This window comes from Pseudomonas sp. NPDC087817, assembly GCF_044742875.1.
GTDB lineage: Bacteria > Pseudomonadota > Gammaproteobacteria > Pseudomonadales > Pseudomonadaceae > Aquipseudomonas.
Genome location: NZ_JBIUVJ010000044.1, coordinates 1 through 45,331, shown reverse-complemented (window position 1 = coordinate 45,331; position 45,331 = coordinate 1). Strand labels below are relative to the sequence as shown.

The 45,331-nt window shown below is 60.0% G+C and carries 44 protein-coding genes, 2 pseudogenes and 1 riboswitch; of the genes and pseudogenes, 15 read left to right on the top strand and 31 right to left on the bottom strand.

Translation table 11 applies throughout. From position 1 onward, the window contains the following. The 3 genes from rdgC to sugE form a co-directional block, all read left to right on the top strand. On the top strand, positions 1–859 hold an 859-nt coding region (gene rdgC / locus ACIONG_RS22260; protein ID WP_401302710.1), incomplete at its 5' end, for a recombination-associated protein RdgC. A 165-nt stretch (positions 860–1,024) separates the two neighbouring features. Further along, positions 1,025–1,990, top strand: coding sequence for a bile acid:sodium symporter family protein (locus ACIONG_RS22255; protein WP_401302708.1), 966 nt, complete (start codon positions 1,025–1,027; stop codon positions 1,988–1,990). Between the two features lie 118 nt (positions 1,991–2,108). Continuing rightward, positions 2,109–2,423 (top strand): quaternary ammonium compound efflux SMR transporter SugE, encoded by a 315-nt coding sequence (sugE, locus tag ACIONG_RS22250; protein ID WP_127652648.1) that lies wholly within the window; start codon positions 2,109–2,111, stop codon positions 2,421–2,423. A 123-nt stretch (positions 2,424–2,546) separates the two neighbouring features. Here the strand turns inward: sugE and ACIONG_RS22245 are convergent, their stop codons facing one another. From ACIONG_RS22245 to ACIONG_RS22230, 4 genes are all read right to left on the bottom strand, one after another. Then, a complete protein-coding gene (locus tag ACIONG_RS22245) occupies positions 2,547–4,421 on the bottom strand; it encodes an MFS transporter (RefSeq protein WP_103306948.1) in 1,875 nt (624 codons plus the stop codon). A gap of 96 nt (positions 4,422–4,517) precedes the next feature. Next, complete coding sequence (locus tag ACIONG_RS22240) at positions 4,518–5,669, bottom strand: TDT family transporter (RefSeq protein ID WP_401302712.1); 1,152 nt, start codon at positions 5,667–5,669, stop codon at positions 4,518–4,520. A gap of 105 nt (positions 5,670–5,774) precedes the next feature. Continuing rightward, complete coding sequence (locus tag ACIONG_RS22235; RefSeq protein WP_315448544.1) at positions 5,775–6,086, bottom strand: cupin domain-containing protein; 312 nt, start codon at positions 6,084–6,086, stop codon at positions 5,775–5,777. A gap of 52 nt (positions 6,087–6,138) precedes the next feature. After that, positions 6,139–7,326 (bottom strand): MFS transporter, encoded by a 1,188-nt coding sequence (locus ACIONG_RS22230; protein ID WP_103306945.1) that lies wholly within the window; start codon positions 7,324–7,326, stop codon positions 6,139–6,141. Positions 7,327–7,417: 91 nt separating this feature from the next. On the opposite strand from ACIONG_RS22230, the gene ACIONG_RS22225 reads away from it, so the two are divergent. Together ACIONG_RS22225 and ACIONG_RS22220 are read left to right on the top strand one after the other, a co-directional pair. Continuing rightward, entirely contained in the window at positions 7,418–7,960 is a 543-nt protein-coding gene (locus tag ACIONG_RS22225; RefSeq protein WP_401302706.1) for a TetR/AcrR family transcriptional regulator, read from the top strand. 245 nt (positions 7,961–8,205) lie between these two features. Further along, positions 8,206–11,676 (top strand): NahK/ErcS family hybrid sensor histidine kinase/response regulator, encoded by a 3,471-nt coding sequence (locus tag ACIONG_RS22220; protein WP_401302705.1) that lies wholly within the window; start codon positions 8,206–8,208, stop codon positions 11,674–11,676. A 163-nt stretch (positions 11,677–11,839) separates the two neighbouring features. Here ACIONG_RS22220 and rmuC read toward each other — a convergent pair whose 3' ends face one another. Both rmuC and ACIONG_RS22210 read right to left on the bottom strand, forming a co-directional pair. After that, positions 11,840–13,204 carry a DNA recombination protein RmuC gene (gene rmuC, locus ACIONG_RS22215; protein ID WP_213028759.1) on the bottom strand — a complete coding sequence of 455 codons (1,365 nt, stop codon included), beginning with the start codon at positions 13,202–13,204 and terminating at the stop codon, positions 11,840–11,842. 175 nt (positions 13,205–13,379) lie between these two features. Continuing rightward, a complete protein-coding gene (locus ACIONG_RS22210) occupies positions 13,380–13,703 on the bottom strand; it encodes a hypothetical protein (RefSeq protein ID WP_103306941.1) in 324 nt (107 codons plus the stop codon). A 963-nt stretch (positions 13,704–14,666) separates the two neighbouring features. Between ACIONG_RS22210 and ACIONG_RS22205 the strand changes: the two genes are divergently transcribed. The 3 genes and pseudogenes from ACIONG_RS22205 to ACIONG_RS22195 all read left to right on the top strand — a co-directional run bounded on the left by ACIONG_RS22205 (position 14,667) and on the right by ACIONG_RS22195 (position 17,067). After that, complete coding sequence (locus ACIONG_RS22205; RefSeq protein WP_064586664.1) at positions 14,667–14,891, top strand: hypothetical protein; 225 nt, start codon at positions 14,667–14,669, stop codon at positions 14,889–14,891. A gap of 275 nt (positions 14,892–15,166) precedes the next feature. Continuing rightward, complete coding sequence (locus ACIONG_RS22200; RefSeq protein ID WP_103306940.1) at positions 15,167–15,649, top strand: hypothetical protein; 483 nt, start codon at positions 15,167–15,169, stop codon at positions 15,647–15,649. A 146-nt stretch (positions 15,650–15,795) separates the two neighbouring features. Further along, a pseudogene (locus tag ACIONG_RS22195) lies at positions 15,796–17,067 on the top strand (OmpP1/FadL family transporter). 123 nt (positions 17,068–17,190) lie between these two features. Here the strand turns inward: ACIONG_RS22195 and ACIONG_RS22190 are convergent. From ACIONG_RS22190 to cobO, 16 genes are all read right to left on the bottom strand, one after another. After that, positions 17,191–17,751 (bottom strand): glutathione peroxidase, encoded by a 561-nt coding sequence (locus ACIONG_RS22190; protein ID WP_103306938.1) that lies wholly within the window; start codon positions 17,749–17,751, stop codon positions 17,191–17,193. Positions 17,752–17,805: 54 nt separating this feature from the next. Further along, a complete protein-coding gene (locus ACIONG_RS22185; RefSeq protein ID WP_256583597.1) occupies positions 17,806–17,928 on the bottom strand; it encodes a hypothetical protein in 123 nt (40 codons plus the stop codon). Next, complete coding sequence (locus tag ACIONG_RS22180; protein WP_401302702.1) at positions 17,925–19,133, bottom strand: MFS transporter; 1,209 nt, start codon at positions 19,131–19,133, stop codon at positions 17,925–17,927. The genes ACIONG_RS22185 and ACIONG_RS22180 overlap by 4 nt, the downstream gene beginning before the upstream one ends. Before the next feature lie 52 nt (positions 19,134–19,185). Then, positions 19,186–19,590 (bottom strand): MarR family winged helix-turn-helix transcriptional regulator, encoded by a 405-nt coding sequence (locus ACIONG_RS22175; protein WP_103306936.1) that lies wholly within the window; start codon positions 19,588–19,590, stop codon positions 19,186–19,188. A 26-nt stretch (positions 19,591–19,616) separates the two neighbouring features. Next, positions 19,617–19,772: a hypothetical protein gene (locus ACIONG_RS22170; RefSeq protein WP_401302700.1), complete on the bottom strand. Its 156-nt coding sequence runs from the start codon at positions 19,770–19,772 to the stop codon at positions 19,617–19,619. Next, positions 19,766–19,957: a hypothetical protein gene (locus ACIONG_RS22165; protein ID WP_401302698.1), complete on the bottom strand. Its 192-nt coding sequence runs from the start codon at positions 19,955–19,957 to the stop codon at positions 19,766–19,768. Before ACIONG_RS22165 ends, ACIONG_RS22170 begins: the two co-directional genes overlap by 7 nt. 7 nt (positions 19,958–19,964) lie before the next feature. Then, entirely contained in the window at positions 19,965–20,696 is a 732-nt protein-coding gene (locus tag ACIONG_RS22160) for an adenosylcobinamide-GDP ribazoletransferase (RefSeq protein ID WP_103306935.1), read from the bottom strand. 1 nt (position 20,697) lies between these two features. Further along, a complete protein-coding gene (gene cobC, locus ACIONG_RS22155) occupies positions 20,698–21,273 on the bottom strand; it encodes an alpha-ribazole phosphatase family protein (protein WP_401302696.1) in 576 nt (191 codons plus the stop codon). Beyond that, on the bottom strand, positions 21,270–22,325 hold the full coding sequence (gene cobT / locus ACIONG_RS22150) for a nicotinate-nucleotide--dimethylbenzimidazole phosphoribosyltransferase (protein ID WP_401302694.1): 1,056 nt from the start codon (positions 22,323–22,325) through the stop codon (positions 21,270–21,272). The genes cobC and cobT overlap by 4 nt, the downstream gene beginning before the upstream one ends. Then, positions 22,322–22,843: a bifunctional adenosylcobinamide kinase/adenosylcobinamide-phosphate guanylyltransferase gene (gene cobU, locus ACIONG_RS22145; RefSeq protein ID WP_401302692.1), complete on the bottom strand. Its 522-nt coding sequence runs from the start codon at positions 22,841–22,843 to the stop codon at positions 22,322–22,324. The genes cobT and cobU overlap by 4 nt, the downstream gene beginning before the upstream one ends. Before the next feature lie 148 nt (positions 22,844–22,991). Further along, the gene (locus ACIONG_RS22140; RefSeq protein WP_401302690.1) at positions 22,992–24,443 is read right to left on the bottom strand and encodes a cobyric acid synthase; all 1,452 of its coding nucleotides are present in this window, start codon (positions 24,441–24,443) and stop codon (positions 22,992–22,994) included. Next, positions 24,440–25,432, bottom strand: coding sequence for a threonine-phosphate decarboxylase CobD (cobD, locus tag ACIONG_RS22135; RefSeq protein WP_103306930.1), 993 nt, complete (start codon positions 25,430–25,432; stop codon positions 24,440–24,442). The genes ACIONG_RS22140 and cobD overlap by 4 nt, the downstream gene beginning before the upstream one ends. After that, positions 25,425–26,333 carry an adenosylcobinamide-phosphate synthase CbiB gene (gene cbiB, locus ACIONG_RS22130; RefSeq protein ID WP_401302688.1) on the bottom strand — a complete coding sequence of 303 codons (909 nt, stop codon included), beginning with the start codon at positions 26,331–26,333 and terminating at the stop codon, positions 25,425–25,427. The genes cobD and cbiB overlap by 8 nt, the downstream gene beginning before the upstream one ends. Next, positions 26,330–26,980, bottom strand: a complete 651-nt coding sequence (bluB, locus tag ACIONG_RS22125) for a 5,6-dimethylbenzimidazole synthase (RefSeq protein ID WP_213027994.1) — start codon at positions 26,978–26,980, stop codon at positions 26,330–26,332. The genes cbiB and bluB overlap by 4 nt, the downstream gene beginning before the upstream one ends. Further along, positions 26,977–28,440 carry a cobyrinate a,c-diamide synthase gene (locus ACIONG_RS22120; RefSeq protein ID WP_401302685.1) on the bottom strand — a complete coding sequence of 488 codons (1,464 nt, stop codon included), beginning with the start codon at positions 28,438–28,440 and terminating at the stop codon, positions 26,977–26,979. The genes bluB and ACIONG_RS22120 overlap by 4 nt, the downstream gene beginning before the upstream one ends. Continuing rightward, positions 28,437–29,048, bottom strand: coding sequence for a cob(I)yrinic acid a,c-diamide adenosyltransferase (gene cobO, locus ACIONG_RS22115; protein WP_213027992.1), 612 nt, complete (start codon positions 29,046–29,048; stop codon positions 28,437–28,439). The genes ACIONG_RS22120 and cobO overlap by 4 nt, the downstream gene beginning before the upstream one ends. A gap of 79 nt (positions 29,049–29,127) precedes the next feature. Continuing rightward, positions 29,128–29,353: riboswitch (cobalamin riboswitch) on the bottom strand. 162 nt (positions 29,354–29,515) lie between these two features. Here cobO and ACIONG_RS22110 point away from each other — a divergent pair. Together ACIONG_RS22110 and ACIONG_RS22105 are read left to right on the top strand one after the other, a co-directional pair. After that, positions 29,516–30,100 carry a hypothetical protein gene (locus tag ACIONG_RS22110; RefSeq protein ID WP_315448515.1) on the top strand — a complete coding sequence of 195 codons (585 nt, stop codon included), beginning with the start codon at positions 29,516–29,518 and terminating at the stop codon, positions 30,098–30,100. Between the two features lie 66 nt (positions 30,101–30,166). Next, positions 30,167–31,480 carry a PQQ-dependent sugar dehydrogenase gene (locus ACIONG_RS22105; RefSeq protein WP_401302683.1) on the top strand — a complete coding sequence of 438 codons (1,314 nt, stop codon included), beginning with the start codon at positions 30,167–30,169 and terminating at the stop codon, positions 31,478–31,480. A 210-nt stretch (positions 31,481–31,690) separates the two neighbouring features. Here the strand turns inward: ACIONG_RS22105 and ACIONG_RS22100 are convergent, their stop codons facing one another. The 5 genes from ACIONG_RS22100 to ACIONG_RS22080 form a co-directional block, all read right to left on the bottom strand. Beyond that, positions 31,691–32,227 carry a C40 family peptidase gene (locus tag ACIONG_RS22100; protein WP_103306924.1) on the bottom strand — a complete coding sequence of 179 codons (537 nt, stop codon included), beginning with the start codon at positions 32,225–32,227 and terminating at the stop codon, positions 31,691–31,693. Positions 32,228–32,448: 221 nt separating this feature from the next. Further along, positions 32,449–33,066 (bottom strand): C40 family peptidase, encoded by a 618-nt coding sequence (locus tag ACIONG_RS22095; protein WP_213027988.1) that lies wholly within the window; start codon positions 33,064–33,066, stop codon positions 32,449–32,451. A gap of 226 nt (positions 33,067–33,292) precedes the next feature. Beyond that, positions 33,293–33,997: a DnaA regulatory inactivator Hda gene (gene hda, locus ACIONG_RS22090; protein WP_003223042.1), complete on the bottom strand. Its 705-nt coding sequence runs from the start codon at positions 33,995–33,997 to the stop codon at positions 33,293–33,295. Between the two features lie 207 nt (positions 33,998–34,204). Beyond that, positions 34,205–35,278, bottom strand: coding sequence for an AI-2E family transporter (locus tag ACIONG_RS22085; RefSeq protein WP_315448508.1), 1,074 nt, complete (start codon positions 35,276–35,278; stop codon positions 34,205–34,207). Between the two features lie 34 nt (positions 35,279–35,312). Further along, entirely contained in the window at positions 35,313–36,368 is a 1,056-nt protein-coding gene (locus ACIONG_RS22080; protein ID WP_401302680.1) for a DUF2066 domain-containing protein, read from the bottom strand. Between the two features lie 373 nt (positions 36,369–36,741). Here ACIONG_RS22080 and purM point away from each other — a divergent pair, with 373 nt between their 5' ends. The 3 genes from purM to ACIONG_RS22065 are packed head-to-tail and all read left to right on the top strand — an operon-like array spanning position 36,742 to position 39,172. Continuing rightward, positions 36,742–37,800, top strand: a complete 1,059-nt coding sequence (gene purM, locus ACIONG_RS22075; RefSeq protein WP_401302678.1) for a phosphoribosylformylglycinamidine cyclo-ligase — start codon at positions 36,742–36,744, stop codon at positions 37,798–37,800. Continuing rightward, positions 37,800–38,450, top strand: a complete 651-nt coding sequence (gene purN / locus ACIONG_RS22070) for a phosphoribosylglycinamide formyltransferase (RefSeq protein WP_201239325.1) — start codon at positions 37,800–37,802, stop codon at positions 38,448–38,450. The genes purM and purN overlap by 1 nt, the downstream gene beginning before the upstream one ends. 8 nt (positions 38,451–38,458) lie before the next feature. Next, positions 38,459–39,172, top strand: coding sequence for a DUF3108 domain-containing protein (locus tag ACIONG_RS22065; protein WP_103306609.1), 714 nt, complete (start codon positions 38,459–38,461; stop codon positions 39,170–39,172). Between the two features lie 286 nt (positions 39,173–39,458). Here the strand turns inward: ACIONG_RS22065 and ACIONG_RS22060 are convergent, their stop codons facing one another. Then, positions 39,459–41,084 (bottom strand): methyl-accepting chemotaxis protein, encoded by a 1,626-nt coding sequence (locus tag ACIONG_RS22060; RefSeq protein ID WP_315448505.1) that lies wholly within the window; start codon positions 41,082–41,084, stop codon positions 39,459–39,461. Positions 41,085–41,214: 130 nt separating this feature from the next. Then, the gene (locus ACIONG_RS22055; RefSeq protein WP_401302675.1) at positions 41,215–42,270 is read right to left on the bottom strand and encodes an amidohydrolase family protein; all 1,056 of its coding nucleotides are present in this window, start codon (positions 42,268–42,270) and stop codon (positions 41,215–41,217) included. Positions 42,271–42,398: 128 nt separating this feature from the next. Here ACIONG_RS22055 and ACIONG_RS22050 point away from each other — a divergent pair, with 128 nt between their 5' ends. Both ACIONG_RS22050 and ACIONG_RS22045 read left to right on the top strand, forming a co-directional pair. Next, entirely contained in the window at positions 42,399–42,815 is a 417-nt protein-coding gene (locus ACIONG_RS22050) for an OsmC family protein (protein WP_213027981.1), read from the top strand. Positions 42,816–42,876: 61 nt separating this feature from the next. Continuing rightward, positions 42,877–43,740, top strand: a complete 864-nt coding sequence (locus ACIONG_RS22045) for a pirin family protein (protein ID WP_213027980.1) — start codon at positions 42,877–42,879, stop codon at positions 43,738–43,740. 157 nt (positions 43,741–43,897) lie between these two features. Here ACIONG_RS22045 and ACIONG_RS22040 read toward each other — a convergent pair whose 3' ends face one another. Continuing rightward, positions 43,898–44,626: a dienelactone hydrolase family protein gene (locus tag ACIONG_RS22040; RefSeq protein ID WP_401302672.1), complete on the bottom strand. Its 729-nt coding sequence runs from the start codon at positions 44,624–44,626 to the stop codon at positions 43,898–43,900. Positions 44,627–44,695: 69 nt separating this feature from the next. Further along, a pseudogene (locus tag ACIONG_RS22035) lies at positions 44,696–45,331 on the bottom strand (molecular chaperone HtpG); the annotation flags it as partial.

Genomic DNA, 45,331 nt, shown 5'->3' with positions numbered 1-45,331 from the left:
GCTGGAAACTGCACTGGCCACCAAACTGGCGCGTCCATGTGCAAGCCAGGAGTTGACCACCTACGGTTTCGTCGCGCCGTTCGGCAAAGGCGAAGATGCTCCACTGGTGCACGTCAGCGGTGATTTCCTGCTGATCGCTGCACGTAAAGAAGAACGCATTCTGCCGGGCAGCGTCGTACGCGATGCGGTCAAGGAAAAGGTCGAAGAGATCGAAGCCGAGCAGATGCGCAAGGTCTATAAGAAGGAACGCGACCAGATCAAGGATGAAATCATCCAGGCGTTCCTGCCGCGCGCCTTTATCCGTCGCTCGTCGACCTTCGCCGCCATCGCGCCGAAACAAGGCCTGATCCTGGTCAACTCGGCCAGCCCGAAACGTGCCGAAGACCTGCTTTCGACCATTCGTGAAGTGATCGGCACCCTGCCCGTCCGTCCGCTGACCGTGAAAATGGCGCCGACCGCAGTCATGACCGATTGGGTGACCACGCAGAAAGCCGCCGACGACTTCTATGTGCTGGACGAGTGCGAACTGCGCGACACCCACGAAGACGGCGGCATCGTGCGCTGCAAGCGTCAGGACCTGACCAGCGAAGAAATCCAGCTGCACCTGAGCACCGGCAAAGTCGTTACTCAATTGTCGTTGGCCTGGCAGGACAAGCTGTCGTTCATGCTCGATGACAAGATGACCGTCAAACGCCTGAAGTTCGAAGATCTGTTGCAGGATCAGGCGGAACAGGACGGCGGCGACGAGGCCCTGGGTCAACTGGACGCCAGCTTCACCCTGATGATGCTGACGTTCGGTGATTTCCTGCCGGCGCTGGTGGAAGCGTTGGGTGGCGAAGAGACTCCGCAGGGGATCTGAACATAACCGGTTTCAACTGAAGAAACCGGGGTCTACTGTGGGAGCTGGCTTGCCAGCGATAGCGGTGTTTACAGATAGCTCATATGCCGTCTGACACACCGCCATCGCTGGCAAGCCAGCTCCCACAATGTTTTGTGGTGCTCACTCAATAATAAGGAACAAGCCATGCGCGCACTGGCTGCACTCAGCCGCTTTGTCGGCAATACCTTCGCTTACTGGGTTCTGATTTTCGCGGTCGTCGCGTTCCTGCAACCGGCATGGTTCCTCGGCCTCAAAAGCGCGATCGTGCCGCTGCTGGGCCTGGTGATGTTCGGCATGGGCCTGACCCTCAAACTTGATGATTTCGCCGCTGTCGCCCGCCACCCGTGGCGTGTCGCGCTGGGCGTAGTCGCGCATTTCGTGATCATGCCCGGTGTGGCGTGGTTGCTCTGCCAGGTATTTCACCTGCCGCCGGAAATCGCCGTCGGAGTGATCCTGGTTGGCTGTTGCCCAAGCGGCACCTCGTCCAACGTGATGACCTGGCTGGCCCGTGGCGATCTGGCGCTGTCGGTGGCCATTGCCGCCGTGACCACCCTCCTCGCCCCGCTGCTGACCCCGGCGTTGATCTGGCTGTTGGCTTCGGCGTGGTTACCGGTGTCGTTCATGGAGTTGTTCTGGTCGATCCTGCAAGTGGTGCTGCTGCCGATCATCCTCGGTGTGGTTGCGCAACGCCTGCTCGGTGACAAGGTCCGCCATGCGGTGGAGGTGTTGCCGCTGGTGTCGGTGGTCAGCATCGTGATCATCGTCACCGCTGTAGTGGCGGCCAGTCAGGCGAAAATCGCCGAATCGGGTCTGCTGATCATGGCGGTGGTGATGCTGCACAACAGTTTCGGCTACTTGCTGGGTTACTTCACCGGTCGCCTGTTCAAATTGCCGCTGGCGCAGCGCAAGTCGCTGGCGCTGGAGGTCGGCATGCAGAACTCGGGATTGGGCGCCGCTTTGGCCAGTGCACACTTCTCGCCACTGGCGGCGGTACCAAGTGCATTGTTCAGTGTCTGGCACAACATTTCCGGGGCACTCCTTTCAACCTATTTCCGGCGCATGAGTGAGAAGGAAGATCGCGAAGCGTTGGCGCAACAGGCCGTCGACTGAGCTGAAACTTGATCCCCGGATCAAGGCTCGGCAATATGTCGCGCAACGCGGGGACGACCCTGCGGCTCGATCGAGTTTTTAATCTGGGGACGACCCCGTCAATCGATGGAGGTCTCTCATGTCCTGGATCATTCTGTTTTTCGCCGGCCTGTTTGAAGTCGGCTGGGCCGTCGGCCTGAAATACACCGATGGCTTCACCCGCCCGCTCCCCACCGTATTGACCGTTGCGGCCATGGCCATCAGCCTTGGCCTCCTGGGTCTGGCGATGAAGGAATTGCCGCTGGGCACGGCTTATGCGATCTGGACCGGGGTCGGTGCCGTGGGCACGGTGATTGCCGGAATCATTCTGTTTGGCGAGTCGATGGCGTTGATTCGGCTGGCCAGTGTGGCGTTGATCATCACTGGTTTGATCGGCCTTAAAATTAGCGCTTAGGCCTCTGGCCCCATCGCTGGCAAGCCAGCTCCCACAAGGATTTCCGGTGAACACAAATGCTGTGTACACCCAGGAAACCTGTGGGAGCTGGCTTGCCAACGATAGGGCCAGTCCCTTCACCGACTATCTAACGGCGCCCCGCAAATCGCCCACCAACGTCTGCAACTTCTCTGGCTGCGCTGCCTCGACGTCCACAGGCGCACCCGCCACCAATGTCACCCGCGACCACAACCGGCGGAACACACCCTTGTTCGGGTCGCGACTGAAGAAACTCCCCCACAAGCCCTGCAACGCCAGCGGAATTACCGGCACCGGCGTTTCCTCGATAATCCGCGTCAGCCCACCCTTGAACTCATTGATCTCGCCATCGGCGGTCAACTTGCCCTCAGGGAAGATGCACACCAGCTCACCGTCCTTCAAATATTGGGCAATGCGGCTGAAGGCTTTTTCGTAGATCTGAATGTCTTCATTGCGTCCGGCAATCGGAATCGTCCCCGCCGTACGAAAGATAAAGTTCAGCACCGGCAAGTTGTAGATCTTGTAGTACATGACAAAGCGAATCGGCCGACGCACCGCGCCGCCGATCAGCAAGGCGTCGACAAACGACACGTGGTTGCACACCAGCAACGCCGCGCCTTCATCCGGAATAGCTTCAAGGTTGCGATGCTCGACGCGGTACATGGAATGGCTGAGCAGCCAGATCATGAAACGCATGCTGAACTCGGGAACGATCTTGAAGATGTAAGCGTTGACGCCGATGTTCAGCAGCGACACCACGAGGAACAGTTGCGGGATCGACAGTTTGACCACGCTCAACAACACGATCGAGACAATCGCCGACACCACCATGAATAGCGCGTTGAGAATGTTGTTGGCGGCAATCACTCGCGCCCGCTCGTTCTCGGCCGTGCGCGACTGGATCAATGCGTACAGCGGCACGATGTAGAAGCCGCCGAAAATGCCGAGGCCGAGAATGTCCACCAGCACTGCCCAGGTGTGAGCAAAGCCCAGGACTTCGGTCCAGCTGTGGCCGGTGACACTGTCGGGAATCCCACCGGAATGCCACCACAGCAACAAGCCGAACACCGTCAGACCGAATGAGCCAAACGGCACCAGACCGATCTCGACTTTGCGCCCGGAGAGCTTTTCGCAGAGCATCGAACCCAGCGCGATACCCACCGAGAACACGGTGAGAATCAGCGTGACCACGGTTTCATCGCCGTGCATCCATTCCTTGGCGTAGGCCGGGATCTGCGTCAGGTAAATCGCCCCGACAAACCAGAACCACGAGTTGCCGACAATCGAGCGCGATACTGCGGGCGTCTGGCCCAGGCCCAGTTTCAGGGTCGCCCAGGATTGGCTGAAGATGTTCCAGTTCAGACGCATTTCCGGTGACGAGGCCGCCGCGCGGGGAATGCTGCGGCTGGCCAGATAACCCAGCACGGCGATGCCGACAATGGCGGTCGACACCAGCGGCGCGTAGTGGGTCGAGGACATGATGACCCCGGCACCGATGGTCCCCGCAAGAATCGCGAGGAACGTGCCCATCTCCACCAGACCGTTGCCGCCGACCAATTCCTCTTCACGCAAGGCCTGCGGCAGGATCGAATACTTCACCGGCCCGAACAGTGCCGAATGGGTGCCCATCGCGAACAGCGCCACCAGCATCAGCGACAAGTGATCGAAAAGGAAACCGACCGAGCCCACCGCCATGATGGCGATTTCCGCGAGTTTGATCAGACGGATCAGCGCGTCCTTGGCGAACTTCTCGCCGAACTGCCCGGCCAGCGCCGAAAACAGGAAGAACGGCAGAATAAACAGCAGCGCACACAGGTTGACCCAGATCGAGCGATCACCCTCGATGGTCAGCCGGTAGAGAATGGCGAGGATCAGCGACTGTTTAAACACGTTGTCGTTGAACGCACCGAGCGACTGCGTGATGAAAAACGGCAGGAAGCGCCGGGTGCGCAGCAGGTTGAACTGTGAGGGGTGACTCATCTTCCGTGTTTTCCTGATGTTGGGTAGAGAGGCCTGGGTTCTTGTATTGGAATCTCGAACCGCGATCCAGGCCACACATTACCTAAACTTTTCAGGTTATTTCTTCAAACCTGCAATGCACGGCGACACAAACAGCTCACCACGCCATGCCCCTTGCACGGTGCGCTTGCCGACAATCAGCCACATCAAGGCCAACAGGGCCACCAGCACGCAACCAACCACACTGAAAAACCCGAGGTTCAGCGTACTGGCAAGCTTCAGCGTTGCCAGCGAATACACGCCCAATGGAAAGGTGAACCCCCACCAACCGAGGTTGAACGGAATACCGTCGCGCAGATAACGCACGGTGATCAGCAGTGCCATCAGCATCCACCACAGACCAAAGCCCCACAGTGTGATCCCCGCCACCAGGCCAATGCCGGAAGCGATTTCGCCAATGCCCGGCAGGCCGTTGGCGGCGAAGATGGCCGGCGCATCGGCCCCCAGCAGCAACATGCCCAGCGCACCAGTGCCAATCGGGCCGAGGGCCAGCCAGCTCGATGCAGCCATATTCTCGTGAGGAAGTTTGTGCAGGGCCATGCGCAGCAACAAGATTGTGAGAATGCTGAACGCTACCGGTAGGGAAAACGCCCAGAGCACGTAGCTTGTGGTCAACACCACCAGTTGCGAGTGGGCATCGGTCAGATGCGGAGCGAGCAAACCGCCACTGGCCGCCGCCACTTCCGCAGCCACCACCGGCAACAGCCAAACCGCCGTCATCTGGTCGATGCTGTGTTCCTGACGGGTAAACATCATGTAGGGAATCAGTACGCCACACGCCAGAGACATCGCCACATCAATCCACCACAGCACTTCGGCCAACTGGATGACACCCTCGCCCCAACGCGGCAGACCAAACAACAGAAAGCCGTTGATGATCGTTGCCAGGCCCATGGGAATGGTGCCGAAGAACATCGACACGGTGGAATGGCCGAAAATCCGCCGCGCCTCGTCGAAAAACAGAATCCAGCGCGCGGCGTAGGCAGCGGTAAACAATGTGAACAACAGGATGTTGAAAAGCCACAGCCCTTCGGCCACGGCATGCATCCCGGGAATCGCCACCGGCAAATTCGCCAGTGCCAGCGCCAGCACACCAGTACCCATGGTTGCGGCGAACCAGTTCGGAGTGAATTGACGGATCACTTCACGCGGATGCTGAAGTTGGCTGAGCGGCTTGATGCCGGGTTTGGCGCTGTTAGGGCAAATCATCATGAACTCCTGTCCTCAGGTGAGGTTGAGTCCATGGTAGATCCGAATCGAATATCTATATAACGGGTAATTTCTCTAAATGTTATCTGTTCTATAGATAAGCAGTCAAACACTACCTTCGCTTTCGATGACCAGAATCCGCGCCGCGCCCTGCGGATGCGCGACATGTTCGGTACCGACCGAGGCGTAGAAGATATCGCCAACCTCCAACTGCACCTGTTTTTCTTCACCTTCCTCGCGGTAATGCATCGAGACTTTGCCGTCGAGCACCACAAACACTTCCTCCCCGTCATTGACGTGCCACTTGTACGGCTGATCGGTCCAGTGCAGGCGCGTGGTGATGCCGTTCATGTTGGCGATATCGAGCGCGCCCCAAGCGCGGTCGGCGGTGAAGGTCTTGCTGCGAATAATCTTCATGAATCGATCCTTGAGAAGAGTGGCCGGGCAAGGCTAACCGAAACCGCTGTGCTTATGGAGCGCTGCACACTTTGGCAGATCGAGGACGCAGACTGAGCAACAGCGCTGCCACGGCCAACACGATCAGCACCCCGCCATACACATCAGTCGTGGCCAGCAATCCGAGTTGGTGGGTGAAGTGCCCGGCTAATAAAGCAGGCAAGCAAAACGCCAGATAGCTCAGCACGTAAAACGCCGACATCAACCCGGCCCGCTCATGCGGTAACGCCAGCGGCACCAGGCTGCGCACCGCGCCGAGAAAGCCTGAACCGAAACCACACCCGGCGACCAGCGTGCCGAGGAAAAACAGCGACAGACTGGCGCTGTGCACACCGAGCAGAATCAGCACCAGACCACTTGGCAGCAGGCTTGCGCCGAGTTGCAAAGCGCGCGTGGCGGGACGATTGCGCAGGGTGAAGATCATCAGGGCGCCGGTGACGGTCAGTGCCGCGACGGTTGCGCCGCCGATCAGATTGGAAGTGGAACCGGTGGCCGTGCGCACCAGCGACGGCGCCAGTGATGCGTAGAAACCGCCGAGCGCCCAGGTCGCGGTGTTCAGCGGCAGCACTCGCCACAACGTTGAACGCGCCTGAGCCGGGACATGCAGCGTCGGCCGCAACGACGCCCAGGCCCCAGCCTGCGGGCTGACACTTTCCGGCAGGCGCCAGACATACAGTGCTTGCAGCACAAACAGCGCGAGCAGCAGCCAGTACGTCAGTTGCAACGGCGCCGGAGCGAACTCGGCCAGCAGGCCACAGCCCATGGCTCCCAACGCCATACCCAGCAACGGCGCAACACTGTTGATCAGCGGTCCTTGCTGGCGGTCGGTGTCGAGCAATGTTGCACTTAATACGGCAGTGGCCATGCCGGTCGCGAAGCCTTGCAGCACCCGCGCACTGATCAGCCAGGTGACGCTGTCGGCGCTGATGAACAACAGCATCGCCAGCGCATTGAGCAGAACGGCAGCGAAGATCACCGGTTTACGCCCGAGATGATCGGACAGCGATCCGACGGTTAACAGCGCCGCCAGCAAACTCAGAGCGTAGACGCCGAAAATCAACGTCAGCATGGCTGCCGAGAAATGCAGCTGATCCTGATACAGGTGATACAACGGCGTCGGCGCCGTGGAAGCGGCGAGAAAACTCAGTAAGGTGATCGCCAGAAACCACAGGCTGGGACGATTGGATGCAAGGCTATTCATGTGCACACTCCGCAAAAGCTAATTTTTTGCTTTTGCGGAGTGTGCTCTCGGCCTGTGCTTAAAGCAAATTCTTTGTGTTAAGGTCTGCCGCATGGCTATTAAAGAAGGTTTACGCCCCGGTGGTCGCAGTGCCCGGGTGCAAGAGTCGATTCATTCGGCAGTCCGCGCGCTCCTGCAAGAACAGGAGCGTTCGACCGTGACCGTCCCGCAAATCGCCGCACGCGCAGGCGTTACGCCGTCGACGATTTATCGACGCTGGGGTGATCTGGCGGCCTTACTGGCCGACGTCGCCCTCGCCCGCATGCGTCCTGACAGCGAACCGGCAGAAACCGGCAGTTTGCGCAGCGATATCCGCGCGTGGGCCGAGCAATATCTCGACGAGATGAGTTCCGAGCCTGGACGCAACATGATGCGCGACGTGCAGGCGAGTACCACGCCGGGGTATTGCGTGAAGATTATCGGCGCGCAGTTGCAGACGATCATTGAGCGGCATCCGGATGAGCCGGCACCGAGCGTTGATCATTTGATCAATCTGGTGGTGGCGCCGGTGGTGTTTCGCATTCTGTTTTCCGCGGCGGCGCTGGAGGTGGAGGAATTGCACCGGTTGATTGATATCGCGCTGAAACAGGACTGACGCCATCGCTGGCAAGCCAGCTCCCACAGGGATCTCCAGCGAATGCAAATTTTGTATACGCCCTGAAAACTGTGGGAGCTGGCTTGCCAGCGATGAGGCCGCCCAGTCACTCTCAAACCACCCGGTTCCACACCTGCGACACCCCGCCACGCCACGACCTTGGTCGACACTGACTAACCGCCACACTCATGCGAGACTGTCCGCCCGGGCAGGAGTGCCGGGGAGTCTTCTGTCGGGAGTGTTGCATGTCGTTGTCCACCGGGCTGATCGCCGCCGTCGCCCTGGCCTATATGGCCATCATGTTCGCCATCGCCTTCTACGGCGACCGTCGCAGCACGCCGCTGCCGCCACGGATGCGTGCCTGGGTGTACAGCTTGTCGCTGGCGGTTTATTGCACCAGCTGGACGTTTTTCGGCGCGGTCGGTCAAGCCGCTGAACAGTTGTGGTCATTCCTGCCGATTTACCTCGGGCCGATCCTGCTGCTGGTCTGTGCACCGTGGGTCCTGCAAAAAATGGTGATGATCAGCAAACAGGAGAACATCACCTCCATCGCTGACTTCATTGCCGCGCGCTACGGCAAATCGCAATCGCTGGCGGTGGTCGTCGCGCTGATCTGTCTGGTCGGCGTTCTACCCTACATCGCTCTGCAACTCAAAGGCATCGTCCTCGGCGTGAACCTGCTGATCGGCGCCGGGGCCGATGCAATGGGCACCCGCGCCCAGGACACCGCGTTGATCGTGTCGCTGGTGCTGGCGCTGTTCACCATTGTTTTCGGCACGCGCAACCTCGACGCCACCGAACACCACCGGGGCATGGTGCTGGCGATTGCATTCGAATCGCTGGTCAAGCTGTTCGCCTTTCTCGCCGTCGGCGCCTTCGTCACTTATGGCCTGTATGACGGTTTCGACGACCTGTTCAATCAGGCGATGCTCGCCCCGCGCCTGGAGGAATACTGGAAAGAAACCATCAACTGGCCGTCGATGGTGGTGCAGACCGGCGTGGCCATGATGGCGATCATCTGCCTGCCGCGGCAGTTTCACGTCACCGTGGTGGAGAACATCGATCCGCAGGACCTGCGCCTGGCCAAATGGGTGTTCCCGGCGTACCTCGCGCTGGCCGCGCTGTTTGTAGTGCCAATCGCCCTCGCCGGTCAGATGCTGCTCCCGAGCAACGTGCTGCCTGATTCATTCGTGATCAGCCTGCCACTGGCCCAGGCGCACCCGGCGCTGGCCATGCTGGCGTTTATCGGCGGCGCTTCAGCCGCCACCGGCATGGTCATCGTCGCCAGCGTGGCGCTGTCGACCATGGTTTCCAACGACATGCTGTTGCCGTGGTTGCTGCGGCGCAACAATGCCGAGCGTCCGTTCGAGGTATTTCGTCAGTGGATGTTGTCGGTACGCCGAGTGAGCATCGTGCTGATTCTGCTGCTGGCTTATGTCAGCTATCGCTTGCTCGGTTCTACAGCGAGTCTGGCGACCATCGGCCAGATCGCCTTCGCGGCCGTGACGCAACTGGCGCCGGCGATGCTCGGCGCGCTGTACTGGAAACAGGCCAACCGGCGTGGCGTGTTTGCCGGCCTCGCCGCAGGCACATTCCTCTGGTTTTACACGCTGATCCTGCCGATTGCCGCGCGCAGTCTCGGCTGGTCGCTGGACACCTTCCCCGGTCTGGCGTGGCTGCACAGCAACCCGCTGAACTTGCCGATCACGCCATTGACCCAAGGCGTGGTGCTGTCGCTGGCGGGCAACTTCACCTTGTTCGCCTGGGTCTCGGTGTTGTCCCGCACGCGGGTGTCGGAGCACTGGCAGGCCGGGCGCTTCATCGGTCAGGAAATCAGCGCCCGCCCGAGTGCGCGCTCGATGCTGGCGGTACAGATCGATGATCTGTTGCAACTGGCCGCGCGCTTTGTCGGTGAAGAACGTGCCCGCCAGAGCTTCATTCGATTTGCCTACCGCCAAGGCAAAGCCTTCAACCCCAATCAGAACGCCGACGGTGAATGGATTGCCCATACCGAACGTTTGCTGGCCGGCGTGCTGGGCGCCTCTTCGACGCGAGCGGTAGTAAAAGCCGCCATCGAAGGTCGGGAAATGCAGCTGGAGGACGTCGTGCGAATCGCCGACGAAGCTTCCGAGGTGTTGCAGTTCAACCGCGCCCTGCTGCAAGGCGCCATCGAGAACATCACCCAAGGCATCAGCGTGGTCGACCAGTCGTTGAAACTGGTGGCGTGGAACCGGCGTTACCTGGAACTGTTCAACTACCCGGACGGACTGATCAGCGTCGGCCGGCCGATTGCCGACATCATTCGCTACAACGCCGAGCGTGGCTTGTGCGGTCCCGGCGAGGCGGAAGTCCACGTCGCCCGGCGTTTGCACTGGATGCGGCAGGGTCGCGCGCACACCTCTGAACGGCTGTTCCCCAACGGCCGGGTGATCGAGCTGATCGGCAACCCGATGCCGGGCGGCGGTTTTGTCATGAGTTTTACCGACATTACCGCGTTCCGCGAGGCCGAGCAGGCCTTGACCGAAGCCAACGAAGGCCTGGAGCAACGGGTCAGCGAACGGACTCAGGAGCTGTCGCAACTCAACGTCGCGCTGACCGAAGCCAAGGGCACCGCCGAGGCCGCCAACCAGTCGAAAACCCGCTTCCTCGCCGCCGTCAGCCATGACTTGATGCAGCCCTTGAACGCCGCTCGCCTGTTCTCCGCCGCCCTCTCCCACCAGGATGACGGTTTGAGCAGCGAGGCGCAAAAACTGGTGCAGCACCTCGACAGTTCGTTGCGTTCGGCCGAAGACCTGATCAGCGATCTGCTGGACATTTCCCGCCTGGAAAACGGCAAGATCAACCCGGATCGCAAGCCTTTTGCGGTCAATGAGCTGTTCGACACGCTCGGCGCCGAGTTCAAGGCGCAGGCTCAGGAACAAGGTTTGACCTTCCGCGTACGCGGCAGCCATTTGCGCATCGACAGCGACATCAAGTTGCTGCGGCGGATCCTGCAGAACTTCCTCACCAACGCGTTCCGCTACGCCAAAGGCCCGGTGCTGCTGGGAGTGCGGCGCCGCGCCGGCGAGTTGTGCCTTGAAGTGTGGGATCGCGGGCCGGGCATTCCGGAAGACAAGCAGCAGGTGATTTTCGAGGAATTCAAACGCCTCGACAGTCATCAGACCCGCGCCGAAAAAGGTCTCGGCCTCGGGCTGGCGATCGCCGACGGCTTGTGTCGCGTACTCGGTCATACATTGCGTGTGCGCTCGTGGCCGGGGCGCGGCAGTGTGTTTAGCGTCAGTGTGCCGCTGGCTCGCACGCAGACCGTGCCGGCCAGCGCTGCTGTCGAGATAAACGGCAAGATGCTGAGCGGCGCGCAGGTGCTGTGCGTCGATAACGAAGACAGCATTCTGATTGGCATGAACAGCCTGTTGAGCCGTTGGGGTTGTCAGGTCTGGACGGCGCGTAATCGTGAGGAATGTGCAGCGTTGCTCAGCGACGGGGTGCGGCCGCAAGTGGCGCTGGTCGACTACCACCTCGATCACGGCGATACCGGGACCGAGTTGATGGCATGGTTACGCACGAGTCTGGGTGAGCCGGTGCCAGGCGTGGTCATCAGTGCCGACGGGCGGCCGGAGATGGTTGCGCAGGTGCATGCGGCAGGGCTGGATTATCTGGCCAAACCGGTGAAACCGGCGGCCCTGCGGGCGTTGTTGAGTCGCTATTTACCGCTGTAATGCCAAGACAGCGCAAGACCTGTGGCGAGGGAGCTTGCTCCCGCTCGGCTGCGCAGCAGGCGCCAATCCATTCAACGCGGTGTTTCAGATAAATCGGAATCGGGGTTTTCGGGGGTGCTTCGCCCCCCAGCGGGAGCAAGCTCCCTCGCCACAAAAATCGGGTTTACTCAGGCAACTCGACCAAGCCGTCGACATCCGTCATCGCTCGTTCCAGCAGATCCGCCGGCAAGCTTTTGCTCGCCCGCGCACCGAGCAGTTTGAGCTGCTCACTGCGGCTGACCAGGTTGCCGCGTCCTTCTGTCAGCTTGTTGCGCGCCGAGCTGTAGGCTTTGTCCAGTTGCTGCAGGCGATTGCCGACCTCGTCCAGATCCTGAATGAACAACACGAACTTGTCGTACAGCCAGCCGGCCCGCTCGGCGATTTCCCGGGCGTTCTGGCTCTGGCGTTCCTGTTTCCACAGGCTGTCGATGACCCGCAACGTCGCTAGCAACGTGGTCGGACTGACGATCACGATGTTACGGTCGAACGCGTCCTGAAACAGCGTCGGCTCAGCCTGTAATGCCGCCGAAAAAGCCGCTTCGATGGGCACGAACAGCAGAACGAAATCGAGGCTGTGCAGGCCCTCCAGACGTTTGTAGTCCTTGCCCGACAAGCCCTTGACGTGATTGCGCAGGGACAGCACGTGCTGTTTGATCGCGATCTGCCCGAGCGTGTCATCTTCGGCGGCAACGTACTGTTGATAGGCGGTCAGGCTGACCTTGGAGTCGACCACGACCTGCTTGTCGCCTGGCAGGTAAATGATCACGTCGGGCTGGAAGCGCTCGCCGTCCGGGCCCTTGAGGTTGACCTGCGTCTGGTATTCGCGGCCCTTCTCCAGGCCGGCATGTTCCAGCACGCGTTCGAGGATCAACTCACCCCAGTTACCTTGGGTTTTCTGGCCTTTCAAGGCGCGGGTCAAGTTGGTGGCTTCATCGCTCAAGCGCAGATTGAGCGCTTGCAAACGCTCCAGTTCCTTGGCCAGCGAGAAGCGCTCGCGGGCCTCGGCCTGATAGCTTTCTTCCACGCGTTTTTCGAAAGACTGGATGCGCTCTTTCAACGGATCGAGCAACTGGCCGAGTCGCTGTTGACTGGTCTCGGCGAATCGTTGTTCGCGCTCGTCGAAGATCTTGCCTGCCAGCTCGGCGAATTGCGCACGCAATTCATCACGCGAGCCTTGCAGGTCATTGAGGCGTTGTTGATGGCTTTCCTGCTGCTCGCGCAATTCGGCGTTCAGCGATGCCGCCTGAGCGTCGAGGCGACGCAGTTCGGCTTCTTTGTTGGCGCGCTCGATGTTCCAGGCGTGGGAAGCGTCACGGGCGTCATCGCGCTCGATCTGCAACAACTCGACTTCGCGACGCAGGGCTGCCAATTCAGCTTGTTTGGCCGCGTTGGCCTGGCCGAGGTCAGCGACTTCGTCGCGACTGGCCTCCAGTTGAGCGTTGAGCCCGTCCTGTGCCAGTTGCGCCATGGCCAGTCGCTCTTCGAGCAAGGCCACTTCGGCTTGCCCGCTGCTCGCCCGGCGCTGCAGCTGCCAGGCCAGTGCCAGCAACGGCAGCCCTGCCGCTGCGAGCCCCAGCAATACGCTGGTCAAGTCCATAGCCATAGCGATTCCTGCCGATCCGATAAAGCCTGAAGGTTAACCAAGGTGTCAGAACTTGGACAGCTCAGTCTTCGATGAGACCGAGTTCCTGTTGCGCACGAAGGTCGCCGGCGCGCGCGGCCTGACGCAACAGATCGTGACCGATGCGGCGATCGCGGGCGTTCCCGCATTCACGGCACATCAACTGTCCGAGACGGCTTTGCGCGGCGACCACGCCTTCGCGCGCCGGTTGCTTGAGCAAGCGACCGGCAAGGTGCTTGGCATTGTGACTGTCGCTCAGGCGCGGGCTGTCGAGCAGCCATTCGGCCACACGCACGGAAAATCGCTTTGGCGACGTAACACGAGGAGGTTCTGAGGTAACAGAGTCTGATACTGAGCGAAACTTCATAAAACACTGTGGGACAGATCGGAAGGCGCGCCACTCTACTCTCTTTTTCTTACAGGTAAAGTCGAAAAACAACCCGGCACGCCCGTCCTAGAGCAAGCGCTCGGGACAATCCACAGAAGCTGTGGATAACTCAGTGGACAACCGCCCTTCAACCCTCGCAAAGCCTTGTGGAATGGGGCTCGCAGTCAAACTGACGATTTTTTCACCAACAAAAAAAAGCAATGTTTTTCATTGACTTAAACTTTCGTTACAGGCAGCCATCGGGGTCAGGATTGATGTGACAGCGTCGTTACAGCTCGCGCAACTAATGTGCACAAGTACCTGTTACCCGGTTATATCGATGCGCTTTTTCGGGTCGTTTTAGCTGTCTGCCTGGGGATAAGCGGCTCTAAAACGCGGCTTGATGAAAAAACATTCACTGACCGGTGGTCGATATGTGAGCCGATTCGGGGCGATTCAATGGAATGCAAAGCAGACTTGGCCAGAGATTTCAATAATTTTTCAACAAAGGTTTGCTTTAACAAAAATGATCCATTACTATCCGCGGCGTTAGTACCAAGCTGAAAGTCAATTCCGGTCGAACATATCCCCACGGTCAGCCTTCTTCCAAGAAGCCCTTATCGAAAAAAGCGGGAACGACCCCTCGATGGTTTCCAGGTAAATCTTTCCGCGACACGGCCTTTGAATAATGCAAAGGGTGTTGCGAAGACCACTTACTCTGACCGAACCAGCCTGCAAATTGATCAGGATCTTCACCCCGGGCCCAGAACCTTTGCCCTTGATGTGATGCCTGTCCTCCTAAGTACCTACCTGCCAGCCCAAGCGCGCTCACTTATCAGCGCTTCAAACTGGCTGCTTTGTTCCAGTCGGGTTCTTTGTTCGACCAATGGTGGTCGACATTACTGGAACGTTTTAACGTTGCACGGTTCTTATCCGTGTCATTTGTAGGAACACCTAATAACTATGTCTACTCAAATCCATACTCAGGATGCCATTCGCACCCTAACCAACGCTTTTGCACCAATGAACTGCCTGATCATGGCCGCTCGCAAAGGATGCTTCAGCTTCACCGTAGTCAATGAACACGGGATCGCCCGCCACAGCGAGCGTCTGTACCCCGATCAATACTCCAGCGCCGAACCGCTGCAGGCCGTGATCGATCGTACCCGTCAGGCACTGGTTGCCTGAAAGCCGAAAAGGCTGCAAAAAGCAAAAGCCCCGCTTAAAACGCGGGGCTTTTTATTGCCTGATGTTTCACTTTGCGCGGTCAGCGCTTAAGCACCTTCCGATATAACGGTTATAACGGGTCGGCGGAAATATTTTAAAAACAGGCCTTTACGTCGCGAATATGACACTACACTTCAACTCAAGCGGCGTGATCCGCTTCCGGCGAGCCTGAGTCGATCCACCGCTGCCAAGGCCCCTTCAGGTATCGCCGCCCAATAACAAGATCCGAGGGATTTATGGGTATCGCTGCCAGCGAACTGTGTCGCTATGTGATCCGTCCTACGCTGATTTATCTGGGACGTCACTGCGCGACCGCCGAATCCCTGCTGCTGGGCATCGCCGCCAGCCAGTCTGCCCTCGGGTCCGCCCTGCATGACCGCCGTGGCCACGGCCTCTACCGCATCGCCGAGCATCGCCATCAGGCGCTTTGGGATCACTACCTGGCGCTCGATCCGGAGCGTGCAAGCCTGGTGCGCGGTCTCGCCAGCCAGCATGCCTTTCTCAGCGGCCCGCACCTGGAATTGACCGTCAACCTGCGTTACGCCACAGCGATAGCCTGGCTGCTGGTGGAAGAACAAAACCCTACCCTCCCCGACCCGAATGACTTGCTCGGCATGGCGCGTATCTGGCGTCAGACCTTTCAACCTCAGGGTCGTCTGCGTGACTTCACCTGCGCCTGGCAAACCTGTGTTTCACCGCTGAATCAGGTCGCTTGCTGACCAAGCAGTTTCACAAGATCGCCCAACAGGCAGTGATTTTGGTCGGATTGTCCTACAAAACCGCTCTAACTCAAGGCATACGGACTATAGCGCCGAGACGAAAATGTTGGTAATTTTCGCCCCGGTGATCACCAGGAGTTCTAATAATGAAAAAAGTAATGCTCAAAACCACCCTTAAAAATACATTAACATAAGAAACAACACATAACAACGCAGCTGGATATGACATAAACGAACACAGCATCAGCGGGATGGGGACTGGGTACGCCGGGCGATCTTCTTCTGCCGACGACGCAAGCACTGTTTATGGCAACCCTGCCGGCATGTCGCGCATCAAGCGCGAACAAGTCACGGGCGGTGTTGCATTCCTCGACGCAAAAACCGATATCAGCGACGCCAGCTCCAGCCCTAACCGCGGTAGCAACAAAGGCGACATGGTGCCCTTCACCTCCGTACCTATGGGCTTCTACGTCAAACCGATTGACGACCATTGGGCATTCGGTCTCGGTGTATACGTGCCGTTCGGCCTGATTACTGACTACGAGAAAAACTTTGCCGGCCGCTACTTCGGCAGCAAGTCGGAAGTACAAGTCATCACCTTCCAGCCGACTGTCAGCTACGCCTTCAACGACAAGGTATCGATCGGTTTCGGTCCGACCATCAACCGCATCGACGGCACGCTGGAATCGAACCTGTCGATCACCCAGGCCCTGCCGGACGGCAAGGTCAAGATCAAGGGTGACGACACTGCGCTGGGCTACAACATCGGCGTGCTGGTACAAGCGACCGACACCACCCGCCTGGGTCTGACTTATCACTCGAAAGTCGACTACAAGCTCGAAGGCGACACCAAGGTCAATTACAGCGCACTGGCCCTGGTCGGTCTGGGCGCCAACCAGAAGTACGATGCTTCGTTGAAGATCACCACGCCTGAATCGATCGACTTCTCGGTCACTCAAGCGATCAACGACCGCTGGAACGTCTACGCCGGTTCGACCTGGACCCGCTGGAGCCAGCTGGAAAAGATCACCGTCAAGAACTCCGGTGTGCAGCCGCTGCTGGCCGATCAGTTCGGCGAGATCACCGAAGACCAGAACTGGCACGATTCCTGGGCTTACGCCGTGGGTACTTCGTATCAGCTGAACAAGGAATGGGTACTGCGCACCGGTCTGACCTTCGACCAGTCGCCGACCAACAACGTCGACCGCTCGCCACGCATTCCTACCGGCGACCGGACCATCTTCAGCATCGGTGCCGGCTGGAGCCCGACCGAAGACCTGACCATCGACGTTGCTTACTCGTACCTGAAGGAAGAGTCGGTCAAGATCCGCAACGAAAACGATCGTGGCCAGAGCTACAACGCCAAGTATGAAAACTCGGCAAACGGCTTCGGTGTCGGCGCGACTTACCGCTTCTGATGCTGCACGGCGAGGCTAACCCCTCGCCCACAAGAAAGCCCCGCTCTCTTTGCAGAAAGCGGGGCTTTTTTTGTGCCTGGCGTCCGCCCTCAGAAACGACCAGGTTCCACTGTGGGAGCGAGCTCAGTTCTTCAGGGGTTTCGAGGCGATGGCTTTCTCGATTGCGGCGATAAATTCCGGATCATCGGGCTTGGTCAGGCTGGAGAAATTCGCGATGACCTTGCCCTGACGATCGATCACGTATTTGTAGAAATTCCATTTCGGCGCACTGCTTTGCGCAGCGAGCACCTGGAACAGATGGGTGGCATCGTCACCACGGACTTTCTGCGGTTCGGTCATGGCGAACGTCACGCCATAGTTGGCGTAGCAGACCTTGGCGGTCTCGGCGCTGTCCTTGGACTCTTGCTTGAAGTCATTGGAAGGCACGCCGAGCATTTGCAACCCTTGCCCTTCGTAGCGTTTATGCAGCGCTTCAAGGCCTTCGAACTGCGGCGCAAAACCACAGAAACTGGCGGTATTGACAACCACCAGCGGCTTATCGGCGTACTGCTTGCACAGATCGATGGATTCCTTGGCTCGCAGCTTGGGCAGCGAACCTTGCAACACTTCCGGGCAATCCGCCGCCTGGGCCAGGCCAGTCAACGCCACCAGCAACGCGGGAACAGCACACCAGCGCATCAGCATGTCGTACATCCTTGAGCAGTCGTCAGACTTCGACGTTACTCGCCGGACAGCCTTCTAGCAAATACTCATGCCCAATTGCATCAATGCCAGCCCGCCTTGATGCCAGCCCCACCACACCAGCGCCAGCAAAGCGGCGCCGAGTGCGGTGATGGCGATTCGTGGCCAGAATCGGCTCATGCGGCGCTCGCAGCGGCTTGCAGGCGCGCCACCGGACGCTCGCGCACCGGCCAGTTCAATGCAGCCGCCAACAGGCTGAGAAGAATCGCCACTTGCCAGATCAAGTCGTAACTCCCGGTACGGTCATACACCACCCCGCCCAACCAGCCGCCGAGGAACGATCCGAGCTGATGGAACAGGAACACAATGCCACCGAGCATGGACAGATTGCGCACACCAAACAAGGTCGCCACCGTACCGTTGGTCAACGGTACCGTCGACAACCACAGGAAACCCATGGCCATGCCGAACAGGTAGGCCGACGTGGTCGTCACCGGCAGCCACAGGAACAGCACGATCACCACCGCGCGCAGCAGATACAGCGCGGTGAGCAGACGCGGTTTCGACATGCGCCCGCCGAGCCACCCGGCGGTGTAGGTACCGAAGATGTTGAACAGCCCGATCAGCGCCAGCACCGTGGTGCCGACCGTGGCCGGCAAGTGCTGATCGACCAGGTACGCCGGCAGATGCACGCCGATGAAAACCACTTGAAAACCGCAGACGAAAAAGCCGAACGCCAACAGCCAGAACCCCGAGTGTGAACAGGCTTCGCGTAGCGCCTCGGACAGCGTCTGCTCGTGACCGAGCACCGGCAGCGGTTTGTCCTTGAGCATGCTCACCAGCGGCACGATCATCGCCACCAGCAGGCCCAGCACCAGCAGTGCGGCCGACCAGCCGAGCCAGCCGATCAGCCCCAATGTCCCCGGCAACATGGCGAACTGGCCGAAAGAGCCGGCGGCACTGGCGATGCCCATGCCCATACTGCGTTTCTCTGGTGGCACGGCACGCCCCACGACGCCGAGGATGACCGAGAACGAGGTGCCGGAAAGACCGATACCGATCAGCAGGCCGGCGCTCAGTGACAACGTCACCGCCGAATCAGACAGCCCCATGCACACCAGACCCGCCGCGTAGAGCACTCCACCGACGAGGACCACTTTCGCCGCGCCGAAACGGTCAGCCAGCGCGCCGGTAAACGGCTGCGCCAGACCCCAGATCAGGTTCTGCAAGGCGATCGCGAAGGCAAACACCTCGCGGCCCCAGCCGAACTGCGCACTCATCGGCGACAGGAACAGGCCGAAGCCGTGACGCACGCCCAATGACAACGCGAGAATCAGCGCACTACCTACCAACACCCAACCGCACGTACGCCACATCGATGTCATTGTTATTCTCCAGTCGCGGGTATATACCCGCTTGAATCCGAAAAAACTGGCATCAAGCCAGTTCATCCAGCAATTTGAGCAAGGTTTCACGCTTCTCGGCACCCAGACGATCAATCAATCGCTGCTGCGCCGCTTCCCACGCCGGCAGCGCTGCTGCCAAACGCTGTGCGCCGGTTTCGGTGAGCCGGACAATCCGGTTACGCATGTCCGCGCCCTCGGCCAGCGTCACCAGCCCTTCGCCTTCCAGCACGCGCAGATTGCGCCCCAGGGTGCTGCGATCCAGGCCCATGGCTTCGGCAAGTTCGGAGATGCTCGGTTGATCCAGACGCTGCAGATTGCACAGCAAAGAATACTGGGCAACGTTGATCCCGAAGCCGTCGAGAGCGCCGTCGTAATGCCTGCTGACGCCACGAGCGGCGCGACGCAGGTTAGTGCACAAACACTGAGAAGGAAGCATGATGCGTGTATATACCCGCGACTGTGTTAAATCAAGTTACAGATGAGTTCATCCATAACATTTTTGGTGCCTGAAAGATTGCTATCGCTGGCAAGCCAGCTCCCACAGGGAATGATATTGCCCACAAAATCTGCAAATTCCCCCAATACCTGCGGGAGCTGGCTTGCCAGCAGATTCAACATAAAATTTCTACAGGAAATGACATTGCCCAAAAATCGGCAAACCACCCCAATACCTGTGGGAGCTGGCTTGCCAGCAGATTCAAAATAAAATTTCTACAGGAAATGATATTGCCCACAAAATCTGCAAATTCCCCCAATACCTGTGGGAGCTGGCTTGCCAGCGATGAGGCCAGCAGATTCAACATACATCTGTCAGACCAAAACCAGCCCAACCAGCACCGCCATCTCCAGCAACTCCAGCAACGCCCCCGCCGTGTCTCCGGTCGTACCGCCCAACCGCCGCACCATCACTCGCCGCAGCCAGACGAACACGACAACCGCCACCAGCAGCGCAACAACAGCCTTGAACCCGGCAATCAGCACACACGCCAACGCGCTCACCGCAACAACCCACCAACCCGCTCTGCGCGGCAGATGATCGGCCAACGCTTGCCCCAAGCCACCGGCCCGCACATACGGCGTGGTCAGAAACAACCCGAGCAGCGCCGCCCGCCCCAGCACCGGCACGATGATCAGCGCGAGCGTCTGCTGCTGTTCGATCAACGCCAGCAACGCCGCAAACTTGAGCAACAACACCAACACCAGCGTCACCACCGCAATCGGCCCGCTACGTGGATCCTTCATGATCGTCAGCGTGCGCTCGCGATCACCAAAACCGCCGAGCCAGGCATCGGCGCTGTCGGCGAGTCCATCAAGATGCAATGCCCCGCTGAGCAACACCCAAACCGTCAACAACAACGCCCCGTGCAGCAACAGCGGCGTGCCAGCCAACGCCAGATTCAGCGCCCAGAGCATCACGCCGAACAGCAGCCCGACCAGCGGATAAAACAGCAGCGAACGCCCAAGCTGTTCAGGCTCCGGCATCCCCGGCAAACGAATCGGCAGACTGCTGAGAAATTGCAGGGCGATCCACAGCGGCAACATGTCAGCGACTTTCCTTGAGCGAACCATCAGCGTCGACGGTCAGGGAGAACAATGCCCCATGAGTGACTTCGACATTAAGCAGTTGCTCACGAGGCAACCCTCGCGCCCGCGCCAGCAACAGGCGCATCACTCCGCCATGACTGATCAGCAGCACCCGCTCACCCGCGTAAGCCCTGTGCAACCGCGCAACCGCCGCCAACACCCGTGCAGAAAAATCGCCGACTGGCTCCCCTTGCGGCGGCGTAAATGAATAGGGATCCGCCCAAAACAGCCCCAACGCCTCGGCATCGGTTTCCATCAACGCCGCCGCGCTCTGCCCTTCCCACGCACCGAAATGCAGTTCCTGCAGATCCTTGTCCAGTTGCACCGGCAGATTCAATTGCTCGCCCAACTCAGCGGCAAAGCGCGCACAACGCTGCAACGGCGAACTGACCAGACGATCCCACGGCCCGCCCGCGATGACCGCCGCACGCATCTGCGCCCAGCCCTTCTCAGTGAGCGCATCGTCGAGGCTGCCGCGCAAGCCACCACCCAGTTCCGTCTCACCGTGGCGCAGCAGATCCAGACGCAAGGTCATGCCGGACGATCCGCCACCGCTGCTTCGGCGAACGTCGCCATCTGCCCGTGCAGATCACAGGCCAGACGCAACAGCGGCACCGCCAACGCCGCTCCGCTGCCTTCGCCCAGGCGCAGACCGAGTTCCAGCAATGGTTCGGCGTTCAACGTTTCCAGCACATGCCGGTGACCCGGTTCCGCGCCACGGTGACCAAACAGCAGCCACTCGCGGCAGGCCGGATTCAGGCGTACAGCTACCAGCGCAGCGACGGTGCAGATAAAGCCATCGACCAGCACCGCAACACCCTCCTGCGCTGCTGCCAGATACGCGCCGACCAGTGCCGCAATCTCGAAACCACCCAGATTGAACAGCGTCTGCAACGCATCACCCCGTTGCGCCGTGTGCAAGGCCAAGGCACGCTCGATCACTTGCGCTTTATGGCTGACGCCTTCGGCATTCAAACCAGTCCCGGGACCGGTCAGATGCGCCACCGGGCAGTCGAGCAGTGCACACGCCAGCGCGCTCGCAGCGGTGGTGTTGCCAATGCCCATTTCGCCGCCGATGAACAACTGCGCGCCTGCCGCTTTCGCCCGCAGTACGCTGTCGCGACCGGCCTGCAACGCGAGTTCGCCTTGCACTTGGGTCATCGCGGCGCCCTGAACGAAATTCGCCGTACCCGCGCCGATGTTCAAATGACGTACGCCCGGCAGATTCAGCGACGGCGTCACCGTGCCCAGATCCACCACTTCCAGTTGCGCATTAAGCTGGCGCGCCAAAACGCTGATCGCTGCCCCGCCACTGACGAAGTTGAGCAGCATCTGCCCGGTGACTTCCTGTGGAAATGCAGAAACACCTTCAGCGACCACGCCATGATCACCAGCAAAAATCGCAATCCAGATCTGCTCAAGCGTCGGTTTGACCTGCCCTTGCAGACCGGCCAGTTGCACCGCCACGGACTCGAGACGGCCCAGGGAACCGGCCGGTTTGGTCAATTGCTGTTGCCGTGCCGCCGCTTGCTCAACGATATCGGCATGCACCGGTTTGCACGTATTCAGCCACCAGGTTTGGGTCATAACGCAGATCCTTTCAGGGTCAGGGGCAGGCCGGCGACGGTCAGGACAACACGCTGACAACGCTCGGCCAGAGCTTGATGCAGCCAACCGGCTTCATCGACGTAGCGGCGAGTCAATTCGCCCAGCGGCACGACACCCATTCCGGTCTCGTTGCTGACAAAAATGATTTCCCCCGGCAGTGACGCCAGGCATTCGAGCAGGGCTTCGCGTTCGGCAGCGAGGCGTTCGGCATCGTCGAGCATCAGCAGATTGGTCAGCCACAGGGTCAGGCAATCGATCAGCAGGCAGCGCTCGGCGCTGGCGTTTTCGCGCAATACGCGAGCAAGCGTCAGCGGCTCTTCGATGAGCGCCCATTCAGCGGGGCGGCGGGCACGGTGATGGGCGACGCGGTCGCTCATTTCACCGTCCAGCGGCTGGCTGGTGGCGATGTAGGTCACGGCCAGAGTGCTTTCGCTGGCGAGTTTTTCCGCCAGGCGACTTTTGCCGGAGCGGGCGCCGCCGAGGATCAGTTGGAGCATGGGTCATCCAGAAAAATGTGTAGTGAGCCAACCGGCCTCTTCGCTGGCAAGCCAGCTCCCACAGGGTTCAAAGGTGTTCACAAAATTTGCAGCCGACATCAATACTTGTGGGAGCTGGCTTGCCAGCGATGAGGCCAGCACAGGCAACTCAAATCCCACAAAGCTGACGCAACAAATCGGTATCCAGATGCTTCTCCACCAGATCCGCCAAGCGCTCGATATCGCGCTCGCGCAAGCCGTGGTAATCCACCTCCTGCACGTCGCTCAGCCCCGCCCAGCGCAACAGCGCCGCACTGGCTGCCGGCGATTCGAACAAGCCATGCAAATAGGTGCCAAACACCTGCCCGTCAAGACTTTGCGCACCGTCGCAACGACCATCATCCAGATGCACCGCCGCATGCTCCAGCGCCAGCCCGCTGGTCACGCCAGCATGAATCTCATAGCCGCTGACCTCAGCCTCTTCCAGCGCCAGACGCCCGCGCACATTGCGCAGTTGCTTCTCGGCCTCCAGCGTCGTTGCAAACGCCAGCAAACCCAGACCGGCGCTGGAACCCGGCGCGCCTTCCAGGCCCAGCGGGTCATGCACCTGCTCACCGAGCATCTGCAGACCGCCGCAAATCCCCAGGACTTTGCCGCCGTAACGCAGGTGACGGCTGATCGCCGCTTCCCACCCGTTGGCGCGCAGATACGCGAGATCACTGCGCACGCTTTTCGAACCCGGCAGGATGATCAGATCCGCCGGCGGAATCGCCTGGCCCGGACCGACGAATTGCAGATCGACTTGCGGATGCAAACGCAGCGGATCGAAATCGGTGTGGTTGCTGATCCGTGGCAACACCGGCACCACCACTTTCAATACCTGTTCGGCCTTGTCGGTCTGGCGCTGATCGATACCGTCCTCGGCTTCAAGATGCAGGTCCATCACGTACGGCAGCACGCCCACCACCGGTTTGCCGGTGCGCTGCTCAAGCCAGTCGAGGCCCGGTTGCAGCAAGGCGATGTCGCCACGAAAACGGTTGATGATGAAGCCTTTGACCCGCGCCTGTTCGCTCGGCGAGAGCAGTTCCAGCGTGCCGACCAAGTGGGCGAAAACCCCGCCGCGATTGATGTCGGCGATCAGCAACACCGGGCAATCCACCGCTTCGGCAAAGCCCATGTTGGCGATGTCGCCGGCACGCAGATTGATCTCCGCCGGCGAGCCCGCGCCCTCGACCATGACCAGCGGATACGCCGCGCTGAGCCGTTGGTGCGAGGCCAGCACGGCTTGCATCGCGATGGCCTTGTAATCGTGATACGCCACGGCGTTCATGCTGGTGACGGCACGGCCATGGATGATCACTTGTGCGCCGGTGTCACTGTTGGGTTTGAGCAAGACCGGATTCATGTCGGTGTGTGGTTCAAGATTCGCCGCTTGTGCCTGCACCGCTTGCGCGCGTCCGATCTCGCCACCGTCGGCGGTCACCGCGCTGTTGAGCGCCATGTTCTGTGGTTTGAACGGCACCACGGCGATGCCTTGGCGGGTTGCCCAGCGGCATAGCGCCGTCACCAGTGTGCTTTTGCCGGCGTCGGAGGTGGTGCCTTGCACCATCAGGGTTGTCATCGGGTTTCCTTGGCGAAAGCTTGCAGCGCCTGTTCGAGGCGCGCCTCTTCAGCTGCATCGGCAGGCAGGCCGAAACGCAGACTGCTGTTGTGAGTGAAGATGCGCAGGAGGATGCCGCGTCGGGCCATGAATTCGTGCAGCGCTTGCGCCTGCTCGGTGATCAGCCACTGAAACAGCGCGCAACCACCGTGCGGTTTGAAGCCATAGCGTTCCAGCAACAGCGCCAGCCGCTCGCTCGCTTCATCGCTGCGAATGCGCTGACGGGTGTGACCTTCGGTGTCTTGCAGACAGGCCTGACCAAGCACCCGCGTCGGTCCGCTCACGACCCACGGCCCGACCTGTTCGGCGAGTAGCTTGAGCAACTTGCGCTCGGCCAGCACAAAGCCCAACCGCACTCCGGCCAGGCCAAAAAACTTGCCGAACGAGCGCAACACAATCAGACCGACCAAGTGAGTATGCGCGGCCAGGCTCAGTTGCGGCGTGTTGTCCATAAATGCTTCATCGACCACCAGCCAGCCACCGCGCTGAGCGAGCCGCGCATGCCAGTCGAGCAGGCGCGCCGGGGTCAGGCTCAGGCCGGTCGGGTTGTTCGGGTTGACCACCACCAGCACATCGAGGCTGTCGAGAAAGAATTCGACTTCCTGCTCCAGCACCTCGCGCACGATGTAGCCGCTGCGCCGCCAGGCCTCGGCATGCTCGGCGTAACACGGCGACAGCACGCCGACCTTGCCGGCACGACGCAAACGCGGCAGCAACTGGATGGCCATCTGCGAACCGGCCACCGGCAACACCTGCGCCGCGCCGTAGTAATCGCATGCCGCCTGCTCGAGACCATCATCGGTTTCCGGCAATCGCGCCCAGGCGCGCAACGGGATCTCCGGGACTGGAAACGGCCACGGCGCCAGTCCACTGGACAGGTCGAGCCAGTCAGCCTCGGCGATACCGTAATCGTGTGCAGCCTTGCGCAGCCGGCCACCGTGCTCAAGCATAGAATTCAGCCCCCACGCAGAGAATCAGCAGCCATAACCATACGCCGCGCTGGACCAATTGCCAGCCACGGTCGATGGAATCGGCATCGGCCGCAGGGCCCTTGCCGAGTTGCGGACGCTCATGCAGTTCGCCGTGATAAATCGCCGGACCACCCAACTCGACGCCGAGCGCACCAGCCCCTGCCGCCATCACCGGGCCGGCGTTGGGGCTGTCCCATTTTGGCGCTTGAGTACGCCAGCACTGCAACGCGAGTCGGGTTTTGCCCAGCACTGCGTAGGTCAAAGCAACAAGCCGTGCAGGAATGTAGTTAAGGACATCGTCGATTTTTGCCGCGCACCAGCCGAAGCGCTCGAAGCGTTCGTTGCGATAGCCCCACATCGCGTCGAGCGTATTGCTCAAGCGATACAGCACCACGCCCGGCGCACCGGCCACGACAAACCAGAACAGCGCGGCGAACACCGCATCGCTGCCGTTCTCCAGCACCGATTCAGTAGCGGCGCGGGCGACCGCAGTGCTGTCGAGTTCGCTGGTCTGGCGGCTGACCAGATAACCGACACGCTTGCGCGCTTCCTCCAGATCATCGGCGCGCAACGCCGCGGCAACCGGCGCGACGTGCTCACCGAGGCTGCGCATACCGAGGGCGCAATACAGCGCAAGAATTTCGACGAGCCAGCCCACGTACGGCGCCCAGGAAAACGCGGTGGCGAGCAACGTCAGCGGCAGCACCGCGATCACCCACGCGGTGACGCCATGGCTGCGCCAGCCACGTCCGCCGGCGTTGAAACGTTGCTCGATGCGCCCGGCAAAATTGCCGAACGCCACCAGCGGATGCCAGCGTTTCGGTTCACCCAGCAGCGCATCCAGCGCGACCGCGGCGACACTCAACAACGCCACACTCATTGACTCACTCCCCAATAATTCTCAAACAGCAACTCATTGAGCGGACGCGCCTGCGCCCACCCTTCGAGTACCAGCATCGGCGCCGGATAGAATTCCTTGACCGGGCCCAGACACAAAACCGCCAGCGGCTTGGCGCCGGCCGGCAGTTTCAGCAGATCCGCCAACGCTTGCGGCTCGAACAGCGAGACCCAGCCCATGCCCAAGCCTTCAGCCCGGGAGGCCAGCCACAGGTTTTGAATCGCACAAGACAACGAAGCCATGTCCATTTCCGGCAGCGTGCGCCGACCGAAAATGTGTTTCTCGCGATCATCCATCAATGCGGCGACCAGCACTTCGGCGCAGTCGTTGATGCCTTCGACCTTGAGTTTCATGAACTCGTCACTGCGCTCGCCGAGCGCTTCGGCGGTGCGGATGCGTTCTTCTTCCACCAGATTCTGGATCTGCCCGCGCAGGGCTCGGTCGCTGATACGGATGAAGCGCCAGGGCTGCATCAGGCCGACGCTGGGGGCCTGATGCGCGGCCTCGAGCAGTCGCCCCAGCAGTTCGGGCGCGACCGTGCCACCGGTGAAGTGACGCATGTCGCGGCGTTCGGCGATGGCTCGATAAACCGCTGCGCGCTCGGCTTCGGAGAATGCGTTGTCGGTCATAGCCCCATCGCTGGCAAGCCAGCTCCCACAGGGGATTGGGTTTCTTCAGACATTGCATCACCCACCACAGAAGCTGGATTACCAGTCCCTAATGGCGATCGCATTTCTTCAGGCTTTACACCGCCCACTGTGGGAGCTGGCTTGCCAGCGATGGCGGCCTTGAGATCTGGCGCAAACAGCGCGGCAATCGCAGTCGGATTCGACGGGAAATAAAAGTGCACGTAAGAAGCCGTCATCCGCCCTTCCCGATAAACCGCCTCGGCCCCGCGCCCGCCATTCGGGCTCAGGCCCCGGGCAATCGGCGTCAGCTCGGTGGTGGTCAGGGAATGATGATAGGTGTGGCCGCGCAGCGAACCTTCCGGCAGATCCACCGCTTGCAGGGCCAACGCCGCCAGACGCTTTTGCATCACCGCATCGCCCGCCAGCAAACCGACCAGTTCAGCGCGAGTGCCTTCAACGTCAGTCAAGGAATCGAGCAGATACAGCATGCCGCCGCACTCGGCGAGTAACGGTTTGCCAGCCGCGTGATGCGCACGGATCGCGTCGAGCATCGCGGTGTTCTGCGACAGCGCAACATGATGCAATTCCGGATAACCACCGGGCAGATACAGGCTGTCCGCCTCGGGTAATTGCGTATCGCGGATCGGCGAGAAGAAGCTCAATTCGGCACCCATTGCGCGCAACAGGTCGAGGCTCGCGCCATAGGTGAAGGCAAAGGCTTCATCGCGAGCAACGGCAATGCGCACGCCTTCGAGCAATGGCTCGGCGGCGATCACGTCAGGCGCGGCGAACTCCACGGCCGGTGGCAGCGCTACCTCGCAACTGCTGGCAAGCGCTGCGGCGGCCGCATCGAGGCGCACGTCGAGATCATTCAGTTCGCTGGCTTGCACGAGGCCGAGATGGCGGCTCGGCAGTTCGATGCCGGTTTCGCGAGACAACGCGCCGTACCAGCGCAAACCTTCGGTGAGGCTGCCTTCGAGCAATTGCGCATGGCGCAGGGTGCCGACGCGGTTGGCCAGCACGCCGGCAAACGGCAAGTCCGGCTGATAGCGCGCCAATCCAAGCGCCAACGCACCAAAGGTCTGCGCCATCGCCGTGCCGTCGATCACACCGAGGACCGGCACACCAAAATGCCGCGCCAGATCAGCGCTCGACGGCGTGCCGTCAAACAACCCCATCACGCCTTCGATCAGAATCAGATCGGCTTCAGCGGCGGCTTCCCATAACAGGCGACGGCTTTCCTGCTCGCCGACCATCCACATGTCCAATTGATAAACCGGCGCACCGCTGGCGCGCTCGAGAATCATCGGGTCGAGAAAATCCGGGCCGCATTTGAACACGCGGACCTTGCGCCCCTGATTGCGATGCAGACGGGCGAGTGCTGCGGTGACGGTGGTCTTGCCCTGACCGGAGGCCGGCGCGGCGATGAGGACCGCCGGGCAGTGACGTGGTTGATTCAAAGTTCGACGCCTTTCTGCGCTTTGATACCGGCCTGGAAGGCGTGTTTGAGCATGCCCATTTCGGTGACCGTGTCGCCCATCTCGATCATTTCCGGCTTGGCCGCACGACCGGTGACGATCACGTGCTGCATCGGTGGACGCGCCTGCAAGTCGCTGAGTACCTGATCGAGATCGAGGTAGCCGTGCTTGAGGGCGATGTTCAGTTCGTCGAGCACCACCAGACCGATCGACGCATCGCGCAGCAGTTCGCGGGACACGGCCCATGCAGCTTCGGCGGCGGCGATATCGCGCTGACGGTCTTGGGTCTCCCAGGTGAAACCCTCGCCCATCACGTGGAAACGCACTTGCTCGGGGAAGCGGCGGAAGAACAGTTCTTCGCCAGTGCTGTTACGGCCCTTGATGAACTGCACCACGCCGCACTGCATGCCGTGGCCCATGGCGCGGGCGAGCATGCCGAATGCCGAGCTGCTTTTGCCTTTGCCATTGCCGGTCAGCACCAGCACCAGACCGCATTCGTCGGGCGAGTTGGCGATGCGTTCATCGATCACGGCTTTTTTGCGCTGCATACGCGCCAGATGGCGTTCGTCACGCTCGGGGGAATCAGTCATGGGGAGCTCTCCGTTGAGGCTGGATAACGGCGGGCAGGCACAAGAATAGACGGCAAAAAGCCTGGCATCGCCCACCGTGATGCCGCTGGATGGATCAGGCCGGTCTCCGGGCTCATGAGCGGCGTTCGCCTGACTGCGCGCCTTCCCGCTTTGAGCAGTGGCATTCGACGCAGTTTTCACTCATTTACCGTTGCGGGGGCAGCGCCGGGATCGTGGTCGCTCTTCGCTCGAAGACAACCCTCACCGGCTTCCCTGTTTCACTCTGTCGACGCAGGTCACAGAGCACCTGAAACAAGCCGCGAAGGTTAGAGGGTTGGGGGTGGAGCGTCAATTAAAGAGGGGGCCGTCGGGCGAATAACTGCCGTCGATCAATTAACTGGCGTCAATCTTGTGCCATGCTCAGACAAGTGATATCAAAGAGCCATGCTTTTCTCGAAAAAGCCATCACAACAATAAGGATGATTACGATGCAAGGCATGATCATCAGCAACCCGCGCCTGGAATTCCTGCGCCCGGTGCTTGAACGCTGGTTTGACTGTATCGACCGCTACAACGCCGTGCGCGGCGACAGCGACACGCCCTACTGGCATGACGAGAAAGCCAATCTCGGCCTGCTCTCGGCGGCGGCATGGATGGCCGAGCTGGTGACGCTGGAACAGACGGCCACCCGCAAGCAAAACGAAGACGGTGAGCGCAATGCCCGTGCCGACCTGTTTCTCGCCGGCAGCGAGGACCGCGCATACATCCAGGCCACGCAACGCTGGCCGCGGGTCAACAACCTCAACCTGACCCAAGCCCTGCAGGAGATCACCAGCGACGCCAAACGCATCAGCTTTGCCAGCGATCTAAAACTCGGCTGCCTGTTTGTCGCCCCGCAAAAAGCCCAGCACAGCGCCAGCCCCGAAGAACTGCAAGACATGGTCGACGACCTGCAAAAGGAACACACCTGCGCCGTCGCCTGGTATTTCCCTTACGCCTATCGCAAGCTGCGCAACGAAGCCGGCAACTATCACCCGGGCATCGCCGTACTGTTCAAAGAGGCCCGCAGTTGAGCAGTTGAACCATCGGGCTTGCGCGCTCCTCTATGATTAGGAATGCATTCATAGGGAAGATCAGTAATGCGCAAGTCCCAGCTCGTTTTCGTCATCGCCCTCGCCGGAGGGCTCACCGCCTGCGGTGAATCCTCCAGCCTGCAAGTTTCCGACGGCACCGGCCCTTCACCGAAGCTGCCCGAACCCAACAAGACCCTGATCCCGACGGTGAATATTGCTCCGGCGGTCGGCTGGCCCGAGGGCGGCAAACCGACAGCAGCGGCAGGCACCCAGGTCGCCGCGTTCGCCGAAGGCCTCGATCATCCGCGCTGGCTCTACGTGCTGCCCAATGGTGATGTGCTGGTGGCCGAAACCAATGCCCCGCCGAAACCTGATGACAGCAGCGGCGTTCGTGGCTGGGTGATGAAGAAAGTCATGGGCAAGGCTGGCGCCGGCGTGCCGAGCCCGAATCGCATCACGTTGCTGCGCGATGCCGATCACGATGGCGTGGCCGAGACACGCACGGTGTTTCTGCAGAACCTCAACTCGCCGTTTGGCATGACCCTGGTCGGCAATGATCTGTATGTGGCGGATACCGATCGCCTGCTGCGCTTCCATTACGAAGCTGGCGCGACCGAGATCAAGTCGCAACCGATCAAAGTCACGGATCTGCCCGGCGGCACGCTGAATCACCATTGGACCAAGAACGTCATCGCCAGCAAGGACGGCAGCAAGCTGTACGTCACGGTCGGCTCGAACAGCAACGTCGGCGAAAACGGCCTGGATAAAGAGGAAGGTCGCGCCGCGATCTGGGAAGTGGATCGGGCGACCGGCAATCACCGGATTTTCGCCTCGGGCATTCGCAATCCCAACGGTCTGGCCTGGGAACCTACCAGCGGTGCGTTGTGGACGGCAGTCAACGAGCGTGACGAAATCGGCAGCGACCTGGTGCCGGACTACATCACTTCGGTCAAGGACGGTGGCTTTTATGGCTGGCCGTTCAGTTATTACGGTCAGCACGTCGATGTGCGGGTAGAACCGCAGAATCTCGATCTGGTCGCCAAGGCCATTGCTCCAGACTACGCCGTCGGCCCGCACACGGCTTCGCTGGGCCTGACCTTCGCCGCAGGCAACACGCTGCCGGCGCAGTTCAAGGAAGGTGCGTTCATTGGCCAACACGGCTCATGGAACCGCAAGCCGCACAGCGGTTACAAAGTGATTTTCGTGCCGTTTACCGGCGGCAAGCCGAGCGGCACACCGGTGGATGTGCTGACCGGTTTCCTCGACAAGGACGAGAACGCGCTTGGCCGCCCGGTAGGCGTGGTGATCGACCAGCAAGGTGGCTTGCTGGTGGCGGATGATGTGGGGAACAAGGTGTGGCGGGTGTCTTCAGCGAAGTAGAGTTCTAACCGCTGTACGCAATACCTGCGGGAGTGGGCTTGTGTGGCGAGGGGATTTATCCCCGATCGGCTGCGAAGCAGTCGCCAAACCATCACACTCGGTACAACGGGTGGACTGAGAGGGTTGTTTTGGGGCGGCTTCGCCACCCATCGGGGATAAATCCCCTCGCCACACAAGCCCGCTCCCATAAGGGTTCTTCAAAGAATTGAATTACGGATTATGCGCCAGATGCTCAGGTTGCAACACCCGCTTGGCGCTCAGATAAGCCTTCTGCCAATACGCCTTCGACAGGCTATCCAGCTTCACCGTACCGCCAGTGGCCGGCGCATGCACGAAGCGCCCTTCCCCGACGTAAATCCCCGCATGACTGACCTGCGAGCCGCCATTGGTGGCGAAGAAAATCAGATCCCCCGTCTGCAAGCCTTCCTTACCGACATTCGGCGCTTGCATCACGATCAGCTCGCGAGTCGACCGCGGCAGCGAGATACCCGCCGCATCACGGTAGACAAAACCGATCAGGCCACTGCAATCAAACCCGGAATCTGGCGTATTGCCACCCCAGCGATAAGGCGTGCCGACCAGACCAAGCGCGCGGAACAGCACGTCTTCAGCAGCGGGCGAGAAAGATTGGGAAGGGCCGAACACGACTGGCGCGCGAACCACAGGCGCAGGCGGCGGAGTACGACTGGCGCAGGCGCTGAGCAGCGCTGCGAAGAAGATCAATGCGAGGCGGGCCGACATGGTCATAAGCAGAACATCCTGATCTGGCTGCGGCTTTCTCTGCCGGATGGACAGAAAACAAAACCGCCTGCGCAGCACGCAGGCGGTTTGCCATCAATATAGATTCAGGATTCTAGCGGCTACGCGGCAAACTTCAAGTAAGACTTTAACTTCACCTTGTAAAGTCTAGGTCTACTCCGTTGCCGGGAAGCTTTGTTGTCGCCACGGACGTGGCGACAACCGGGGAATTACTTGCGCGCGGTGACCACGGTCGGGGCCATGGCGAGTGCACGCTTGGCTTCGATGAAGGTCTTGCTCCAGTAGCTGTCACCCAGGCTGTCGATGCGAACACCGCCGCTGCGACGACTGCTGGAATGGATGAACTGATTGTCACCGAGGTAGATCCCGGCGTGGCTGACACGACCGCGACGACCGTTGGTGGCGAAGAACAGCAGATCGCCCGGCTCGAGGTTGCTACGCGATACCAGCGGCGCATCCACGTTGATCATTTCGCGAGTGGAGCGTGGCAGGTTCATGCCGGCCTCTTCGCGGAACAGATAGCCGATGAAACCGCTGCAATCGAAACCGGCTTCAGAGGTACCACCGAAACGGTAACGGGTACCGATCAGGGACATGCCGCGTTCGAGGATGCTGTCGGCCAGAACTGGAAGCTGGTAAGGCTTGTTGCCGTTGAAGTCCGACAGTTCTTTTTCGGTGTCCAGCTCTTCCTGGTAAATAACGGAAGACTGGGCAGTGGCAGAATTTTTAACCTGTTGTGGCTGCTCTTGAACTGGAGAATGAGCAGCGCAACCGAACAACAGGGTGACGAGTGCGAGAGGCACGAGGGGTGCGAAGCGCTTTAGCATGGGCACGACCGTGGCTGATAGTTGTAAAGAAGCCGAGACTATGCCCGCTATCGACCTCATTTGCAAATTCAATCGATCTTTTTGTGACTTCTCGGTTTCTCGTGTACATCTAAGCGCTTAAGCCCATTTGAACGAATACGCGACCTGCAATCGGTGCAGGAACGCGGATTTTCTGGCGCCTGAAATATGCCGAAACACGCTGAAAGCCGCAGAACCAAAGGGATGGCTACCAGCCGAGGGTTTCTTTGAGGAAGGGAATGGTGAGCTTGCGTTGCGCCTGCAACGAGGCCTGATCGAGCTGTTCGAGCAAGTCGAACAATGCACTCATGCTGCGGGTGCCGCGAGTCAAAATAAAATGCCCGACTTCGTCAGTCAGGTGCAAACCACGACGCGATGCGCGCAATTGCAAAGCACGCAATTTGTCTTCATCGGAGAGTGGGCGCATCTGAAAGATCAGCGCCAGGGTCAGACGCGATTTCAGGTCAGCCAGTTTGACCGGCAGTTCACGCGGCGAGGTCGAGGCAGCAATCAGCAGGCGCCTACCGCTGTCACGTAGACGGTTGAACAGATGAAACATCGCCTCTTCCCAGTCCGCCTTGCCGGCAATTACCTGCAAGTCGTCCAGGCAGACCAGTTCGTACTGCTCAAGATTGTCGAGAATTTCGATACCGCGATCCATCAACTCGGCCAACGGCAGATACACCGCCGGCTCGCCCATCTGCTCGAAACGCAGACACGCGGCCTGCAACAGATGCGTACGCCCTACGCCGTGTTTGCCCCACAGGTAGATCAGGCTTTCTGTCCAGCCGGCGTCGGCTTCGCATAGGCGCTCGACATAGCCGAGTGCAGCGGCATTGGCGCCTGGGTAGTAGTTGATGAAGGTGGCGTCGTCACGCAGACGCACACCTAGGGGCAGCTGAATCGGTTTCATGCTGACTGAACAGTTCCCAAGGAACCGTTAGTGGCCTCTGTGTAAAGTTTGCGAAGTTTATACCCGTGAAGCTGAGCGCACAATGCAACAGAGTCCAGCCAAATCAAAGGTTTGCGTTAACACACTGGTTTTATGACAGATTCTCTGACGCCAACACCTGCATGACACGGGCCAACCCGGCGATTTGCCGGGTGGCCGTCACTGCCACTACAACTCGGGCTCGTCCGCTCCGCTATAGATGTCGGAGTCCTTGTACAAGTCGTGTACGTGGCGCACCAGCACCATGATCACCGCCGCCACTGGCAACGCCAGCAGTACCCCGGTAAACCCGAACAACTCGCCACCGGCCAGAATCGCAAAGATCACCGCCACCGGGTGCAGACCAATGCGGTCGCCCACCAGCAAAGGCGTCAGCACCATGCCTTCCAGCGCTTGGCCGACCATGAACACCGCAACAATCCCGATCATCGGGTAAAGATCGCCGCCGAACTGGAACAACCCGGCAATCAATGCCGCGCCGATGCCGATCACGAAGCCCATGTACGGCACGATCGCCGCAAGGCCCGCGATCAGGCCGATCAACAGCCCCAGCTCGAGACCGACGATCATCAGTCCCGCCGCGTAGATCACACCCAGCGCCACCATCACCAGCAACTGACCGCGCACAAATGCCCCAAGCACTTCATGACATTCGCCCGCCAGCGACACGATGGTTGCTTCACGATCGCGCGGCAGCAGGCTGCGGATCTTGGCCATCATCACGTCCCAGTCGCGCAGCAGGTAAAAGCTCACCACCGGGATCAGCACCAGATTGGCCAGCCAGCCGATCAGCGCCAGGCTCGACGCCGTTGCCTGACTCAGCACCACACTGACAATGTCAGTGGTCTGACCCATGTGCTCGCTGATCGCCGCCTTGACCTTGTCGAACTTCCAGAAGCCATCCGACAGCCCAAGCTTCGCCTGCGCCCACGGCAACGCCGTGTGTTGCAACCAGTCGAGCATCTGCGGCGCCAGTTCGTACAAGCGCAGCAACTGTTTGGCGAGCATCGGCACCAGCACCAGCAACAGCGCCGTGACGATCAGGGTGAACAAGGCAAACACGGCGATCACGCCCCAGGTGCGCGACAGACCGAGCCGCTCCAGACGATCCACCAGCGGATCGAACAGATACGCCAGCAGCAACGCCACCAGAAACGGCGTGAGGATCGGATGCAACAACCATACAAACGCGCAAAGCAGGACTACCCCACCGAGCCAGAACCAACGCCGCGTATCGGCCATGTACCACTCCTGTTGCTTCTATATAAGGAAAGACTTACCAGCGAAACCGCAACGACGGGGCCGCCGGTGTCGGGGCCGGAGCCACAACGGGCGGAGCACCTGCTACTGCCGGCTGTGGCACCACCGGGGCTGGCGCTTCGGCGGGCAGTTCCTGCAACTTCGCCAGCGACAACTGCGCACGCATCTGATCGGCACTGCCATTGACCCGATAGACGATGCGATCGCCATCGACACTTTGCAGACGCACACCGAACGGTTCGAGTAACCGCAGCAGCGTGGCGTAATGCTCAAGATTCATGCCCTGCACTTCCAGGGTCTGCTGCCCCGACGCCCCGGGCTTGGCAACAAAGCGTGGCGCCAGGCGCTCGGCCACCGCCAGCATCACCGCATCGGCCACGGCGGCCTGATCGGCGCCCTGCACGCTGCCCGCTTCTTTTTGATCGCCCAGCCACAAGTGCCATTTGGCTTGCCACTGCCCGCCCTCTTCGCGCGCATGCACGGCCAGCAGGGCATCCGCGTTGTAGCGCTCCGAAGCACCGCGCAACGGCGCCGGATCGCTTCCTTCCAAAGCAGGCGCCGTGGCAACCAGTTGCTCACTCAGATCGGCCAGCGGCAAACGCAGCGGCAAACCACGGTGCTGAGCAGCCGTACGCAACGGCGCGGCCGCGGCCTGACCGTCACCGACCAGACTCGAACCTTCGGTGGAATCGTTCAGCCACCAGCTCAGAATCGAAGGTCGACTGGCGCCCCACAAGGACAACCCGGCACGGCGCAGGGCCTGTTCGGTGGTCGCCGGATCGAAGTCGACCTTCAGCACCTCCGGCGGCCCGGCATCAAAACCGAACTGGCTGATGATCTGCTGCGGATCTTTGCGAATCGCCGCCAGCCCTGGACTCTGCGGGGCTTTTGGGTCGCCGGTCAGGCGCAGGACCAGCGTATCCAGCGCAGCCTGAGTCGCGCGATCACGTTCTTCCGGTGCCTGGCCGTGGACCGGCTCACGTACTTGATAGAGGCCTTTGAGGTTTTCGGCATGACTCGCCAGGCTGACCACAGACAAACAGCCCACAAACAACAATTTACAAAAACGCATGGAAAATTCCCGTCGACAGGAGCGGCTGGAACAGGCCGCGTGAACCGGTTGAGCAAGGCTGTGACCCTCGGCCGTTGCAAAACATTCACACGGCGGCGGTAAGTTTTTGCACAGTGATAACGATAGACGGTTAATTGCCACATCTTATACAGGCACCCGTACGCCTCAATTGCAAAAAATTTCCGCCGATATGGCCCTGCCCGTCGGTGCGAGGATGGCCGCTGCCCCTCAAGCCTGATAAAATCGCGCGCCTTCGCAGACCGGCAACAGCCGGGCACCTCGAAACTCGCGTGAGGCCATCGCCCCCTCGATTTCGATGTTCCCGCTGAACTCGGTCGTTACCCCTGAATCCCCTCCCCTAAAGGCCTGGATCATGAGCAAGCAACCCTCCCTGAGCTACAAGGACGCCGGTGTAGACATCGACGCCGGTGAAGCATTGGTCGAACGCATCAAGAGCGTCGCCAAGCGCACTGCGCGCCCGGAAGTCATGGGCGGCCTGGGCGGTTTCGGCGCCCTCTGCGAAATCCCGGCCGGCTACAAGCAGCCTGTACTGGTTTCCGGCACCGACGGCGTCGGCACCAAGCTGCGTCTGGCGCTGAACCTGAACAAGCACGACAGCATCGGTATCGACCTGGTTGCGATGTGCGTGAACGACCTCGTCGTTTGCGGCGCTGAGCCACTGTTCTTCCTCGACTACTACGCCACCGGCAAACTCAACGTCGACACCGCTGCCCAGGTGGTTACCGGCATCGGCGCTGGCTGCGAACTGTCCGGCTGCTCGCTGGTCGGCGGCGAAACCGCTGAAATGCCAGGCATGTACGAAGGCGAAGACTACGACCTGGCCGGCTTCTGCGTCGGCGTCGTGGAAAAAGCCGAAATCATCGACGGCTCGAAAGTCGCCACCGGTGACACACTGATCGCGCTGCCATCGTCCGGCCCGCACTCCAACGGCTACTCGCTGATCCGCAAGATCATCGAGGTGTCCGGTGCCGACATCGAAACCATCCAGCTCGACGGCAAACCGCTGACCGACCTGCTGATGGCTCCGACCCGCATCTACGTGAAGCCACTGCTCAAGCTGATCAAAGACACCGGCGCGGTCAAAGCCATGGCCCACATCACCGGTGGCGGCCTGCTCGACAACATCCCGCGCGTTCTGCCAAAAGGCGCTCAGGCCGTGGTTGACGTTGCCAGCTGGACTCGCCCGGCCGTCTTCGACTGGCTGCAAGAGCAAGGCAACGTTGACGAGACCGAAATGCACCGCGTCCTGAACTGCGGCGTCGGCATGGTCATCTGCGTGGCTCAGGAGCACGTTGAAGTCGCCCTGAACACCCTGCGTGACGCTGGCGAGCAGCCTTGGGTCATCGGTCAGATCGCTGTAGCTGCCGAAGGCGCTGCTCAGGTCGAACTGAAGAACCTTAAGGCTCATTAATGTCCGCAACCTGTGATGTCGTGGTGCTGTTGTCCGGCACCGGCAGTAACTTGCAGGCCTTGATCGACAGCACGCGGACCGGCGACAGCCCGGTTCGCATCGCTGCGGTGATTTCCAACCGTGCCGACGCCTACGGCCTGCAACGCGCCAGTGACGCGGGTATCGCCACCCGCTCGCTGGATCACAAGGCATTCGAGGGTCGCGAGGCCTTCGACGCTGCCTTGATCGAACTGATCGACGAATTCAATCCGAAGCTCGTGGTGCTGGCCGGTTTCATGCGCATTCTCAGCGCTGATTTCGTTCGCCACTATCAGGGTCGCCTGCTCAATATCCATCCGTCGCTGCTGCCCAAATACAAAGGGTTACACACTCATCAGCGCGCGCTGGAGGCCGGCGATACGGAACACGGCTGCTCCGTACACTTCGTCACCGAGGAACTCGATGGCGGACCACTGGTCGTACAGGCAGTATTACCGGTAGAGTTGCACGACACGCCGCAGAGTCTGGCGCAGCGAGTGCATGTTCAGGAACACCTGATCTATCCGATGGCGGTACGCTGGTTTGCCGAAGGGCGACTGGCACTCGGTGAGCAAGGTGCTTTACTGGATGGCCAGTTACTCGCGGCCAGCGGCCACTTGATTCGACACTAGGAGATATTATGCGTCGCGCCCTGCTCTTCGCTTGCGCACTGCTCGCCCTGCCTTTTGCGCAGGCGGCAGACCTTCAACCGTTCTCCGCCAGCTACACCGCCGACTGGAAGCAGCTGCCCATGAGCGGCACTGCCGAACGCAGCCTGACCAAAGGTGCCAACGGCGTCTGGACGCTCAGTTTCAAGGCCTCGATGATGATCGCCAGCCTGACCGAACAAAGCACCCTGACCCTGGACAAGGACACCTTGCTGCCGCAGTCCTACCACTTCGAACGTGGCGGTCTGGGCAAAGCCAAGAAAGCTGATCTGGATTTCGACTGGAACAGCAAAATGGTCACCGGCACCGACCGTGGCGATGCGGTAAAAATCCCGCTGAACCGTGGCATGGTCGACAAGTCGACCTATCAATTGGCACTGCAGCATGACGTGGCTGCCGGCAAGAAGACCATGAGCTATCAAGTGGTCGATGACGGCGAAGTCGATACCTATGACTTCCGCGTGCTGGGTTCGGAAAAAGTCGAGACCAAGGCTGGCAAGATCGATGCGATCAAGGTCGAGCGCGTACGCGACCCGACACAAAGCAAGCGCATCACCGTCCTGTGGTTCGCCAAGGATTGGGATTACCTGCTGGTCCGCCTGCAACAAGTTGAAACCGACGGCAAGGAGTACAACATCATGCTCCAGGACGGTACGGTCAACGGCAAGGCAGTCAAAGGTAGCTGATCCGATGGATGTGAAAAGCCCCGCAGATGCGGGGCTTTTTATTGCCTGCGTTTAGCCCGAGTTTTTGTGTCACATTCACCCCCTCACCCCAGCCCTCTCCCGAGGGAGAGGGAGCCGACCGAGATGTCTGGCGCCATGAATCGACCTGAAAGATCGAGTCGATTATGGATTCACTAACGAACGCTCAAGTCAGCGTAATTCTCTAATTTCCCACGATCAGTCCCCTCTCCCTCTGGGCGGCCCGACGTTTCGGGAGGGTTAGGGTGAGGGGCTTTTCAGCCAAACCTCAAACCGAGAATCTGGCCACCATATTGTTCAAATCCACCGCCAACCGTGACAACTCCTGACTCGCCGCACTGGTCTGATTCGCCCCCGCCGACGTCTGCATGGCCAGATCGCGAATATTCATCAAATTGCGATCCACCTCCCGCGCCACCGCCGCCTGCTCCTCCGATGCACTGGCGATCACCAGGTTGCGCTCATTGATCAGCGTAAACGCCGAAGCGATCTCCTCCAGCGCAGTCCCGGCAGCCTTGGCCAGTTCCAGCGTCGAGCGCGCTCGAACATTGCTCTGCTGCATCGAACTGACCGCCGAATCCGTGCCTTGCTGGATCCCGCCAATCATCTGCTCTATTTCCTGTGTCGATTGCTGCGTGCGATGCGCCAGTGCCCGCACTTCGTCCGCCACCACCGCAAACCCGCGCCCGGCATCACCGGCGCGCGCGGCCTCAATTGCCGCGTTCAGCGCCAACAGGTTAGTCTGCTCGGCAATCGACCGAATCACGTCCAATACCTTGCTGATGCCATGAACCTTCTGTGCCAGGTCTTCCACCTGACTGGCATTGCTGGTCACATCCTCAGCCAGAAACTCAATCGACGACACCGTCTGCTGCACCTGCTCGCGGCCGTGCTGGGCAATCCGATCGGATTCACGCGAGGCCTCGGAGGTCGCCACCGCATTGCTGGCCACCTCCTCCACCGCTGCGGTCATCTGATTCACCGCCGTGGCCGCTTGCTCGATCTCCAGACTCTGTTGATGCAATCCGCGCGTGGCGTCTTCGGTGACGCAACTCAGCTCTTCCGAGGCCGAGGCCAGTTGGCTGGAAGACTCCGAGATCTGCCGGATCGTCTCACGCAGATTGTGCTGCATGCTTTTCAGCGCATGCAGCAGCCGCGCCGGTTCATCCTTGCCGGAGATCGTGATGTCGCCAGTCAGATCGCCGCCCGCTACCACTTCCGCGACACCTAGCGATTGCGCCAGCGGCAGCACGATGCTGCGGGTCAACAGCAGCGCCAGCCCGATGGTGATCAGTGCAGTGACAGCGATCATGACACCGACCCACACCCGCGAATTGATGAAAACCAGTCGTGCAGCCTCGGTCGCGAGATTCGCATTGTGCTTATTGAGCTCGACTAGTTCACGAAGGGTGACCGCCATGTCGTCGGCCAATGGACTCATCTCGCCATTGAGAATCGCAGCAGCCTCCTCGACTCGATCCTGAGCAGACAACTGCATCACCTGCGCTTGGAACTCCAGATACTTGTGCTCGGCGACTTTGAAGCGATCAAACAGCTTGCGCTCCTCGGGCAACACGATCAGCACGTCATAACGCTGCTGGGCTTCACTCAGCACACCGCGCAGCTCGTTGAGCTTGGCGACATTCTGCTGCAGCGCCTGCGGATCACGATTGAGCAGCAGGCGCATGGTCAGTGCGCGCAGGCGCAACATGTCCTGACTCATCTCGCCGACGGCCATCACGCTGGGCAGCCAGTTGTTGTCGACCTCATCAGACTGCGCGCGCATGTTCGACATTTGCAGCAGGGCGAACGCGCCGAGGGCAAATACCATCAGGGCCAACAGGCCAAAACCCAGTCCGGCGCGCGGGGCAATATTGAGACTACGAATACTCATTGCTCTGGTTCCTTCCAAAAGCGCTGCATCAACCCTGCAGCTGGTTGCTGTAGAAGGTATCGGCCCGGCGAGAATTTGCGTAAGACGAAAAAGTGATATCAAAAGGCCTTAATACTTCGAACGCTCGGCATTAACGATTCAGCGCGGTTTTGCCGGACTTGAACTCCGTTCGCGGCAAGATCGCCAAAAAGTTATCTCGCGCCACTTTGCGGGCAACGTCTCCCGGCAATGCGTCGAGGAATGGCCTGAAGCTATGCATTTCCTGACCAAGTTTGTTGAAACGCCCTACGACGTCTGAACCGAGCATGAAGCGCTCCGGGTATTTCTCCACCAGCGCCAGCCATTCCGGTCGCGGCTTGCCCTGTTCGTCCAGCAGATAGGGCGTGAGCATGCTCCACGACAAGTCGATAAACAGATTGGGGTAAGCCTCAAGCATGCGCGTGAGGGTGGGCAAGAGAAAATCCAGTTGCGTCTGGTGTCGATGAATCTCGGCGCTGGTACCGGCGTGGGCCCAGATGAACCGTGTGTGCGGGTGATTACGCAGCGGCTCCTCGATTTCCTTCAGGTACAGCGGATTCTTCTCACGCTTGGAGGTGATGTTGGAGTGCACCATCACCGGTAAATCGTTTTCCGCCGCCAGGTGATAAATCTTGGTCATGGCCTCATTGTTGGCGCGCGGCGTGTCGCCGGACGTCAGTGCCGTCAGGTCATCATGTCGGGTAAACACTTCACCAATGCCCTGCCACAACCCTGGATACAGATCGAGCATGCGTTGAATGTGCGCGGCGGAGTTTTTGTCGTTGGGGTTGAAGCCGGAAAGGAATGGATGAAAGTACGGACGCTGCTCAGGTGTCAATTTCTGTACGGCGTCGGCGACGATCACGTCGGTGGCGCTGTACCAATAGGCATCAGCGTCATCGCCGGCGTAATAACGCGGGCGCTTGGGTTCGTCTTCGTGCCACTTCTTCGCCACGGGAATGCCGGAAATCATCACGTGCTCGATGGAATTGTCTTTCATCGCCGTAAGCAATTTCGCCATGCCCGCGGTTTCCTGGAAAAAATCCACGTAGTGCAGGTGCGCGTCGCTGTAGGTGTATTCGCGGGCACTGGTGGTGCCGGCACACAGCAGAAGGCAGGCGAGACTTAAACGATACAGGGACACAATTAATCTCCGACAAGTAGGCATAGCCTAGACCCCGCCCTGATAACAAGGGTTCATCCCGCAGGAAAGTGGAACGCGTGCCGGTGGGAATGCTCTATAACTGCAAGGTCTTTTTTGATCGAACGACTTTTCCTACTGCCAGTGAGGTTCCCATGACCGTTACCGTCAATACCGTCTCCGCTGAAGGTTTTCGTCACACCGTACAAATCGATGACCACGAAATGTTTGCCGACGTACCGAAATCCGCCGGTGGCGAAGGCTCGGCACCTGAGCCGCACGACTACTTCGACGCCGCCCTCGGTGCCTGCAAAGCCCTGACCCTGAAGATGTACGCAAAAAAGAAAGACATCCCGCTGACCGGCGTCGGTGTCGAAGTGAAACGCGACAACAGTGAGGAGCAGAAAGGCAAATACGCCCTGCACGTCACCCTCACCCTCAAAGGCGTGTTGACCGATGCCCAGCGTGAAGAATTGCTGCGCGTCGCCGACCGCTGCCCGATCCACAAGCTGATGACCACCAGCGAAGTGGCCATCGAAACCCACGCCCCACAAGGCTTTGACAGCCAGTAATCACTACAGCGCCAGTGGCGGGTTATGCTTCTGGCATCACCCGCTCAGCCTGGAATGCACCATGGACACGCAACCTCTGATCATCCGCCCGCGCGCCGAAGACGTCGAAGGCCAGCCGATTCTGCGCCCGTTGCCGTCAGCCAAATGCCGTAGCGTCGGGCCTTTCGTGTTTTTTGATCACATGCTCGAAACCGTGTATCCGACCGGCAAAGGCATGAACATCCGACAGCACCCGCACATTGGTCTGTCGACCCTTACGTATCTGTTTGAAGGGCAGATCCAGCACAAGGACAGCCTCGGCTCCGATCAGGTGGTCAGCGCTGGCGATGTCAGTTGGATGACTGCCGGCAGCGCCATCGCTCATGTTGAACGCACACCTGAGCCGCTGTGGGAGCAGAGCTTCACGATGCACGGCCTGCAAATCTGGCTGGCTTCGCCCAAGGATCACGAGCAGGGCCCCGGACATTACAGCCATCACCCGGCAGCGACCTTGCCGGTCAGCGATAACCTCGGCGTGCAGATTCGCATGATTGCCGGGTCAGGCTTTTGCCTGGAATCACCGGTGCCGGTGCTTTCTCCTACGCTGTATGCCGAAGTGAAGATGCAGACGGCGACCACGCTGCTGATTCCGACGGAGCATGAGGAACGGGCGGTATATGTATTGAGCGGTGATGCGCAGTTGAATGGCGAAGCGATTGAACCGCACGCGCTGGTGGTGTTGCCGGCCGGGGAAGAGATGAGCCTGTTTGCCGACAGCGATTTACATGCAGTGATATTCGGCGGCGCGCCGCTGGACGGGCCTCGGCGGATCAACTGGAATTTTGTGGCGAGTGATCCGGCGGCAATTGATGAGGCGCGGCGCAAGTGGGCGGCCGGGGATTGGCCGACGGTGCCGGGGGAAGTTGAGCGGATTGAATTGCCTTAGTTCTGTGTCGCCTGTGAGTCAGTCATCGCTGGCAAGCCAGCTCCCACAGGTTTTCGCGTCGAGAAGATATTCTGCAAACGACTCGAAAACTGTGGGAGCTGGCTTGCCAGCGACGGGGCCCTGTCAGGCATCACAAAAGTGAGTGATGTCACCAGAATCAGCCCTTGAACACTTCATCCAGCAAATCATGCATCGACTTGAAAGCGCGCTTGGCAGTCTTCGCGTCGTACATCATCTTGCCCGGCACATTCGCATGCGGATCAGTGAACGAATGCACCGCACCGCCGTAGCTCAGCAACTGCCAATCGACGTTCGCTGCGTTCATCTCATCTTCAAACGCCGGCAACTGCTCTTTCGGCACCAACGGATCGGAAGCGCCGTGCAGCACCAGCACCGAGCCTTTGATGTTTTTCGCATCGGCCGGGTTCGGCGAATCCAGTGTGCCGTGGAACGACACCGCCGCTTTCACCGCCGCGCCAGTGCGCGCCAGATCCAGCGCACAGCAACCGCCAAAGCAGAAACCGAACACCGCCAGTTTCGAGGTATCGACTGCCGCCTCACCCTGCTTCTGCAACTGCTCGAAAGCCGCCTGCATACGCTTGCGCAGCAATGCGCGGTCATCCTTCAGCGGCATCATCGCCGCACCGGCCTGATCAGCGTTCTGCGGACGCACAGCCTGGCCGTAAACGTCAGCGATCAACACCACATACCCCTTGGCCGCCACCGATTTGGCGATCTCCTCGGCACCGGCGCTGACGCCCATCCAGTTCGGCGCCATCAACAGACCCGGGCGCGAGTGTTTATGCTCGGCGTCGAACGCCAGACGACCTTCATACGGCTGGCCATCAATCTGATAGACCACGGAACGTACAGTGACTTGGCTCATTTCTGACTCCTGATTTGTTAAACACCAGAATGAAAAAACCCGCCGAAGCGGGTTTTTCCTACAACGTGATCAAACCGACAGTTCAACCAGCAGCTTGTTCAGGCGGCGCACATAAGCGGCCGGATCTTTCAAGCTGTCGCCAGCCGCGAGGGCTGCCTGATCGAAGAGGATGTGCGACAGGTCGCCAAAACGCTCTTCGCTCTGCTCGCCATCGAGTTTCTCGATCAGCGGGTGGCTCGGGTTGAATTCGAAGATCGGCTTCGAATCCGGCACCTTCTGACCGCTGGCTTCGAGGATCTGACGCATTTGCAGACCCAGGTCCTGCTCGCCGATGGCCAGAATGGCCGGCGAATCGGTCAGACGATGGGAAACGCGCACTTCAGCCACGGAATCGCCCAGCGCGGTTTTCAGACGCTCGACCAGACCTTCTTTGGATTTCGCGACTTCTTCTGCGGCTTTCTTGTCCTCTTCCGAGTCCAGGTTGCCCAGATCGAGGTCACCGCGTGCCACGTCGACAAAAGTCTTGCCGTCGAACTCGCTGAGGTAGCTCATCAGCCACTCGTCGATGCGGTCGGTCAGCAGCAGCACTTCGATGCCTTTCTTGCGGAAGACTTCCAGGTGCTGGAAGTGCTTGACCTGCGCGTAGGTTTCGCCGGTGAGGTAGTAGATCTTGTCCTGACCTTCCTTGGCGCGTGCCAGGTAGTC

Coding starts and splice junctions, on each gene's coding strand:
- ACIONG_RS22185 (WP_256583597.1), bottom strand. CDS start 17,928: ATGAGCCGATTCTGGCCACGAATCGCCATCACCGCACTCGGCGCCGCT.
- ACIONG_RS22175 (WP_103306936.1), bottom strand. CDS start 19,590: ATGCTTCCTTCTCAGTGTTTGTGCACTAACCTGCGTCGCGCCGCTCGT.
- ACIONG_RS22255 (WP_401302708.1), top strand. CDS start 1,025: ATGCGCGCACTGGCTGCACTCAGCCGCTTTGTCGGCAATACCTTCGCT.
- cbiB (WP_401302688.1), bottom strand. CDS start 26,333: ATGAGTGTGGCGTTGTTGAGTGTCGCCGCGGTCGCGCTGGATGCGCTG.
- ACIONG_RS22060 (WP_315448505.1), bottom strand. CDS start 41,084: ATGAGTATTCGTAGTCTCAATATTGCCCCGCGCGCCGGACTGGGTTTT.
- ACIONG_RS22045 (WP_213027980.1), top strand. CDS start 42,877: ATGGACACGCAACCTCTGATCATCCGCCCGCGCGCCGAAGACGTCGAA.
- ACIONG_RS22050 (WP_213027981.1), top strand. CDS start 42,399: ATGACCGTTACCGTCAATACCGTCTCCGCTGAAGGTTTTCGTCACACC.
- purM (WP_401302678.1), top strand. CDS start 36,742: ATGAGCAAGCAACCCTCCCTGAGCTACAAGGACGCCGGTGTAGACATC.
- cobO (WP_213027992.1), bottom strand. CDS start 29,048: ATGACTGATTCCCCCGAGCGTGACGAACGCCATCTGGCGCGTATGCAG.
- ACIONG_RS22160 (WP_103306935.1), bottom strand. CDS start 20,696: ATGTTGCCGCTGTGGATCGCCCTGCAATTTCTCAGCAGTCTGCCGATT.
- ACIONG_RS22055 (WP_401302675.1), bottom strand. CDS start 42,270: ATGCCTACTTGTCGGAGATTAATTGTGTCCCTGTATCGTTTAAGTCTC.
- bluB (WP_213027994.1), bottom strand. CDS start 26,980: ATGACCGACAACGCATTCTCCGAAGCCGAGCGCGCAGCGGTTTATCGA.
- ACIONG_RS22200 (WP_103306940.1), top strand. CDS start 15,167: ATGGGTATCGCTGCCAGCGAACTGTGTCGCTATGTGATCCGTCCTACG.
- hda (WP_003223042.1), bottom strand. CDS start 33,997: ATGAAACCGATTCAGCTGCCCCTAGGTGTGCGTCTGCGTGACGACGCC.
- cobU (WP_401302692.1), bottom strand. CDS start 22,843: ATGCTCCAACTGATCCTCGGCGGCGCCCGCTCCGGCAAAAGTCGCCTG.
- ACIONG_RS22240 (WP_401302712.1), bottom strand. CDS start 5,669: ATGATTTGCCCTAACAGCGCCAAACCCGGCATCAAGCCGCTCAGCCAA.
- ACIONG_RS22100 (WP_103306924.1), bottom strand. CDS start 32,227: ATGACCATGTCGGCCCGCCTCGCATTGATCTTCTTCGCAGCGCTGCTC.
- cobT (WP_401302694.1), bottom strand. CDS start 22,325: ATGACCCAAACCTGGTGGCTGAATACGTGCAAACCGGTGCATGCCGAT.
- ACIONG_RS22180 (WP_401302702.1), bottom strand. CDS start 19,133: ATGACATCGATGTGGCGTACGTGCGGTTGGGTGTTGGTAGGTAGTGCG.
- ACIONG_RS22110 (WP_315448515.1), top strand. CDS start 29,516: ATGCAAGGCATGATCATCAGCAACCCGCGCCTGGAATTCCTGCGCCCG.
- ACIONG_RS22190 (WP_103306938.1), bottom strand. CDS start 17,751: ATGCTGATGCGCTGGTGTGCTGTTCCCGCGTTGCTGGTGGCGTTGACT.
- ACIONG_RS22205 (WP_064586664.1), top strand. CDS start 14,667: ATGTCTACTCAAATCCATACTCAGGATGCCATTCGCACCCTAACCAAC.
- purN (WP_201239325.1), top strand. CDS start 37,800: ATGTCCGCAACCTGTGATGTCGTGGTGCTGTTGTCCGGCACCGGCAGT.
- ACIONG_RS22220 (WP_401302705.1), top strand. CDS start 8,206: ATGTCGTTGTCCACCGGGCTGATCGCCGCCGTCGCCCTGGCCTATATG.
- cobC (WP_401302696.1), bottom strand. CDS start 21,273: ATGACCTTGCGTCTGGATCTGCTGCGCCACGGTGAGACGGAACTGGGT.
- ACIONG_RS22080 (WP_401302680.1), bottom strand. CDS start 36,368: ATGCGTTTTTGTAAATTGTTGTTTGTGGGCTGTTTGTCTGTGGTCAGC.
- ACIONG_RS22230 (WP_103306945.1), bottom strand. CDS start 7,326: ATGAATAGCCTTGCATCCAATCGTCCCAGCCTGTGGTTTCTGGCGATC.
- ACIONG_RS22105 (WP_401302683.1), top strand. CDS start 30,167: ATGCGCAAGTCCCAGCTCGTTTTCGTCATCGCCCTCGCCGGAGGGCTC.
- ACIONG_RS22225 (WP_401302706.1), top strand. CDS start 7,418: ATGGCTATTAAAGAAGGTTTACGCCCCGGTGGTCGCAGTGCCCGGGTG.
- ACIONG_RS22095 (WP_213027988.1), bottom strand. CDS start 33,066: ATGCTAAAGCGCTTCGCACCCCTCGTGCCTCTCGCACTCGTCACCCTG.
- ACIONG_RS22170 (WP_401302700.1), bottom strand. CDS start 19,772: ATGTTGAATCTGCTGGCAAGCCAGCTCCCGCAGGTATTGGGGGAATTT.
- ACIONG_RS22235 (WP_315448544.1), bottom strand. CDS start 6,086: ATGAAGATTATTCGCAGCAAGACCTTCACCGCCGACCGCGCTTGGGGC.
- ACIONG_RS22065 (WP_103306609.1), top strand. CDS start 38,459: ATGCGTCGCGCCCTGCTCTTCGCTTGCGCACTGCTCGCCCTGCCTTTT.
- ACIONG_RS22165 (WP_401302698.1), bottom strand. CDS start 19,957: ATGTTGAATCTGCTGGCCTCATCGCTGGCAAGCCAGCTCCCACAGGTA.
- ACIONG_RS22210 (WP_103306941.1), bottom strand. CDS start 13,703: ATGAAGTTTCGCTCAGTATCAGACTCTGTTACCTCAGAACCTCCTCGT.
- ACIONG_RS22040 (WP_401302672.1), bottom strand. CDS start 44,626: ATGAGCCAAGTCACTGTACGTTCCGTGGTCTATCAGATTGATGGCCAG.
- ACIONG_RS22140 (WP_401302690.1), bottom strand. CDS start 24,443: ATGACAACCCTGATGGTGCAAGGCACCACCTCCGACGCCGGCAAAAGC.
- sugE (WP_127652648.1), top strand. CDS start 2,109: ATGTCCTGGATCATTCTGTTTTTCGCCGGCCTGTTTGAAGTCGGCTGG.
- ACIONG_RS22085 (WP_315448508.1), bottom strand. CDS start 35,278: ATGGCCGATACGCGGCGTTGGTTCTGGCTCGGTGGGGTAGTCCTGCTT.
- ACIONG_RS22245 (WP_103306948.1), bottom strand. CDS start 4,421: ATGAGTCACCCCTCACAGTTCAACCTGCTGCGCACCCGGCGCTTCCTG.
- cobD (WP_103306930.1), bottom strand. CDS start 25,432: ATGCTTGAGCACGGTGGCCGGCTGCGCAAGGCTGCACACGATTACGGT.